58 protein-coding genes and 1 tRNA gene (2 of these 59 running past the window's edge) are annotated in these 55584 nt (G+C 66.0%); 48 read left to right on the forward strand and 11 right to left on the reverse strand.

Annotation, left to right across the window (positions count from 1 at the left end):
• The 5 genes from QVN30_RS05095 to thiS all read right to left on the reverse strand — a co-directional run.
• Nucleotides 1-94: the start of a thiamine phosphate synthase gene (locus QVN30_RS05095; protein WP_289835683.1), read on the reverse strand. 626 nt of this gene lie to the left of the window's left edge; the window shows 94 of its 720 coding nt (coding positions 1-94); the start codon lies at nt 92-94; its stop codon lies off the left edge, out of view.
• Nucleotides 95-151: 57 nt separating this feature from the next.
• Nucleotides 152-1483, reverse strand: coding sequence for a 2-iminoacetate synthase ThiH (gene thiH, locus QVN30_RS05100; RefSeq protein ID WP_289835684.1), 1332 nt, complete (start codon nt 1481-1483; stop codon nt 152-154).
• A gap of 2 nt (nt 1484-1485) precedes the next feature.
• Complete coding sequence (locus QVN30_RS05105) at nt 1486-2295, reverse strand: thiazole synthase (protein WP_204571390.1); 810 nt, start codon at nt 2293-2295, stop codon at nt 1486-1488.
• A gap of 108 nt (nt 2296-2403) precedes the next feature.
• Entirely contained in the window at nt 2404-3051 is a 648-nt protein-coding gene (thiF, locus tag QVN30_RS05110; RefSeq protein ID WP_204563170.1) for a sulfur carrier protein ThiS adenylyltransferase ThiF, read from the reverse strand.
• Entirely contained in the window at nt 3051-3248 is a 198-nt protein-coding gene (thiS, locus tag QVN30_RS05115) for a sulfur carrier protein ThiS (protein ID WP_066828748.1), read from the reverse strand. The genes thiF and thiS overlap by 1 nt, the downstream gene beginning before the upstream one ends.
• A gap of 540 nt (nt 3249-3788) precedes the next feature.
• Between thiS and nhaA the strand changes: the two genes are divergently transcribed.
• Nucleotides 3789-5210, forward strand: coding sequence for a Na+/H+ antiporter NhaA (gene nhaA, locus QVN30_RS05120; RefSeq protein ID WP_435051629.1), 1422 nt, complete (start codon nt 3789-3791; stop codon nt 5208-5210).
• Between the two features lie 298 nt (nt 5211-5508).
• Here the strand turns inward: nhaA and QVN30_RS05125 are convergent, their stop codons facing one another.
• Both QVN30_RS05125 and QVN30_RS05130 read right to left on the reverse strand, forming a co-directional pair.
• Nucleotides 5509-5922, reverse strand: a complete 414-nt coding sequence (locus QVN30_RS05125) for a hypothetical protein (RefSeq protein WP_066828746.1) — start codon at nt 5920-5922, stop codon at nt 5509-5511.
• Between the two features lie 45 nt (nt 5923-5967).
• Nucleotides 5968-6222, reverse strand: coding sequence for a hypothetical protein (locus QVN30_RS05130; protein ID WP_066828745.1), 255 nt, complete (start codon nt 6220-6222; stop codon nt 5968-5970).
• A 192-nt stretch (nt 6223-6414) separates the two neighbouring features.
• Between QVN30_RS05130 and QVN30_RS05135 the strand changes: the two genes are divergently transcribed.
• From QVN30_RS05135 to nagA, 34 genes are all read left to right on the forward strand, one after another.
• On the forward strand, nt 6415-7698 hold the full coding sequence (locus tag QVN30_RS05135) for an aspartate aminotransferase type Ic (RefSeq protein ID WP_289835685.1): 1284 nt from the start codon (nt 6415-6417) through the stop codon (nt 7696-7698).
• Nucleotides 7699-7968: 270 nt separating this feature from the next.
• Complete coding sequence (locus QVN30_RS05140; RefSeq protein ID WP_289835686.1) at nt 7969-8355, forward strand: hypothetical protein; 387 nt, start codon at nt 7969-7971, stop codon at nt 8353-8355.
• 22 nt (nt 8356-8377) lie between these two features.
• On the forward strand, nt 8378-9085 hold the full coding sequence (locus QVN30_RS05145; protein WP_289835687.1) for a tetratricopeptide repeat protein: 708 nt from the start codon (nt 8378-8380) through the stop codon (nt 9083-9085).
• 60 nt (nt 9086-9145) lie between these two features.
• Nucleotides 9146-9460, forward strand: a complete 315-nt coding sequence (locus QVN30_RS05150; RefSeq protein ID WP_066828737.1) for an STAS domain-containing protein — start codon at nt 9146-9148, stop codon at nt 9458-9460.
• A gap of 149 nt (nt 9461-9609) precedes the next feature.
• Entirely contained in the window at nt 9610-10212 is a 603-nt protein-coding gene (locus QVN30_RS05155; RefSeq protein WP_289835688.1) for a Sec-independent protein translocase subunit TatA/TatB, read from the forward strand.
• Entirely contained in the window at nt 10212-11003 is a 792-nt protein-coding gene (tatC, locus tag QVN30_RS05160; protein WP_273356515.1) for a twin-arginine translocase subunit TatC, read from the forward strand. Before QVN30_RS05155 ends, tatC begins: the two co-directional genes overlap by 1 nt.
• A gap of 8 nt (nt 11004-11011) precedes the next feature.
• On the forward strand, nt 11012-11365 hold the full coding sequence (locus QVN30_RS05165; protein WP_289835689.1) for a hydrogenase maturation nickel metallochaperone HypA/HybF: 354 nt from the start codon (nt 11012-11014) through the stop codon (nt 11363-11365).
• A 39-nt stretch (nt 11366-11404) separates the two neighbouring features.
• Entirely contained in the window at nt 11405-12088 is a 684-nt protein-coding gene (hypB, locus tag QVN30_RS05170) for a hydrogenase nickel incorporation protein HypB (RefSeq protein WP_289835690.1), read from the forward strand.
• A 444-nt stretch (nt 12089-12532) separates the two neighbouring features.
• A complete protein-coding gene (locus QVN30_RS05175; RefSeq protein ID WP_289835691.1) occupies nt 12533-13231 on the forward strand; it encodes a helix-turn-helix transcriptional regulator in 699 nt (232 codons plus the stop codon).
• A 2-nt stretch (nt 13232-13233) separates the two neighbouring features.
• Nucleotides 13234-14124 (forward strand): DUF4097 family beta strand repeat-containing protein, encoded by an 891-nt coding sequence (locus tag QVN30_RS05180; protein ID WP_204571381.1) that lies wholly within the window; start codon nt 13234-13236, stop codon nt 14122-14124.
• Between the two features lie 366 nt (nt 14125-14490).
• Complete coding sequence (locus tag QVN30_RS05185; protein WP_289835692.1) at nt 14491-17049, forward strand: DNA topoisomerase I; 2559 nt, start codon at nt 14491-14493, stop codon at nt 17047-17049.
• Between the two features lie 335 nt (nt 17050-17384).
• On the forward strand, nt 17385-18365 hold the full coding sequence (locus QVN30_RS05190; protein WP_289835693.1) for a hypothetical protein: 981 nt from the start codon (nt 17385-17387) through the stop codon (nt 18363-18365).
• A 361-nt stretch (nt 18366-18726) separates the two neighbouring features.
• Entirely contained in the window at nt 18727-19401 is a 675-nt protein-coding gene (gene tmk, locus QVN30_RS05195) for a dTMP kinase (RefSeq protein ID WP_289835694.1), read from the forward strand.
• Between the two features lie 2 nt (nt 19402-19403).
• Nucleotides 19404-20534 carry a DNA polymerase III subunit delta' gene (gene holB / locus QVN30_RS05200; RefSeq protein ID WP_289835695.1) on the forward strand — a complete coding sequence of 377 codons (1131 nt, stop codon included), beginning with the start codon at nt 19404-19406 and terminating at the stop codon, nt 20532-20534.
• Nucleotides 20525-22165 carry a PSP1 domain-containing protein gene (locus QVN30_RS05205; RefSeq protein ID WP_289835696.1) on the forward strand — a complete coding sequence of 547 codons (1641 nt, stop codon included), beginning with the start codon at nt 20525-20527 and terminating at the stop codon, nt 22163-22165. The genes holB and QVN30_RS05205 overlap by 10 nt, the downstream gene beginning before the upstream one ends.
• A 175-nt stretch (nt 22166-22340) precedes the next feature.
• Entirely contained in the window at nt 22341-23111 is a 771-nt protein-coding gene (locus QVN30_RS05210) for a ComFC family protein (protein WP_289835697.1), read from the forward strand.
• Nucleotides 23112-23698: 587 nt separating this feature from the next.
• Entirely contained in the window at nt 23699-24634 is a 936-nt protein-coding gene (locus tag QVN30_RS05215; protein ID WP_289835698.1) for a substrate-binding periplasmic protein, read from the forward strand.
• A 178-nt stretch (nt 24635-24812) separates the two neighbouring features.
• Nucleotides 24813-25397 carry a ribosome hibernation-promoting factor, HPF/YfiA family gene (gene hpf / locus QVN30_RS05220; RefSeq protein ID WP_087200298.1) on the forward strand — a complete coding sequence of 195 codons (585 nt, stop codon included), beginning with the start codon at nt 24813-24815 and terminating at the stop codon, nt 25395-25397.
• Between the two features lie 80 nt (nt 25398-25477).
• Nucleotides 25478-26440 carry a DegV family protein gene (locus QVN30_RS05225; protein ID WP_066828673.1) on the forward strand — a complete coding sequence of 321 codons (963 nt, stop codon included), beginning with the start codon at nt 25478-25480 and terminating at the stop codon, nt 26438-26440.
• A 156-nt stretch (nt 26441-26596) separates the two neighbouring features.
• A complete protein-coding gene (locus QVN30_RS05230) occupies nt 26597-27697 on the forward strand; it encodes an NAD(P)-dependent oxidoreductase (RefSeq protein ID WP_204563156.1) in 1101 nt (366 codons plus the stop codon).
• Nucleotides 27698-27700: 3 nt separating this feature from the next.
• Nucleotides 27701-28135, forward strand: a complete 435-nt coding sequence (locus QVN30_RS05235) for a hypothetical protein (RefSeq protein WP_066828669.1) — start codon at nt 27701-27703, stop codon at nt 28133-28135.
• A 6-nt stretch (nt 28136-28141) separates the two neighbouring features.
• Complete coding sequence (locus QVN30_RS05240) at nt 28142-28840, forward strand: hypothetical protein (RefSeq protein WP_087200305.1); 699 nt, start codon at nt 28142-28144, stop codon at nt 28838-28840.
• Nucleotides 28841-28915: 75 nt separating this feature from the next.
• Nucleotides 28916-30085, forward strand: coding sequence for a hypothetical protein (locus tag QVN30_RS05245; protein ID WP_289835699.1), 1170 nt, complete (start codon nt 28916-28918; stop codon nt 30083-30085).
• A 10-nt stretch (nt 30086-30095) separates the two neighbouring features.
• Nucleotides 30096-31334: a purine-nucleoside phosphorylase gene (locus QVN30_RS05250; RefSeq protein WP_289835700.1), complete on the forward strand. Its 1239-nt coding sequence runs from the start codon at nt 30096-30098 to the stop codon at nt 31332-31334.
• Nucleotides 31335-31509: 175 nt separating this feature from the next.
• Nucleotides 31510-31983, forward strand: coding sequence for a NanQ anomerase/TabA/YiaL family protein (locus tag QVN30_RS05255; protein ID WP_289835701.1), 474 nt, complete (start codon nt 31510-31512; stop codon nt 31981-31983).
• A gap of 89 nt (nt 31984-32072) precedes the next feature.
• Nucleotides 32073-32148: transfer RNA gene (locus tag QVN30_RS05260), tRNA-Thr, on the forward strand.
• 709 nt (nt 32149-32857) lie between these two features.
• Complete coding sequence (locus QVN30_RS05265) at nt 32858-33298, forward strand: PTS sugar transporter subunit IIA domain-containing protein (protein WP_066828659.1); 441 nt, start codon at nt 32858-32860, stop codon at nt 33296-33298.
• Nucleotides 33298-33582 (forward strand): preprotein translocase subunit YajC, encoded by a 285-nt coding sequence (gene yajC / locus QVN30_RS05270; RefSeq protein ID WP_087200312.1) that lies wholly within the window; start codon nt 33298-33300, stop codon nt 33580-33582. Before QVN30_RS05265 ends, yajC begins: the two co-directional genes overlap by 1 nt.
• Before the next feature lie 105 nt (nt 33583-33687).
• Entirely contained in the window at nt 33688-34170 is a 483-nt protein-coding gene (gene agaV / locus QVN30_RS05275) for a PTS N-acetylgalactosamine transporter subunit IIB (protein WP_066828655.1), read from the forward strand.
• A 93-nt stretch (nt 34171-34263) separates the two neighbouring features.
• Entirely contained in the window at nt 34264-35058 is a 795-nt protein-coding gene (locus QVN30_RS05280; protein ID WP_066828653.1) for a PTS mannose/fructose/sorbose/N-acetylgalactosamine transporter subunit IIC, read from the forward strand.
• Nucleotides 35048-36121, forward strand: coding sequence for a PTS system mannose/fructose/sorbose family transporter subunit IID (locus QVN30_RS05285; protein WP_087200313.1), 1074 nt, complete (start codon nt 35048-35050; stop codon nt 36119-36121). Before QVN30_RS05280 ends, QVN30_RS05285 begins: the two co-directional genes overlap by 11 nt.
• Nucleotides 36122-36327: 206 nt before the next feature.
• Entirely contained in the window at nt 36328-37059 is a 732-nt protein-coding gene (locus QVN30_RS05290) for a GntR family transcriptional regulator (protein ID WP_066828649.1), read from the forward strand.
• Between the two features lie 229 nt (nt 37060-37288).
• The gene (locus QVN30_RS05295) at nt 37289-38449 is read left to right on the forward strand and encodes an SIS domain-containing protein (protein WP_204540640.1); all 1161 of its coding nucleotides are present in this window, start codon (nt 37289-37291) and stop codon (nt 38447-38449) included.
• A 123-nt stretch (nt 38450-38572) separates the two neighbouring features.
• On the forward strand, nt 38573-39733 hold the full coding sequence (gene nagA, locus QVN30_RS05300) for an N-acetylglucosamine-6-phosphate deacetylase (protein ID WP_066828646.1): 1161 nt from the start codon (nt 38573-38575) through the stop codon (nt 39731-39733).
• Nucleotides 39734-39845: 112 nt separating this feature from the next.
• Here the strand turns inward: nagA and QVN30_RS05305 are convergent, their stop codons facing one another.
• The 3 genes from QVN30_RS05305 to QVN30_RS05315 all read right to left on the reverse strand — a co-directional run bounded on the left by QVN30_RS05305 (nt 39846) and on the right by QVN30_RS05315 (nt 42617).
• The gene (locus QVN30_RS05305; RefSeq protein WP_289835702.1) at nt 39846-40904 is read right to left on the reverse strand and encodes an aldose epimerase family protein; all 1059 of its coding nucleotides are present in this window, start codon (nt 40902-40904) and stop codon (nt 39846-39848) included.
• 93 nt (nt 40905-40997) lie between these two features.
• Complete coding sequence (locus tag QVN30_RS05310; RefSeq protein ID WP_289835703.1) at nt 40998-41678, reverse strand: PspA/IM30 family protein; 681 nt, start codon at nt 41676-41678, stop codon at nt 40998-41000.
• A gap of 81 nt (nt 41679-41759) precedes the next feature.
• Nucleotides 41760-42617, reverse strand: a complete 858-nt coding sequence (locus QVN30_RS05315; RefSeq protein WP_289835704.1) for a hypothetical protein — start codon at nt 42615-42617, stop codon at nt 41760-41762.
• A 510-nt stretch (nt 42618-43127) separates the two neighbouring features.
• Here QVN30_RS05315 and QVN30_RS05320 point away from each other — a divergent pair.
• On the forward strand, nt 43128-44063 hold the full coding sequence (locus QVN30_RS05320) for a hexose kinase (protein ID WP_289835705.1): 936 nt from the start codon (nt 43128-43130) through the stop codon (nt 44061-44063).
• A gap of 368 nt (nt 44064-44431) precedes the next feature.
• Here QVN30_RS05320 and QVN30_RS05325 read toward each other — a convergent pair whose 3' ends face one another.
• The gene (locus QVN30_RS05325) at nt 44432-45232 is read right to left on the reverse strand and encodes a DeoR/GlpR family DNA-binding transcription regulator (protein WP_289835706.1); all 801 of its coding nucleotides are present in this window, start codon (nt 45230-45232) and stop codon (nt 44432-44434) included.
• Nucleotides 45233-45834: 602 nt separating this feature from the next.
• Here QVN30_RS05325 and QVN30_RS05330 point away from each other — a divergent pair.
• From QVN30_RS05330 to QVN30_RS05385, 12 genes are all read left to right on the forward strand, one after another.
• On the forward strand, nt 45835-46917 hold the full coding sequence (locus tag QVN30_RS05330; protein WP_289835707.1) for a DMT family transporter: 1083 nt from the start codon (nt 45835-45837) through the stop codon (nt 46915-46917).
• Nucleotides 46914-47180, forward strand: a complete 267-nt coding sequence (locus tag QVN30_RS05335; RefSeq protein WP_204540656.1) for a hypothetical protein — start codon at nt 46914-46916, stop codon at nt 47178-47180. The genes QVN30_RS05330 and QVN30_RS05335 overlap by 4 nt, the downstream gene beginning before the upstream one ends.
• Nucleotides 47181-47189: 9 nt before the next feature.
• On the forward strand, nt 47190-47486 hold the full coding sequence (locus tag QVN30_RS05340; protein WP_289835708.1) for a BMC domain-containing protein: 297 nt from the start codon (nt 47190-47192) through the stop codon (nt 47484-47486).
• A 10-nt stretch (nt 47487-47496) separates the two neighbouring features.
• Nucleotides 47497-47814 (forward strand): BMC domain-containing protein, encoded by a 318-nt coding sequence (locus tag QVN30_RS05345; protein WP_087200334.1) that lies wholly within the window; start codon nt 47497-47499, stop codon nt 47812-47814.
• Between the two features lie 6 nt (nt 47815-47820).
• Complete coding sequence (locus tag QVN30_RS05350; protein ID WP_289835709.1) at nt 47821-49359, forward strand: aldehyde dehydrogenase family protein; 1539 nt, start codon at nt 47821-47823, stop codon at nt 49357-49359.
• A 1-nt stretch (nt 49360) separates the two neighbouring features.
• Entirely contained in the window at nt 49361-51898 is a 2538-nt protein-coding gene (cutC, locus tag QVN30_RS05355; RefSeq protein ID WP_204571365.1) for a choline trimethylamine-lyase, read from the forward strand.
• 257 nt (nt 51899-52155) lie between these two features.
• On the forward strand, nt 52156-53091 hold the full coding sequence (cutD, locus tag QVN30_RS05360) for a choline TMA-lyase-activating enzyme (RefSeq protein WP_289835761.1): 936 nt from the start codon (nt 52156-52158) through the stop codon (nt 53089-53091).
• A 9-nt stretch (nt 53092-53100) separates the two neighbouring features.
• Nucleotides 53101-53448 (forward strand): BMC domain-containing protein, encoded by a 348-nt coding sequence (locus tag QVN30_RS05365; protein WP_087200340.1) that lies wholly within the window; start codon nt 53101-53103, stop codon nt 53446-53448.
• Nucleotides 53448-53939: a EutP/PduV family microcompartment system protein gene (locus tag QVN30_RS05370; protein ID WP_273356676.1), complete on the forward strand. Its 492-nt coding sequence runs from the start codon at nt 53448-53450 to the stop codon at nt 53937-53939. The genes QVN30_RS05365 and QVN30_RS05370 overlap by 1 nt, the downstream gene beginning before the upstream one ends.
• Nucleotides 53927-54574, forward strand: coding sequence for a hypothetical protein (locus QVN30_RS05375; protein WP_289835710.1), 648 nt, complete (start codon nt 53927-53929; stop codon nt 54572-54574). Before QVN30_RS05370 ends, QVN30_RS05375 begins: the two co-directional genes overlap by 13 nt.
• Entirely contained in the window at nt 54567-55409 is an 843-nt protein-coding gene (eutJ, locus tag QVN30_RS05380) for an ethanolamine utilization protein EutJ (protein ID WP_204540671.1), read from the forward strand. Before QVN30_RS05375 ends, eutJ begins: the two co-directional genes overlap by 8 nt.
• Nucleotides 55409-55584: the 5' portion of a BMC domain-containing protein gene (locus tag QVN30_RS05385; RefSeq protein ID WP_087200347.1), read on the forward strand. The gene runs 127 nt beyond the window's last position; 176 of the gene's 303 nt are visible here — the first part of the coding sequence; its start codon is at nt 55409-55411; its stop codon lies off the right edge, out of view. Before eutJ ends, QVN30_RS05385 begins: the two co-directional genes overlap by 1 nt.

A 55584-nucleotide genomic window follows, 5' to 3' on the forward strand; every position in this document is an offset into this window, starting at 1 on the left:
GCATGGCGGCAGGACTGGCCGCCCCGGTCGTCCCCGCGGCACCGACGGCCCTCACCTCCATTGATCGACCGGATACGATATGCTCGTCAACCATGGCGCTCCTCTCTGAGTTTTCGTTGATCGGTGCATCGCCAGCGGGCGGGCGCGGCGGTTACACCAGCACGTGGTCGTTCATCACCGGCTCCAGACCCATCCGTCGCATGGCGGCGCACATGGTGGGGAGGTCGCGGGTGTCCGCTATCTCAAACTGATCGTCGCCCTCGTCGGCCTGGTGGGTGTGCTCGCCCACGCCCGTCGACACGCCTGCCGATACCTTGGTGGCCGTGATGACGGCCGCGTGGTCACGGAACCGCGCGCTTTCGCGCGAGGACACCGTGAGTCCCGCAAACGGCATGAAGATGCGGTACGCGCAGATGACCTGCATGAGCTGGCGCTCGCTCACGTGCGGCGCATGCGGAACGACACCGCCCTTGGCCGGGCGCATGCGCGGGCACGAGAAGCTGATCTCGGCCGCGGGGTAGGCGCGCTGGATCTCCCATGCGTGCAGGCCGCAGGCCAGGGCATCGCGGCGGAAGTCGGCTAGGCCCAGCAGCGGCGCAAACGCCACGCCGCGCATGCCGCCGCGCAGCGCGCGCTCCTGCGCCTCGAAGCGGTACGGCATGATGCGCTTGCGGCCGCGCAGGTGGAGCTTGCCGTAGCGCACGGGATCGTAGGTCTCTTGGAACACGGTGACGTAGTCGACGCCGGCGGCGCGCAGGCGCGCGTAGTCCGCCACGTTGGCGGGGTAGACCTCCACGCCCACCGTGCGGAAGCGCTCCGCCGCGAGCTCGCAGGCGCGTGCGATATAGTCCACGCTGCTGCGCTGCGGGTCCTCGCCGGTGAGCAGCAGGATCTCCTCCTGGCCCGTGGCCGCGATGGCGTCGAGCTCCGCTATGATCTCGGTCTCGTTCAGCTGCGCGCGGCGGATGTCGCTTGCGCAGTTGAAACCGCAGTACACGCAGCGGTTCTCGCAGTAGTTGGCGATGTAGAGGGGCGTGAAGAACTGCACGTTGGCGCCAAACCACCGCGCGCGCTCGCGCTGGGCGCGTACGGCCATCTGCTCCAGATACGGTTCTGCTGCGGGGGCGAGAAGCACGCCGAAGTCCTCCGGCCCCACCGTGTCCTCGGCCAGCACGCGGCGTACGTCGGCGGCGGTCACGGCGCTCGGATCGTACGCCTCGGCGGCATCGAGCACCCGGTCGAACATGCCGCCGCCCAGCACGTCCATGTCCGGCAGGAACGTGAGCGGATCGAGGGCGCGATCCGTGTGAATGGCCGCGTCGAGCGCCTCCTGGGACAGCGGTGCGAGGCGGTACGCGCGCGTGCCCACCGCTTCGCGCGGAAGGTCGGCCGTGGTGAGGTCGCCGGCGGCCAGGGCCGCGGCGGCGTTTTCGGGAACGGTGCCCGATGCGTCCTTCTCGCCCTGCTCGGTCTTGTCCGCCATGGCTACCGCCCCTCTTCCTCAAGAAAGCCGGTCAGCGGGGACGACGCCTCGCCTGTGTCCAGCACACGGCCCAGGCCGGCCCGGTACGCCGCGCGACCGGCATCCACCGCTTGGCCGAAGGCGCGAGCCATAAGGCGGATGTCTCCGGCGGTGGCCACGGCCGTGTTGGCCATGACCGCCGTGGCGCCCATCTCCATGGCTTCGCACGCCTGCGACGGCCGGCCGATCCCGGCGTCCACGATCACCGGCAAATCGATCTCCTCGATGAGGATGCGGATGAAATCCCGTGTGACCAGGCCCTTGTTGGACCCGATGGGCGCGCCTAGCGGCATGACCGCGGCGGCGCCGGCGGAGACCAGATCGCGCGCCACGTTGAGGTCGGGGTACATGTAGGGCAGCACGGTGAAGCCCTCGTCGGCAAGGAGCTCGGTGGCGCGGACGGTCTCGGCGTTATCCGGCAGCAGGTATTTGGTGTCGCGGATGACCTCCACCTTGACGAGGTCGCCGCAACCCAGCTCGCGCGCCAGGCGGGCGATGCGCACGGCTTCCTCGGCGGTGCGGGCGCCCGACGTGTTGGGCAGCAGGGTCACGCCGTCCGGGATGGCGTCCAGGATGTTGCCTTCCTGGCCGGTGTTGGCGCGCCGCACGGCCAAGGTCACGATCTCGGCGCCGGCGTCCTCGACGGCCGCGCGGACCAGGTCCAGCCTGAACTTGCCCGAACCCAGGATGAAGCGCGAGCTGAACTCCTTGCCGCCCAGCAGCCAGGTATCCGCCTCCGGGGCCTGGCAGGCGGTTTGCGTATGCTCTGACATTGATGATGCTCCTCTCTTTTCTGGGACCCTTGCCGCGCCTGTTCCATCGCTGAGACGGGGGCGCAGAGGGTCGTTGCGTTACGTGCGATAGGGACGAGGGAACGCGCCCTAGCCTTCCGGTGCTTCCTCTCCCATGATGAGGCGCAGGGCGAGAAGCGCCTGCTGGGCGGCGCACAGCGCCACGCGCGGCGCGTAGAGCACCTGGCCCGCGCCCACGTCCGACCTTCCATCGCCGCAGAGGTAAAGCCGTCGGCCCATCCGGCGCGTGACGATTTCCGCCGCCGGCCCCAGGCCCGCCATGCCGTTGCCGGCGATGACCACCGGGCCGTCAGGCTGGGCGAGAAGCTCCTCGACCAGGAGCGCCTTGGCCTCCGGGGCGTCGAACGCCTCGCATACAAGGGGGCAGCCGGCAAAGAGCGCGCGTGCGTTGGCCGCCGTCACGCGTTCGCACCGGGCGTCCACGACGATCTTCGGGTCGATGGCGCGCAGTTGATCGGCTAGCGCCTCGACCTTGGGCATGCCCACGTGCTGCCGGAAGTAATGCTGGCGGTTGAGGTTGCTCGCATCGACCGCGTCGAAGTCCACGATGCGCAGGGCGCCGATGCCGCTGCGCGCCAGCATGACCGCGATGTTCGACCCCAGCCCGCCGGCGCCGGCGATGCCCACGCAGGCCGCGCGCAGGCGCTCGCGCGCCGCCGTTCCGATGCGTGCCGCAAGGGGGTCTGCCGCCCCGGCGCGCACGCTGCCCTCGTCCATCAGCCGCCTCCCACAAACCGTACGATCTCCAGCGCATCGTCGGCGCGCAGCGTGCGTTCGGCAAACTGCGCGCGCGGCACGATGTCGCCGTTGAGCTCGCACGCCACGCGCGTGCCCTCAAAGTCCATCCGGTCGAGCAGCTGCGCCAGCGTAAGGCCGTCGACCGACGGATCCTCCTTGCCGTTCACCCGTGCCATGGGACCTCCTCTCGTTACGGAATCGTCGCCAGCCAAGAGCACGCACCCGCGGCCACCGCGCCTCCGCTGCAAGAGCGGGGCGTCGAGCCAACAAAAAAGCGCGCACGAAGGGACACCGCACCCGAGGTGGTGCGCCCCTTCGTACGCGCTGCGTACTCTGACGTGAAGGATACCCCGCCGAAGCCGGCCCGTCAATACGCTGTGGTCGCGCCGTCAGCAAAGCGGAGGGGGGCGTGGCGATGGGCCCGCGAGCGCCGGGCCTTGCTGTGAAGCGCCCTGTGCAGAACCTGCGCACGACCCGTGGATGTTCCATGTTATCGCCTATCGAATCGGTGGGTTTTTATCACGGGTAGGGGATGCTGTATTCGGGGCTTCCCCGGAGCCTACAGACCGCTTGCCCGCTTTTGCCGCGCGTTCCCAAAGAACTGCCGCATGAGGGCTTGTGAGTCAATAATAATTTATTACGAACCGCGGGACGTCGGATGCGGCGCCCGCGGTTTTGTGAGAAGGACGTTTGGAGCAGAAAGGATCGGAGCTGACATGACAAAGCGTAAGCGCATGCACAACCAGCGGACGGCCAAGGCGGTCGAGCGCAAGGCGCTTGCCCTGGATGCTCCGAGCATACCGGTGCCGCTCATGAGCGATGAGCAGCGTCTGCGCATCGAGCGCCGCAGCGTGCTCGACCGCATCACCTCCAACGGCACCATCTCCGCCTGCGTGATGATCCTCGCCGCCGTTGCCGCGGTGATCTGCGCGAACACCGATGCGTACTATGCGCTGCACGAGTGGTTCGCCCTGCCGGTGTCGATTGGCATCGCCGGGTGGGAGTTCTCGTTCAGCTTCGAGCTGTTCGTCAACGACTTCCTCATGGCGATCTTCTTTTTGCTCGTCGGCACCGAGCTCAAATACGAGATGACCGTCGGAGAGCTCAGGCGCCCGCGCCAGGCCATGCTGCCGATGCTCGCGGCGGTGGGCGGCGTGATCGCGCCCGCCTGCATCTACGCGTTCGTGAACCGCGGGGGGGCGGTCTACGGCTGGGCCATCCCCATGGCGACCGATATCGCCTTCGCGCTCGGCGTGCTCTCGCTCCTGGGCAACCGCGTGCCCCCGGCGATCAAGGTGTTCTTCTCGACGCTCGCCATCGCCGACGACCTGCTGGCCATCGTGGCCATCGCCCTGTTCTACGGCCATGCCCCGAGCATGATGTGGCTCGGTGCCGCCGCGGTGGTGACCGCGCTGTTGGTCGTCCTCAACATCCGCAGGCACTTCCGCCTGGCGCCGTATCTGGCCCTCGGCCTCGTGCTGTGGTTCTGCCTGTACCAGTCTGGCGTCCACGCGACGCTCGCCGGCGTGATCCTGGCCTTCACCATCCCGGCGCGCTCCGACATCGATGCGGGCGGCCTGGTGGAATGGGTACGCGCGAAGCTCCCCGAGCTCGACGACCGCTATGACGACGAGGCGCACATCCTCGGCCAGCACGATTTCACGCACGCGGTCAACGGCGTCGAGCGCGTGATGCACCGCGTGACGCCGCCGCTGCAGCGTCTGGAGCACGCCATCTCCACGCCGGTGAACTTCATCATCCTGCCGATTTTCGCGTTCGTGAACGCGCAGGTCAGGCTGGTCGGCGTCGATCCCGCGACGCTTCTGTTCGACCCCGTCGCGCTCGGCGTGTACTTCGGCATGCTGCTGGGCAAGCCGATCGGCATCGTGGGCATGACCGCGCTGCTCGTCAAGACGAAGCTCGCCGAGCTCCCGACCGGCGTGCACTGGCCGCATGTCGTCGGCGTCGGCATCCTGGGCGGCATCGGTTTCACCATGTCCATCCTGATCGCCGGCCTGGCGTTCACCGAGATCCCCGCGGAGCTGCTCGCCGCCAAGACGGCGATTCTGGCGGGATCGATCTCTGCGGCGCTTATCGGCCTGATCTACATGCATTGCGTGTGCCACAAGCGCGCGTAGGGGCCGTGGCGCGGTATCTATCCGCGATCGTGGTCAATTCACCTATCGAACCGGGAATGCCGGCTGCGTATAAACGGACAAACCCGCCCAGAGGAGCTCTCCGGGCGGGTTTTTTCGTTCGCCATGGGCATGAAGCGCCGGGTTCTTCGGTCGACGCGCCGCTCAGTCTTGCAAGAAGTGAAGGGACGCATCGCAATATATTGTCTCAGCCATGGACCGAACCCGGTTCGATGGGTGAATTGACCACGATCGCGAAATCATAGCGCGCGACGCGGCCTCGGCATGGGCGCGCCCCGCGTCAGCCCGCCAGCTGCCGGCGCACCTTCTCGACCTGCTCGATGGCGCGGTTGACCTGGTAGCGGGCATCGTCGATCTTTCCCTGGACGTACAGGTCCACGAAGGGGTTGTCCAAAAACAGGTCGGCCGCCAGCACCAGATTGCCCGTCTGGATGTTCACGCCCTGCGAGCCGTCGATATCGCGCAGCTCGTAGGCGAAGGTCGCGAGCGCGCTGCGGGCCGCGTCGAGCTCGTCTTGGGCGTCGGACATCTTGCCGCGCTTGATGAGCGATGAGATGAAGCCGCCCGCCAAGATGTCGAACGCGCCCCAGTTGCGCGCCGAGTGCAGCAGGTCGCGCGCGCGGTACAGGTGCTCGAGCGCGCGGTCCGCGGCCTCGATGGCCTCATCGATCTCTGTGCGCAGGTCTTTGTCCATGCGATGCCTCCTCTATGGTGAGCGTTCGGTCTCGGGGCCGCCCGTCTACTCCACCGTGCCGTAGGTTCCGCCCCAGCCGTGGGCCGCGAGCGCCGAGTTCAGCTGGTCGCAGAGGCGCTGCCGATCGTAGGTGCCCGGAGGCAGCAGCGTCACGATCTCCATGAGGTCGGGCGCGAGGTCCAAGATCTCGGCCTGAACCACGAGGTCGAGCCGGTCGATGACCTGCCTTCCCGTGAACATGCCGTCCACGAGCCGCTGAAGCTCGCCGAACTCTTCCGCCTGGAACGATCCAAGTCGCATGTGTCCTCCTTGGGTACGGGTTGTCCGCTATAAATCTACCACGGTCGCAAATCGGGGCAGCATGTACAGAGTCGACACACATCGGAAACATCGCGTGCGTATTATACTAGGGCGCACGTGTACGACCGATCGCCTGTCCTGTTTTTGCATGGATGCAGGCCAGCGATTCACGCGAGGGAAGAGGGCCCCGGTATGCAGACAATGTATGAGCAGATGGATACTGCCGCGCTTGATGCCGCTTTGGCGGATCTGACCAGACAGGTTGACGAGGTCAAGGCCAAGGGGCTCAAGCTCGACATGGCGCGCGGCAAGCCGTCGCCGGCGCAGGTCGATATCTCCCGCCCGATGCTCGATCTGCTCTCGAGCGGCGCCGATCTCACCGACGAGGGCGTGGACTGCAGCAACTACGGCTGCTTCGAGGGCATCCCCTCGGCGCGTCGCCTTGCGGGCGAGTTCTTGGGCCTGCCGGCGGACCAGACCATCGTGCTGGGGTCTTCGAGCCTGAACATCATGCAGTCGGTGCTCATCCACTATTGGGAGAAGGGCGTGCCCGGGTACACCCCGTGGAGCAAGCTCGACCGCGTGAAGTGGCTGTGCCCCGCGCCCGGTTACGACCGCCACTTCGGCATCACGCAGGATCTCGGCATCGAGAACGTTCCGGTCCGCATGACCGAGACCGGCCCCGACATGGACGAGGTCGAGCGCCTGTGCGCCGCCGACGACTCCATCAAGGGCATGTTCTGCGTGCCCAAGTACTCCAATCCGACGGGCATCACCTACTCCGATGAGACGGTCCGCCGTCTGGCGACCATGAAGGCCGCGCCGGACTTCCGCATCGTGTGGGACAACGCGTACGCGGTGCACGACTTCACCGATACGCCGGATGTGCTCGCGAACGTTTTCGACTTGGCGCGCGAGGCGGGAAACGAGGACCGCATCCTGGGCGTCGCGTCCACGTCGAAGATCACGTTCCCGGGTGCGGGCATCGCGTTTTTCGGCTCGTCGGCGGCCAACGTGGGCGAGGTCGCGAACACGCTGAAGGTCGGCCTCATCAGCGCCAACAAGCTCAACCAGCTCATGCATACGCGTTTCCTGCCCGACCTGGACGCCGTGCGCGCCCACATGCGCAAGCACGCGGAGTTCCTGCGTCCGCGCTTCGCCTGCGTCGAGGAGAAGCTCGAGGAGGGCCTGGCCGGCACCGGCTGCGGCACGTGGTCGCATCCGCACGGCGGCTACTTCGTGTCATTTGACGGCCCGGAGGGCTCTGCCAAGCGCGTCGGCGCGCTGTGCGCCGAGATGGGCGTCAAGCTCACTCCGGCGGGCGCCACGTGGCCCGGTGGCAACGATCCGCACGATACGAACATCCGCATCGCCCCGACCTATCCGAGCGTCGAGGAGCTCTCCGAGGCGCTCGACGTGCTGGTGCTCGCGGTGAAGCTCGTTTCCGCCCAGCTGGCGCGCGAGGCCCGCGCGTAGCGAGACGGATCCAGCGGCACTTTTGGGACGGAGCCGCCTTTGCCCATGTCGGCGCCGCGCCGACATGGGCAAAGGCGCACGTGCGCGTATCGTGCAAATCGGGGGACGTACCTGTTGCGTGCATTTTTCACGCAACAGGTACGTCCCCCGATTTGCACTGCCCGCTAGAGCTTTGATGGGCCCAAGGGCGGCCCGTCCCAAAAAGTGCCGCGGACCCGCTACAATAGACGGAATGCATGCCGCACATGCACAACCGACGGGAGTTGAGATATGGCCGACGAGTTTTTCGATGACGAGCAGGAGCTGATGGAGGCGGCGGGCGCCGCACCCCAAGATCCTGCCGCCTCGCCCGCGCAGCGCGGCCCGGCCCCATCTCGCGAGGCCGCCCGGGAGACCTCGGCGCCCCCATTTTGGATGGTCGTCGCCATCGCAGCCATCGCGCTTCTGCTCGGCATGGTCATCGGCTATCTTATCGGCACGTCGACGGCCTTGAACGCCCTGGGGTCCTCCGGGGGCGCCGCCACCCAGCAGAGCAGCGACGCGATCGACTCCTCGGAGGTTCTGCCCGAGGGCCATCCCCAGCTGGACATCAACGAGGACGGCACGGCGTCTGTCGCCACGGGCGACGGGGCGTCGTCTGCCGGGTCGGCGCAGTAGGTAGCGAGCAGGAAGGCGACGTATGGCTTTTGACGCCCAACAGACGCGCCGCGCGCAGGCGATCGTCTTGGCGGCCGCGGCGGTCATCGTGGTCGCGATCGCGGCCGTGGTCTTCTCGGGTGCGCTGACCCCGGGCGCCGCGAACGGCACCGCGGATTCCACCTCCCAGGCAGCCGACGGCGCAACCGACGGCTCCTCGCAGGCCGCAGGACAGGCCGTCACCTCCGGCGAGCACGACATGACCCATGTCGACGCGAACTACGCCTCGGTCGTCGAGCAGCTGCAGGCGCAGTACGACAGCGACCCGAGCAACCCCTCGGCGTTGCTGCAGCTCGCCAACGGCTATTTCGACTGGGGCGTCGCCGCGCGCGACGTGGTGGCCACCGACGAGGACGACGCGCACGTCGTCGACCTGTTCAACCAGGCCATCGCGCGCTATGACGACTATCTCGAGCAGAATCCCGATTCGAAGTCGGTGGAAGTGGACCGGGCCATCTCGATCTTCTACACCGGCGACCGCGACCGTGCCATCGCGGAGCTCGAATCCTTCACCGCGGAAGATGGCAGCTTCGGCCCCGCATGGGCGAACCTCGGCATGTTCTACGAGACCGAGGGGCGCACCGACGAGGCGATAGCGGCCTACGAGCGCGCGATCGAGAGCGACTCGAGCGACGCGTACGGCGTGAAGGACTATGCCCAGCAGCACCTGGACGCGCTCAGCGCCTCGTAGCGGGGCGCGGCTGCGGCGGCGTGCACGTTGAACCGATGAGAACGTAAGGAGCACAACAATATGGAACTCGGAATCACGACGACCCCCACGCCAGAGCGCTACCTCGTGTCCGTTGCGGGCGAGGTCGACATCTCCAACGTAGGCGCCCTGCGCGACCATATCGACCTGGCGCTCGAGCAGCCCACCGCGAAGCTCACGCTCGATTTCGCGAACGTGTCCTACATCGACTCCACGGGCATCGGCGTGCTCGTGGGCGCTGCCCACCATGCGGCGGAGCACGAGAAGGGCTTCGAGGTCATCAACGCCCAGCCCAACGTCATGCGCGTGGCGCAGCTTCTGGGCGTCGACAAGGAGATCGGTATCGTCGGGGCATAGCCTCGATGCCCTCGCGCATATCGCCGTGCGCATTTCGCGTATGCGATTCGTGCCGGCGATCCGCGCGGTATACTTCAGCAGTTGTATGAATCGTCTGCCCGCCGGGTACCGCACCCGGCGGGCCCGCATGAGCAAACAGGAGGTTTTCCGTGCCTAGTATCGGCGGAACGGAACTGGTAATCATCTTGGTGTTTGCCTTCCTGCTTTTTGGTCCCGACAAACTCCCGCAGATGGGCCATACGATCGGCCGCGCGCTGCGTCAGTTCCGTCAGACGCAGGAGAAGCTGACGAACGTCGTCCAAACCGAGGTCGTCGACCCGATGGCCGCGGCCGCGAGCGCGCCCAAGGCCAATGCGGCCGAGCAGGCGGCGGTCGATGACGAGGATGCCGATCTCGACGCATCCGAGGGCGCCGAGGCGGCGCCCCAGCGCAAGGAGACCTTCGCCGAGCGCCGCGCGCGCTTGGCGGCCGAGAAGGCCGAGCGCGAGGCGGCCGCCGCCAACGAGGCGGGCGCCGAGCCGGCTGCGGCCGATGCGTCCGACGCCCCCGCCGCCGCGGAGGCTCCCGCGACCGAGCAGGCAGACGCGACCGAGCCCGCCGAGGCGCCTGCGTCCGCCGAGCCCGAGGCCGAGGCCGAGCCTGCCGTGCAGACCACCGAGGACCTGTACGCCCGCCGTCCGCGCAAGCACCGCGCGTCGAAGGCCGCCCAGGCCGAGGATTCCACCGATTCCGTTGAGGGAGGCGAGCAGTAATGCCCATCGGACCCGCGCGCATGCCGCTTCTCGACCACCTGGGCGAGCTGCGGCGCCGTCTCACCATCATCGTCGTGTCGGTGCTCGTGGCCACCGTCGTGATGTACTTCGCCACGCCGGTGCTCGTCGACATCCTGAAGGACCCCATCCTGCCGTCGCTGCCCGAGGGCACCAATCTTTCGATTTACACGTCGCTCGGCGGCTTCGCCATCAAGTTCGGCTTGGCCATCAAGGCCGCCGCGGTCATGTGCACGCCGATGATCGTGTGGCAGATCCTTGCGTTCTTCCTGCCCGCGCTCAAGCCCAACGAGCGCAAGTGGGTGGTGCCCACGGTGCTTATGGCCACGCTGCTGTTCTTCATCGGTGCGGTTTTCTGCTACTTCGTCATCGTGCCGGCCGGCTTCGAATGGCTGATCGGCGAGACGCTGTCCATCGCCAACATCGCCCCCAACCTCGAGGACTACATCAACATCGAGATCCTCCTCATGATCGGTTTCGGCGTGGCCTTCGAGCTCCCGCTCATCGTGTTCTACCTCGCCGTGTTCCACATCGTGCCGTACGCGACGTTCCGCTCCGCATGGCGCTACATCTACGTGATCATGCTCGTGGTGTCCGCCTCCGTGACGCCGGATGCGAGCCCGGTCACGCTGCTGTTCATGTACGCGGCGATGCTTGCGCTCTACGAGATCTCGCTGTTCGTGACGCGCATTGTCATCGTGGCGCGCGAAGGCAAGAAGGGCCTGACCGAACGGCGCATCAGCCTGTTCTCCGATGACGAGGACGACGAGTAGGTCTGCCCATGCATGAACTCGGCTTGGTTTCGGGAGTTCTTGACGTGGTGACGCGAACGGCGCGCGAGGCGGGTGCTTCGCGCGTCGTTTCTGTTTTGCTGCGCATCGGCGACATGGCGGAGGTGAACCCCGAATCGTTCGACTTCGCGTGGGACGTCTTGCGCGAAGACGACCCCCTGACCGCGGAGGCGACCGTCGAGGTCGAGTACGTGCACCCGCGCAGCGTGTGCAGCGCGTGCGGCGAGACGTTCGAGCACGACCGGTTCCATCTGCGCTGCCCCGTATGCGGAAGCCGCGAGACCCATCTGGTGGCCGGGCGCGAGATGGACATCGTCTCCATGGAGATCGAGGACGAGACGTAGGGCAAGATGGGGACGTCTTGTCAAACCGAGGAGGAACGAATGGCGGAAAAGACGGTAGCTATCGGCAGCTCCATCCTGTCGCGCAACGAGCGGATCGCATCCGAGCTGCGCGAGCGGTTCGCGCGCACGGGCACCTATGTGGTGAACGTGCTGTCGAGCCCGGGCTCGGGTAAGAGCTCGACGATTCTCGCCACGAACGAGATCCTGCGCGACCGGTTCGGCTACCGCTGCGCTGTCATCGAGGGCGATATCGCGAGCGATGTGGACGCCATCAAGATGAAGGCCGCGGGCATGCCGGCCATCCAGATCAACACCGGCGGCCTGTGCCATCTCGAGGGCAACATGATCGGCCAGGCGATCGATGCGCTCGATGCCGGCGTGGGCCTCGATGCCATCGACGTCATCTTCATCGAGAACGTGGGCAACCTGGTGTGCCCCGTCGACTTCGATCTGGGCGAGAACCTCTCGATCATGATCCTGTCGGTGCCCGAGGGGGATGACAAGCCCATCAAATATCCCGGGATCTTCCAGCACGCCGGGGCGCTGCTGCTCAACAAGATCGATGCCGCGCCCGCGTTCGACTTCGATATCGAGGGCTACCATCGCGTGCTCGACGACCTGAACCCCACAGCACCCCGGTTCTCGGTGAGCGCCACCAAGGGCGAGGGCATGGAAGCGTGGGCAACGTGGCTCGCGCATCAGATTGAGATGGCGCGAGCGTAGGCAAAACTCCTGCTCAGCGCATACGCAACTGATAGTTGCGACAAAATTCCCACCAGACTTGCTGGCGCGCTACCGTGCGTTCTCGGTACGGTACAGCTGCCATCCCACCGAGGGAGGCGCCGGACGCCCAAAGCGTGCAAATATGGGGACGCAAATATGGGGACGTACCTGTTTCGTGCACTGTTGCAAACATGGGGACGTACCTTCCGCGTGCACTCTTGCACGCATGGGCGGAATCGAATCGACCGGTGCCTCCCGAGGGAGACGCCGGTCGATTCGTCTCGCGTCGGGCGCTTGCGCGGTGTCCCGCGAAAAGGATCTGCCCGGTTTTCCGGACGCGTTCCAGACGGATCGGATCGTCGACCGGGGAGGCGTATCGATATCGGTAGAATCTCGTATGGTCGCAAGGTCGACGGACGCGTGTCGTCGGCGAAGGGAGTTCACATGAACGTGCAGATCGCTCAGCGCTTGGCCGAGCTTCGGCGCGCCAAGGGCTACAGTCAAGAAGCGCTCGCCAACGAGCTGGGCCTGTCCCGTCAGGCTGTTTCCAAATGGGAGCGCGCGGAGAGCTCGCCGGATACGGAGAACCTGATCGCGCTCGCGCGCCTGTACGGCGTGAGCCTCGACGACCTGTTGAACGTGGGCAAGGATATCGAGGACGATGTCGCCTTCGAGAACGCCGAGCGTGCCGAAAAGACGGCGCGGGCCCAAGCGGAGCGGGAGGAGGCCCTGCGCGAGCAACGGGCCCATCAGGAGGCCATGGCGCAGGCTACCGCCGCGGCGACCCAGGCGAGCGAGGCGGCGGCCCGTGCCGCGCAGGCGGCCGCCGCGGCAAGCGAGCAGGCGGCGAGCGCGCGGACGTCCGCCGCTGCGGCCGCGGGAAGCCCGGCGGTCCCCGCATCCGATGCCCCGCGCCGCCGCGGCCCGTGGCGCTCGTTTCCGTACAGCGTGGTCGCGACTATCCTCTTCTTCGTTTTCTGCTTCGGCTTCCATGCGTGGACGACCGCGTGGCTCGTGTTTCTGACCATCCCCATCTATCACTGGATCGCCAACATCATGGACGATTCGCTCGGAAGGGGAGACGACGGCACAGCGCCCGCGGCGCCGCAGGGCGTCCGATCCGATGAAGAGGGGAGGCGATAGCCATGTCGCGTCTTTCGCAGGGCGACAAGGTGAGGGTCGGCGTCGGCATCGCGGCGATCGTGCTCATCCTCATGATCGCCGCCTCGGGGTGGTCTGGGCTGTTCACGCGCTGGTTCCCCGTCATCCAGATCGGCGGCTTCTCGATCGGGTCGAAGCCCGTTTCGCTCGAGGCCCCCATCGACCGCTCCGAATCGTTTGCCGCGTCCGAGGTGGACGATCTCGATATCGACTGGAAGTGCGGCTCGATCAGGCTCGTTGCGGGTGATGGGGACCAGATTCGCGTCATCGAGCGCGTTGCCGCCGGCGACTACGAGATGGATCCGCGCAACGCCACCTTCACGCAGGAGGGCAAGACGCTCAAGATCGATGACGGCCTACCCGATAGCGGCGGCACGTATCCGCACATGGAGCTTGTCGTCGAGGTGCCCTGTGACGATGCGCTCATGTTCGGCAACGTCGACATCGAGAGCGTCAGTTCGACCATCGATGTCGAGCGCGTTGTCAGCGAGGATCTCTCGGTCGCAAGCGTGAGCTCCAACATCACGCTCGACGGCATCCGCGCGCAGGACGCGTCGATCGGCGGCGTCAGCGGCCCCGTAGAGGTTTCCGGAGAGGTTTATGAGGCGTTGGACGTCTCTACGATGAGCGGCGGGGTGTACCTGACGTTGACCGAGGGCGCGCCGAGCGAGATCTCGGTATCCACCGTCAGCGGCGCCATCGAGCTCGATGTGCCGGACGGGCTAGGGTTCACGCTTGCGGCCGACACGGTCTCGGGAGGACTGTCGACGCCCTTTGAGCTCAACACCGTCGATGAGGACGGCTCCTATGTCATCGGAGACGGCGCCTGCGACATCGACCTCGGTAGCGTGAGCGGACGGATCCACATCGCATAACGACCCTCGCAATGCACGCACGGGGACGTACCTGTTTCGTGCACTTATGCAAATCCGGGGACGTACCTTGGGCGTGCACTAATGCACGCAGGGGACACCCCTGACCCGCTATCGGGGGCGGGAGCAGACGGCTGATCGCCCAAAGCCCGCCATCTCGACGTGGCGGCATCAAGGATCTGCCATGTGCGCCTGTCCCCGATGGCGGGTCTTGGGTTCGCGCGCGGGCAAGGGGTGTCCCCGCGCGTGCAGTACTTTGCGTGCGGGTGAAAAAATTCGCGCTTGCGGCTCACTTGTGGTACGTTGCGGTACACGACTTGACGCCCGCGGCCGTGCCCCGCGGGCACCATATATACGTAAGGAGCCGCTTTGAAGCTCGTCATCACCGAGAAGAACGACGCCGCCCAGCAGATCGCGCGCCTGCTGTGCAGCGTCGGCAAGCCCAAGGCCGACAAGGTCTACAACACGCCCGTCTACCGCTTTACGGTCGACGGCGAGGAGTGGGTCACCATCGGTCTGCGCGGCCACATCCTGGCCCCCGATTTCCCCACGGAGCTCAAATTCGACAAGAAGCTCGGCTGGTATGCGGTCTCCCAAGACGGCGAGATGCTGCCCGCGGACGTTCCCGACGGGCTCGCCCGCCCGCCGTACGAGTCCAAGCGCAAGCCCTTCCTCAAAGACGGCATCGACATCAAGGGCTGGAAGGTGCCGAGCCTGCCGTATCTCGTGTGGGCGCCCATCGAGAAGCTTCCCGCGGAGAAGGAGATCATCCGCGCGCTCAAGAACCTTGCCAAAAAGGCCGATTCCGTCGTGATCGGCACGGACTTCGACCGCGAGGGCGAGCTCATCGGTTCCGACGCGCTCGCCATGGTGCGCGACGTCGCCCCGGACGTGCCCGTATCGCGCGCCCGCTACTCCGCGTTCACCAAGGCCGAGATCGACCACGCCTTCAACAACCTCGTGGAACTCGACCAGAACCTGGCCGATGCAGGCGAGTCGCGCCAGTACATCGACCTCATCTGGGGCGCGGCGCTCACCCGTTACCTCACCATGGCCAAGTTCGGCGGTTTTGGCAACGTGCGCTCCGCCGGCCGCGTCCAGACGCCCACGCTGGCGCTTGTCGTGGAGCGCGAGCGCGAGCGGTTGGCGTTCAAGCCTGAGGACTACTGGGTCATCTCGGGCGAGGCGGCGCCGCAGGGCGCCGGCGAGGAGGACGCGTTCAAGATCTCGCACAGCGCCGGGCGCTTCGCGGACGAGCAGGCGGCCGCGACGGCGTTTGCGCATGTCGAGGGTGCCTCGACCGGCACGGTCACGAGCGTGGTGAAGAAGAGCCGCACCCAGCGCCCGCCGACCCCGTTCAACACCACCTCGCTGCAGGCGGCCGCCGCCGCGGAGGGCATCAGCCCGGCGCGCACCATGCGCATCGCCGAGTCGCTCTACATGGACGGCCTCATCTCGTATCCCCGCGTCGACAACACGGTCTACCCGCGTTCGCTCGACCTGCGCGCCACCGTGAAGGCCATCTCGGGCGTTCCGCAGTACGCGCCCGCGTGCCGCGAGCTGCTCTCGCGCGAGAAGCTCACCGCGACGCGCGGCAAGACCGAGACGACCGACCACCCGCCGATCTACCCCACGGCCGCGGCGGATCCCACCAAGCTCGAGCCCGCCCAGTGGAAGCTCTACAACCTCATCGCGCGCCGCTTCTTGGCCACGCTCTCCGACCCCGCGGTCATCGAGGGGACCAAGATCGAGATCGATGTCGCCGGCGAGCCGTTCCAGGCTTCGGGCGACGTGCTCAAGGTCGCCGGCTTCCGCGCCGTATACCCCTTCGGCCTCAAGAAGGACGAGCAGCTGCCCGCGCTCGAGCAGGGCGATACGGTCGACGTGCGCGACATGCAGCTCGAGGCCAAGCAGACCGAGCCCCCGGCGCGCTACAGCCAAGGCAAGCTCGTCCAGGAGATGGAGAAGCGCGGCCTGGGCACCAAGTCCACGCGCGCGAGCATCATCGAGCGCCTCTACCAGGTGAAATACTTCAAGGGTACGCCGAGCGGCCCCATCGAGCCGAGTCAGCTCGGCATGGCGATCATCGACGCGCTGCACGAGTTCGCGCCGCGCATCACCACGCCGGACATGACCAGCGAGCTCGAAGAGGACATGACGCATGTCGCCGAGGGCGCCGACACGCAGGACCAGGTGGTCTACCACTCGCGCGCGCTGCTCGCCGGCATGCTCGATGCGCTGATCGAGCACAAGGACGATCTGGGCGACGCCATCTCCGATGCGGTGACGGCCGACGCCAAGGTCGGCACGTGCCCCAAATGCGGCAAGGACCTCGTCATGAAGACGAGCGCCAAGACCCGCGGCAGCTTCATCGGCTGCATGGGCTGGCCGGACTGCGACGTGACCTATCCGGTTCCCTCCGGCGTGCGCGTGAGCCCGCTCGAGGGCGAGGCGGCCGTGTGCCCAGAGTGCGGTGCCCCGCGCATCAAGTGCCAGCCGTTCAGGCAGAAGGCGTACGAGGTGTGCGTGAACCCCAAGTGCCCGACCAACTACGAGCCCGACCTCAAGGTGGGGGAGTGCTCGGTATGCGCCGCGGCCGGCCGTCATGGCGACCTGATCGCGCACAAGTCCGAGAAGAGCGGCAAGCGCTTCATCCGCTGCACGAACTACGAGGAGTGCGGCGTGTCGTACCCGCTTCCCGGGCGCGGCAAGCTCGAGGCGACCGGCGAGGTGTGCGAGCACTGCGGGGCCCCGATCGTGGTCGTGCAGACCGCGCGCGGCCCGTGGCGCATCTGCGTGAACATGGATTGCCCGAGCAAGGAGAAGAAGGCCGCATCGGGTCGCGGCCGCAAGGGCGCCTCGTCGAGCACGAAGAAGACGACCGCCAAGAAGTCGACCTCAACCAAGAAGTCGTCTTCCAAGAAGTAGCCTGCCGGATTCACGGTTGGATTCACGGTACGCCATAGGCACGCCGACCTGTTCACGGTACGCCATAGGCACGTTTTCCACTCGAAAACGTGCCTATGGCGTACTCTCGGTGAAGCCGCGTGCCTATGGCGTACCGTCGATGTGCCGACCATCGGGCGCGGCGCCTCTCAACTTCTTGCCGTTTGGGGCGCATGGGTGGCCATTCGCCGATTACGTTTCTCTGCGCGGGCGCACGCCTACGGGTTTGAGCTGCGCGGTAAGAAGCATGTCAATCCCCGTTTGAGACCGGTAAGGCATCTTGCTGATACGGTTTCTCCGCAAAGGGGGTGTTGCAGATGGGCGAGAGGAAGCAAGCGTGCGCCGACCGTCTGCTGGATGAGGCGGAGCACGCGTATCGGCTCGCGTTCGCTTCGTCGCATACTGAGGTCATGGCATTGAAGCGCAGGCGAGATGCTGGTCGGGTGGTTGAGCCGGCGAAAGGCTATTTCGCACGAAGCGACGTGTACAAGAGTCTCTCGAAACGCGCCCAAGCGATGTATCTCATCCGTGCCGTGGCTCAAAAGCATCCTACGTGGATCTTCGCATCCTTTTCCGCTGCCCTTGTCTACGGGCTTCAGGTTTCTCACCGGTACCTGGACACGGTGCACATCGTCGTCGGATCTCATGAACGTAAATACAAGCCTGGCGGGTTTATCACCTGCCATCAGATGGGGGATGTCGAGCCTATAGTCGTGGCGGGCATCCGGGTGACATCACTCTTCCAGACGCTGCTCGACTGTGCCTGTTCCGCAAGCTTTCGCTACGGTCTTGCTGTGGTCGATTCCGCTGTGCATTGGAACCTGACGACGGTTTCGGAGCTCAAGGTGTATTTCGACAGTTGCGGTAAGAGGAAGCGTGGGATTGCGACGGCACGCAAGGTGCTGCAATGGGTCGACGGCAAAAGCGAGAACGGCGGGGAGTCCGTCGCCCGCGCCGTCATGATCGAACTCGGCTTCGTGGTTCCCGAACTGCAGCGCGAGGTTGTCGATCCCATGGATTCGACTCAGGTAAAGCGCGTTGACTACTATTGGCTTCTGTCCGACGGAACCGAGGTTATGGCGGAATTGGATGGAAAGGGAAAATACAAAGGGACGGGCGATGTCGCGAAGGATATCGAGGCGGCGATCGAGAACTTTTCCGATGAGCGCTTGCGCGAATCGCACCTCAACCTCACGAGGGCTCTCGTCGTCCGCTTTTCATTTGCCCAGGCGATTGACGAGGATTACATGCGCCGCTTGTTGACCTGTGCAGGGATACCGCTCCGCGAGGCGTCGTAAGCGGACAATCGACGGTACGCTATAGGCACGCCGGCCTGTTCACGGTACGCTATAGGCACGTTTTGCACTCGAAACCGTGCCTATAGCGTACTCTCGATGAGGCCGCGTGCCTATGGCGTACCGTCGATTCAGGTCATGCTGCGGAACGCGTAGTTTGGGAAGCGCTGATCAATTCATTCCGCGCCGGTTGCCCCGTGGCGGGCGCCTACGCGCTCAGACTGCGTCGCCGCAGCGCCACCGTGCCTTCCTCGCCTTCACCCGCATCCGCCTCGCCACGGGGCCGATCGCCTCGAAGGCAATTGATCAGTGCCGCCCAGGGGTCCTGGGGTATGATGACGGGGTGCAACCGAAGGGAGATCGAATGCCGTTTATCACGCTTGAAGGAATCGACGGCTGCGGTAAGTCGACGCAGGCGCGCCTGGTCGCCGCGGCGCTCAAACATGCCGGCCATGAGGTCGTGAGCCTGCGCGAGCCGGGCGGCGTGGCCATCTCCGAGAAGATACGTGCGCTTCTGCTCGACCCCGAGAACAAGGTGATGTGCGATACCTGCGAGCTGCTGCTCTACGAGGCGGCGCGCGCCCAGCTCGTGCACGAGATCGTGCGCCCCGCGCTCGCTGCGGGCAAGGTGGTCGTATGCGACCGGTTCTTCGACTCCACGTCGGCCTACCAGGCGTTCGCGGGCACGGTCGCCCGTGAAGACGCCGACGTCGCGAACGCGCTGGCGGTCGGTGACTGCGTGCCCGACCTCACGCTCGTGTTCGATATCGACCCCGCCGCCGCGGCATCGCGTCGCGAGCAGCGCGACGACGCCCCGGACCGCATGGAGGCCAAGGGCCTGGAATACCAGCAGCGGGTCGCCGACGGATTCCGCACGATCTCGCGCGAGCATCCCGAGCGCGTGCGCCTCGTCGACGCGACCCAGCCCATCGATGCCGTGTTCGCCTGCGTGCTGGCGGAGCTCGCCGGCGTGGGCCTCGCCGTCTCCGCCGACGATGCGCGCTCGGCGCTGTCGGCGCTGATGGCGCCTGCGGAGTAGCGATGTTCGCATCGGCGAACAACAGCCTGCTGGCGCAGCTCGACACGCAGCCGCGCGTGCGGGACTTCCTGGAACGCGCCGTCCGGACCGACCGCGCGAGCCACGCGTACCTGTTCGTGGGGGCGCCCGGATCCGGCAAGCTCGACGCGGCCTGGGCGCTCGCGCAGGCGCTGCTGTGCGAGCAGGGCGGCTGCGGCGCGTGCGACAGCTGCATCCGCGTCGCGCGCAAGACCCATCCGGATGTGCATCTCTATGAGCCGGAAAGCGCCACGGGATACCTGATCGCCCAGATTCGCGACCTGCTCGAGGACGTGGCGCTCGCGCCCATCCGCGCCCCGCGCAAGGTCTATATCGTCGACCGCGCCGAGCAGCTGCGCGCCAATTCGGCAAACGCGCTCCTCAAGACGCTTGAGGAGCCGCCGGAGAACACGACGTTCATCCTGCTCGGCACCTCGACCGACGTCATGCTACCCACGATCGTGTCGCGCTGCCAGTGCGTGCCGTTCCGCATGCTGTCGACCGATGAGTCGACGGATGCGGTCGCGCGCGCGACCGGCCTGCCCGAGCCGCGCTGCCGCATGGCGGTGGCCGTGGCGGGAAGCCCCGCGCGGGCCGCGGCGTTTCTCAAGAGCGCCGAGCGCCAGGAGGCCCGCCGCCAGATGCTGCGGGCGGTCGATGCGCTCCCGCGCGCTGACGAGGCGGACATCCTGCTTGCGGCCAAAGACCTCATGGTCGCCATCCACGCGCCGCTCGCCGACGTCAAATCCACGCAACAGGCGGTGCTGGAGCAAAATGCGGACTACCTCTCTCGTGGAGCCTTGAAGCAGCTCGAGGAGAGGAACAAGCGCGAGCTTTCCGCGCGTGAGCGTTCGGGTATCATGGAGGCGCTGGCAAGCGTGCGCACCCTGCTGCGCGACGTGCTGATGCTTCTCGAGGGCGCGCCGGACGGCGTCGTCAACGACGACGTGCGCGACATCGTCGAGCGCCTCGCCGCGTCCACCACGACCGCCGGCGCTATCGCCGCGCTCGAGGCGGTCGGCCGCGCCGAGAAGCGCATCGCTCGCAACATTACCCCCCAGCTGACCGTCGAGGTCATGCTCTTCGATATCAGAAAGGCGCTTGTATGCCTGTAGTTGTTCCCGTCAAGTTCCCCTTCGCGTCGCGCGATCTGTGGTTCGACCCGCACGGGCTCGATATCGTGCAGGGCGATTACGCCATCTGCTCGACTGAGCGCGGCACGGAGTTCGGCATGGTGACCGCCGATCCGCGCGAGGTCGCCGAGAAGGACCTGTCCGCCCCGCTCAAGCCCGTGCTCGGCATCGCGAGCGACGCCGATTGCGACCGCGCCGACGAGCTCGCGCGTCGCGGCGAGGCCGCCATGGCCGACTTTCGCGAGCTTGTGGAGAAGAACCAGCTCGACATGAAGCCCGTGGGCGTCGAGTTCCTCTTCGGCGGCGAGAAGGTCGTCTTCTACTTCGCCGCCGAGGACCGCGTCGACTTCCGCCAGCTCGTCAAGGACCTGTCGAGCCGGTTCCGCATGCGGGTCGACATGCGCCAGATCGGCGTGCGCGACGAGACGCGCCTGGTGGGCGGCTATGCGCATTGCGGCCAGGAGCTGTGCTGCACGCGCTTCGGCGGCCAGTTCGAGCCGGTGTCGATCCGCATGGCGAAAGAGCAGGACCTGCCGCTCAACTCCTCCAAGATCTCGGGCGTGTGCGGCCGTCTGATGTGCTGCTTGCGCTACGAGTTCGAGGCCTACAAGGACTTCAAGGGCCGCGCGCCCAAGAAAAAGGCGATCATCGAGACCCCGCTCGGCCGCGCGCGCATCCAGGAGTACGACACGCCGAAGGAGCAGCTGGTCTTGCGGCTCGAGAGCGGCAAGGTGTTCCGCGTGAACCTGGCCGACATGACGTGCTCCGACGAATGCGTCAAGCGCAGCAAGGAGCAGGGGTGCGCCTGCCGTCCCGACACCGTGACGCGCGACATCCTCGACAAGATCGAGTCGCCCGAGATCAAGCTCGCCCTGATGGAGCTTGACCGCGAGATGGGCGTCGATGTGGGAGACGGGCTGGACAGCTCCGACCGCATCGCGGCCTCGAGCCCGACCCCGCGGCGCAAAAAGCAGCGCGAGGCCGAGGCTGCCGCCGCGGGCCAGGGTTCCGGCAGGTCCTCGCGCGGGCGCGGCAAGGGCAAGGCGGAAGCGGACGCATCGGACGCCTCCTCTTCCCAGCGCCGTCGTCGCCGTCGCTCGCAGGCCGCCGACGGCGCTGCTCCCGAGGCCGCCGCACAGCGCGAGGCTTCCGCGCAGCAGCCCGCAGGCGCCGCGCCTTCGCGCCGTCGCCGCCGCCACTTAAGCGCCGAGGACCGCAACGAGGCGTTCCGCAACGCTGCCGCCCGCGCCCAGGAGCAGGAGCGCGCGACCGAGGGCAAGGCCGCCCCGTCAGATCAGGCGGCTCCCGGTCGTTCGCGCCGTCGCCGCCATAAGTCCGCGGCCGAGGGCGCACGCTCCGAGGCCCCTCGCCAGCAGCAGTCGAAGCCCGACGTGCCCTCGGTGGCGGAGCAGGTGGCCTCCGGCGAGGTGAAGGTCTCGCGCCGTCGTCCCGGAGACGGCGGGGGAGCTGCGGCGAAGAGCACGCAGGCCCCCGACGCCGCGCGTCGCGATCAGGCGGAGGCCGGAGACGCGGCGGCAACGCAGAAGCGCCGCCGCAGGAGGCGTTCGCGCAAGCCACGTTCAGGCGGCGAGGGAGATTCCCCGCAGCAGTAACCCGATAAGATGACGGCGCCCCGGCAGACGGGGCGCCGTTTTTTCATCGGGGCGGCGCCGATACCGCGTGCGCCCGGCACGCCCTGCGCAAAGAATGCGCCGCGCTCGCGCATGCGGGGGTGCGGCGCGGGGTATAGTCTCAGCATTTCAGGCGAGGGCGGTAAGGGGGTGGCCCATGTCCAGGCAGGTTCTCGCGACGCTGCTCGAGCAGGCGCGCGATGCCGCGCTCGAGATCCTCTCTCCCACGCGGTGCGCGGGGTGCGAGCGGCCGGGCGCGCTCGTCTGCGAGCGGTGCCTGCACGAGCTGAGGCTTATCGACCCATCGCTCAGCTGCATCCGCTGCGGGGCTCCCTTCGGCAGCCTGGTATGCACCGAATGCACCCCGCTGCAAGAGGGGGCGGCCCCACCGATCGCGCGGGCTCCCGAGCGCGTGCTCGCCATGGCGGAGTTCGCCGAACCGCTTGCCCGGATGATCCGCGCCTACAAGGATGCGGGGGAGCGGCGCCTGGCCCCGCTGTTTTCCGAGATGCTGCTGGATACCGCCGAGCACGCCGAGGCGGTGGCGCCCGAACGCTACGGGGGCATCCTCTCGGATGCCGACGCCGTCTCGTTCGTGCCCGCGACGGCCTCGGCCTTTCGGCGGCGCGGCTTCGACCACATGGAGCTGCCCGCGCACCATCTGTGCGAGCTCGCGGGCAAACCGCTGCTCGACGCGCTGGCAAAGCACGGCGCGTCCGACCAGCGCGCGCTGGGGCGCGAGGGCCGGCGCCGGGAGGCGCTCGGCGCCTACGAGGTCGTGGCCGACGTCGCGGGCATGCGCGTGCTGCTGATCGACGACGTCGTCACCACGGGCGCCACCGTCGCCGCGGCAGCCGATGCCCTCATCGGCGCCGGCGCGCGCCATGTCGATGCGCTCTCCCTCGCGCGCGTCGTGGGCGGTTCGTAGGGGATGCCGAGTGCAAATCGGGGGACGTACCTTCCGCGTGCAATAGTGCACGCGGAAGGTACGTCCCCCGATTTGCACTCCCGAGAAGGGCGAAGGGGTCCGCTCTGTGTCATCGGCCCCCCGTCCCCCTCCTAGGAGAAGGCACGGGCCGATCGGCGTTTCCCATGATGAACAGTGCGTCAATTTTGCGTTGAAGCGGTCGCAAGCTGGTATACTGCGCATCGTTCCCACCAGGCTGTGGTTGCGGATGAGCGCGGCGACCTGCCGAAACGCTCTTCCTAGTCCAAGGCAGACGCGGCCAAAGGGATCCACGTAAGCGACCGCGTGCGCGCGGCGCGATCATGGCGCGTCCTAGAGGTAAGCCGCACCGTCCGTTCTACATGCCAGGGGCGAAACGCGCCCCGCGGGCGAGCGGGCTAGTCGTGATGTCCGCTGCGGCGGACTGAGCAAACGCCCCGGTGCGCAGGTGTGGGGTCAAAGACCAGGTCAGCTGGGGGAACAAACTGCAGCAAGCGCGCGGGAGGCGTGTTCGGCTCCCGCGCTGCTCATACGGATGGATGGTGACGGTCGAGATGGGTTGCGCTGGGATGGGGCGAACGGGTCGAGCTGTTGCGACGGCGCTTGCGTTGGCCGCCGCCATAGGTTCGTGCGGATGCTCGTTTCTTATCCCCTCGCGCGCGGACGTGGTGCGTGAGGAGGTCGCACCCGCGCTCGGGTCGAGCGACCTGGTGCAGGAGGGCGTGCTGACCGTCGCGTTCGACACGGCGAGCGCCCCCGAGGGAATCACCGACGCCGACGGCACCGTGACCGGCTACTATGCCGACGTGGCCGCCGCGCTTGCGCAGCGTCTGGGCCTCAAGGTCTCCTATGTGGACGCCACCAGCTCGTCTCAGGTGCTCGAATCGGGCCAAGCGGACATCTATCTCGGCGCCTCGACGTCCGACGAGGACGAATCGATCGCCGTGTTCGGCGACTGCCTGGAAGACTCCTCGGCACTGTTCGCCAAAACCGACGAGGGCCAGACGCTGAGCGTCGACGACCTGGCGTCCATGACCGTCGGCGTGCAGGGCTCCTCCGCCGCCCAGGATTCCCTGAACAAGGCGGGAGTCGTCGGCCAGCAGAGCACCTACATGAACGTGAACGAGTGCTTCGAGGCGTTGAGCTCCGGCGAGGTCGATTGCGTGGCGTGCGACGCGACGAGCGGCGGCTACCTTGCGCGCGCCTACGAGGGCGTCTCGTTCGCGGGCACGCTCGATGCGGTGAACGTGCTGGGCATCGCGGCAAGCGAGGGCAGCTCCACCCTGATCGACGAGGTGAACGGCGCGCTTGAGGACATGGCGGACGACGGCACGCTCGACGCCATCCACGCCACCTGGTTCGGGACGCTGCCCGTGTCGCTTTCCGACCACATGCTCACGGGCATCACGGTCGAGTCCACCGGTCCCGACGATGCGACCGGCGACGGCGGGGACACCGGCATCATGCTGCTCGACGGCATCGACATCAACGAGCTCGGCGCATAAGGCGGCGCATCAGGGTCGGACGGCTTCGCATAACCTAATATCGGTCCCACGAGACGCTCGTATCGGTGTTCGGCGGCGTCAAATTCGCCAACGGGCGAGTTTCATTTGCCGTTTTTCTACCAAATTTTGTGGGTACAACACAGATACGTCCTGTTCCCGGATAGAAAAGGAGCCACGTATGGATATCAAGGTTTCTGGGCGGAAGACCACAGTTACCGATGCTCTGCGTGCGCGCGTAGAAGAGAAGGTCGGCGAGGCGTGCAAGGTGTTCGACATAGAACCCATGACCGTCGACGTCGTCCTGCGTTATGAGAAGAACCCCTCCAATCCCACCCCTGCCATCGTCGAGGTCACGGTTCGCGCCCGCGGCTCGGTCATCCGCGTCGCCGAGCACGGCACCGATATGTACTCGGCCATCGACATCGCGTCCGACAAGGTCACCCGTCAGCTGCGCAAGTTCAAGACCAAGGTCGTGGACAACCGCCAGCAGGGCCCGTCGGCGGCGGACGTCGCGCCCGTCAAGCCCGTCGAGGATCTGGCGGACCTGCTGATTCCCGAGGAGGAGGACGACCAGCTCGTCCGCGAGAAGATCATCGACATCACGCCGATGACCGAGGAGCAGGCCCTCGTCCAGACCGATCTGCTCGGACATGACTTCTATGTGTTCGAAAACGCCACCACGGGTCTGATCAATGTGGTCTATCACCGTAAGAATGGTGGATACGGCATCATCAAGCCCAAGATCGAGGACCCCGACGAGTAGAATGCTCTCAAGCATGACGTTTTCGGATGGCGGCCATCCCATGCGGGGTGGCCGCTTTTTTGATACGCGAAAGGGTTTCTATGAACAGCACCTCAGCGGGTTCCGGTCACGCGCAGCGCGCGCGGATCGTCGTCGACACCTGCGCCGACCTGACGCCGCAGATCGCGGCGTCGCTCGATGTCGACATCCTGGGCTTCCCCTATATCCTGGACGGGGAGGAGTACACCGACGACATCTGGACCTCGATCACGCCCAAGGAGTTCTACGACAAGCTGCGCTCGGGCGTGAAGGCGTCCACGTCGGCGGTGTCGCTCGGCCGCTACCTCGAGTTTTTCACCGAGTGCGCCAAAGAGGGCACGCCGACGGTCTACCTGTGCTTCACCTCGGCGCTCTCGAGCAGCTACAACTCGGCGCTGTCCGCGGCCGATCAGGTGCGCGAGCAGTACCCCGACTTCGAGCTCTACGTGGTGGACAACGCGCTGCCCTGCGCATGCGGCGAGCTGCTGGCACTCGAGGCGGTGCGCCAGCGCGCCGCCGGCCTTTCTGCCAAGCAGATCGCTTCGTGGGCGGACGAGGCCAAGACCTACGTGCACGGCTACTTCACGCTCGACAGCCTGGATTCGTTGGCTGCGGGAGGCCGCATCCCGCCGGCGGCGGCCCAGCTGTCCTCCAAGCTCGACATCAAGCCCGAGCTCTCCTTCGACCTGTCCGGCTCGCTGTCGCTGATCGGCGTCAACCGCGGCCGCAAGAAGGCGCTCAAGTCGCTCATCAAGTCGTTCAAGGAAAACTACGTGCTCGACCCCTCGCTGCCCATCACGATCGTGTCGGCCGATGCGGAAAAGGACGCCGACTGGGTCGAGGCCGCGGTGCGCAAGGAGGAAGGTTGCTCCGACATCACGATCATCCGCGGAGCGGTCGGCCCCACCATCGGCGCGCATGTGGGCCCGGGCATGGTCGCCTTGATCTTCTGGGGGCGCGACCGCGCCGAGAAGATCTCGCTCACCGACCGTATCGCCAAGAAGGTGCGCGGCGCGGACGCATAGCGCATCCCGGCTGCGACCTCGTGCCGGATGCGGGATGGCCCGGCCGGCATGCCACCGAGGCCCGTGTTTCTCGCGTGAGACGTGCGCGAGAGGGCGGGTTGTGGGTAGATACGTGTTTTGATTTGGCTATACACACCTGAGATAGGAGTTCGTTACATGGCAGACAAGAAGCCCAGCATCGCGTTTATCGGCACCGGCATCATGGGCGCCCCCATCGCCGGCCACATCCTGGACGCCGGGTACGACGTCACGGTCTACAACCGCACGAAGTCCAAGACCGACGATCTCGTCGCGCGCGGCGCGCACTGGGCGGAAAGCCCCGCCGAGGCGGCGAAGGACGCCGATGTCGTGTTCACCATGGTCGGCTTCCCCACCGACGTCGAGGAGATCTACCTGGCGGGCGACGGCCTGCTGCAGTCCGCGAAGCCCGGCGCCTACCTCATCGACCTGACCACGAGCTCGCCCGAGCTCGCCCGCGACATCTCCGAGGCCGCCGAGACCATGGGCAAGCACGCCTTCGACTGCCCGGTGACCGGCGGCGAGGCGGGCGCGATCGCCGGCACGCTCACGCTGATCATCGGCGCCACCGAGACCGACGTCGCCCCGGTTCGCGAGGTGCTCGAGACCTTCTCCGCTAAGATCTTCTGCTTCGGCGGCGCGGGCAAGGGCCAGGCGGCCAAGCTCGCCAACCAGGTGTCGCTCGCCGCGTCCATGGTGGGCATGGCCGACGCCCTGTCGTTCGCCCAGCAGTCCGATCTCGATCTGGACCTCACGCGCGAGATGATTCTCGGCGGCACGGGCAAGTCCGGCGCCATGGAGCAGCTCGCGCCCAAGTCGCTCGTGGGCGACTGGAAGCCCGGCTTCATGGTCAAGCACTTCCTCAAGGATATCGGCCTGGCGCTGCAGGTCGCCGAGGAGAAGGAGATTGCGCTGCCCGGCGCTGACACCGCCTTCACGCTCTACGACATGCTCGAGGCCATCGGCGGCGGTGAGCTGGGCACGCAGGCCGTCACGCTGCTGTACCAGGAGGAGGCCGAGGCGGTCGCCGCCGGTCTCGACTGGTCCAAGTACACCGCCGCCCACGAAGAGGACGACGAGTGCGGCTGCGGCCACGACCACGGCCATGGCGACCACGAGTGCACCTGCGGCCATGATCACCACCACGGCGACGACCACGAGTGCTGCGGCGGCCACCATCACGACGATGGCCACGAGTGCGCCTGCGGGCACCATCACGATGAGGACCACGCGGAGTAGCGCATGGAGATAGCATTTCTTATCTGCTCGCTGCTGCTGTTGCTGTTCGGTGTCTACATCGGGTTTCTGATCGGCAGCAATGTGGGCGAGCGCGCGGTCACCAAGGCGGACTACTGGAAGATGAACGCCGCGGCGATCATCGTCACCGTGCTGCTCGCGTTCATCTTCGCGGGGCTGCCGCTGCTCTACGGCGCGATCATCGGCCTGCTTGCCGGCTGCATCGCGGGGCTCAAGATGGCCTTCGGGGAGTCGACGGGTCCGTGGCGCGCGCTTGATAAGATGTTCAACGTCAACCGTTCGCACCGTGAGACCGCCGAGCGGGGAGGCGGCGAGGAGCGCCGTCGCCGCCGGAAGGAAGGCGCGCCGGCTCCAGATCTGATCTCGGTTACCGAGGACAAGCGGTCCAAGACACGGAAGAACGCAAAGGATGCGAGGTAATAGTTTATGGCAGAAGAGCTAAACCAGGAGTTGACCGCCGAGGAGGCCCAGCGTCTGGCCGGCGTCGAGCACAACCGCGACGCGCTGGCGGCCCTGATCGACGACCTTGCCGGCCGCAGCCGCTTGAAGCGCCAGCTTGCCGCGCGCGTGGTTCATCTGCTCGCCGAACGCGAACCCGACCTGCTCGTACCCTACATCTCCGACCTCATCGACGCACTGTATCGTCCCGAGGCGCAGACGCGCTGGGAGATCCTTGACGCGCTGACGATCCTCGTGCCCGATCACGCCAAGGAGATCGGCGCCGCCTACGACGGGGCCGAGGCCGCCCTGTTCGATGACCTGTCGTCGACGCTTCGCCTGTCGGCGTTCCGCATGCTGTGCACGTGGGGCGCTACGGAGCGCGGCCGCTCCAAGAAGGTGTGGCCGATCCTCGACGAGGCGATCCAGTGCTATCACGGCGATCTCGAGTACCGCGATATGCTCGGCTGCCTGCACACGTTCGCGTCGGGCAAGATCGAGGGCGGCGTGGCGAGCGAGCTGGCCGGCCGCCTGCAGTTCGATGCCGAGAACGGGAAGGGTTCCTACCTCAAGGCCCGTTCCGGGGAGATTTACAACGCGCTGGTCAAGCGCTTCAAGCTCGACCATCCGCAGAAGCGCGCCCGTGCTGTCGCCAAGGACAGCGACATGGACGACGACGAGGAGTAGCCGTAAAGGACCTGCGGCTGCCGACGCGCGCGCTCGCGCATGCGGGTTCGCGCCTGAGTGAAGGAGTACCTACCCATGGGTCTGGTTCAGAAGAAGGAAGAGCACGACGTCATCGACGGCATCGAGATCATCGAGCGCTCCGATACGCCCGATGACCTGCCGACACCCGAGTACGATCTGATTGCCGGCAAAAGCGCCGAGGACATCGCCGCCGAGGCCGACGGCGAGGACGAGGCCGATGACGCCCAGGAGCAGAGCGCCGTGGGCGCCGCGGGCGCTGGCAGCCATTTCGGCCGCCATGCCAAGAAGGACGCCGACGACGCGAAGGATGCCGAGCCCGCGGCGTCGTCCGATGTCCCGCGCGGGCCTTCCGACACGAAGGACGGCACCGGCGCGGGCGGCACGGGCGGCGGCAAGAGCAAGATGCCGCTGTTCGCGGCCATCGCCGTCATCTGCGTGATCGTCGCCGCGGTGGTCGGCTACTTCATCGGTTCGGGCGGTTTCGCCTCGGGTGCCGAGGGCATCGACACGGCGACGCTCACCGACGACCAGCTCGACACCACGGTCGCCCGGTATTCGTACAACGGCGAGGACCACGACGTGACGGCGCGCGAACTCATCGAGTCGCAGTACAGCCTGGATGCGGTGAAGCAGGACGACGGCACCTACCCGACGCCCACCGCCGACACCGCGATCGCCTACGTGCGCAACCAGATCCTTCTGGGCGAGGCCGACGCGCGCGGCATCACGGTCTCCGAGGACGAGATGATCCAGTTCGCCCAGGACACCATCGGCATGTCCGACTTCGCTACCATGGCCGAGCAGTACCAGGTGAGCGAGGACCAGGCCAAAGAAATCGTGCGCCAGCAGGCGACCCTGCAGAAGCTGTACGACCAGATCGTCCCCGAGAGCACCTCGACGGTGCCCACGGCGCCCACGGAGCCCGAGAACGGCGACACCTCGACGCGATCCAAGGAGTACGCCGACTACATCATCGGGCTTGCCGGCGACGAGTGGGACAGCGCGGCCGGCACCTGGGCCTCGCAGGACGGCCCCTACTACAGCGCGCTGTCGGGCACCGATTTCACGGCCGATTCCGCGAGCTACGAGCAGGCGCTGACCGCCTACTACACCGCCTACCAGCTGTACGCGCAGTCGAGCTCCGAGGCCACCACGACGTGGTCGGAGTTCCGCAACGGCCTGTTCGCGAACGCCGACATCGACCTGTACGGTCTGTATCAGTAAGGATGCGCGCATGCCGCTGCGCATCGTCATAAGTGATTGCCTGCTTGGAGCCGCCTGTCGCTACGATGGGGGCTCCAAGCCTCATTTGGGGTGCCTGCGCCTGGCCCGGCGGCTGCGCGCTCAAGGCGGCGAGCAGGCGGTTGCGCCCATCTGCCCCGAGATGCTCGGCGGCCTGCCGTGCCCGCGCACGCCCGCCGAGGTGCGAGGGGACCGCGTCGTGCGCTCCGACGGCGTCGACGTGACGCGCGCGTACACGGACGGTGCGGCCCGTTCGGTCGATATCGCGAAGGCCTCGGGCGCGCGGCTTGCTATCCTGAAGGCACGGAGTCCGTCATGCGGGTCGGGCGCCATCTACGACGGGACGTTTTCCGGACGGGTGGTGCCGGGCGACGGCGTGGCGGCGCAGATGCTGAAGCGGGAGGGATTCACCGTGGTCGATGAAGAGCTGGTCAAGTACTGCGAGCCGAGTTTTGAGCATCCGGTGGCCATCGTGCTGGGAAGCGGCCTGGGCGCTGTGGCCGATCGCGTGCGCGCGGTGCGCCGTATTCCCTATGAGGACATCGAGGGGTTCCCGGCCGAGGCGATTCCGGTCGAGGAACATCGCTTCGAGGTGCTCGTGGGGACGATCGACGGCATGCCGGTGGTGGTCTATCCCGGCCGCGTGCATCTGTATCAGGGGTACTCCGCCCTCGAGGTGACCTCCCTCATCCGTCATGCCTATCGCCTGGGTTGCCGGGACATCATCCTCACCTGCGCCTCGGGCGCGGTGGGCGATATCGAGCCGGGCACGACGGGCATCATCCGCGACCAGCTGAACCTGACCGGCGTGAATCCGCTGGCGAGCGCCGCGTGCGTGGCGGAAGCCGAGATCGAGGTACCGTTCATCTCCATGGCGGGCGGGTATTCGAGCTATCTGGCGGAGTTCGCCCGCGCCGCCGCGCAGGATGCCGGCGCACCGCTTGCCGAGGGCGTGTACGCCGGGCTTCTGGGCCCGACCTACGAGACGGCGGCCGAGGTGCGCGCGCTGGGCGTGCTCGGAGCCGACTACGTGGGCATGTCCACGGTGTGCGAGGCGATCATGGCGCATGCGCTGGGCATGCAGGTGCTGGGGCTCACGCTCGTGACCAACAAGGCCGGGCTGGCGTCCAACACGCATGCGGAGGTGCTGGAGGAGGCCGAGCGCGGGGGCGAGGTCTGCCAAAAGATCATCCTGGGCGTCCTGCGCTATCTGGGAGGCTCGCACGCGTAGGCGGATGCAGCCCTCCGCCTTTTCGCGCGGCGGGGCGCCGGGCGCGATGCGCCACTTCGGGCCGATGCCGTTCACGGATGCGGGTGCTGCTCGCGCTGCGGGCTTGTATGGTGTACGAGGCATGTGCCGCGCTGCACGGGAGCAGCGCGGTCGTAACCATGAGAGGATGGCACGAATGATTTGCGGTGCACTGACCGATCTGCCCCGGTACCGGGGGATGATGCGCGGACTCGATGTGCTGATCGACTGGCTTGAGGAAAACGATCCGGCGCAGCTTGCGTGCGGAAGCCATGAGATCCTGGGCGACAAGGTGTACGCCAACGTGATGGAGGCCACCACCCGGTGCGCTTCCGAGGCGCACTACGAGACGCATCGTCGCTACCACGATGTGCAGATCGACCTTTCGGGGCGCGAGGCGTATCGCGTCGCGCTGGGTGATACCGTGCAGGTGGAGCCGTTCAACGAGGCGGACGACTTCGAGCTCGTGGACGCCGGTGCCTTTATCGAGGGCGATCTGGCGGATGGGAAGTTCGCGGTGTTCGTCGTCGGGGAGCCGCACATGCCCACGCTCCAATACGGCGACGACGGCGCGCAGCCCGTCAAGAAGATCTGCTTCAAGGTGCTTGCCGACGATTTCTGGGATGCGTAGTTTTGTGGAGGCGAAACTGACCCCTTGCGCTATAGCCCGACAGGCCGTACTATAAGCAATCGTCGGATGCAGAAATCCGGCCAATACAAGCCAACGTGGCTCAGCTGGTAGAGCAACGCACTCGTAATGCGTGGGTCAGCGGTTCGAATCCGCTCGTTGGCTCCATTGATTGCAAAAAGGGTCCCCACAGGGACCCTTTTTCATGCCGCGCCATCGGGGGAGTGCAAACCGGGGACGTACCTTCCGCGTGCATTAATGCACGCGGAAGGTACGTCCTCGGTTTGCACTCGCTACTATTCGTTTTCGGGCTCGTGTCCGGCGCATTAAAGCCCGCGAATCAAGGCCGCATGGAGCCTAGCAGGGGTTATAAAGGCCTTGAGATGCATCTCGAGGTTCGCGCAAAGGCTCATGAACGGCAGGGAAGGGCGCACGGTCCCTCGGTATTCCCCTCGCGTGCGTGCAAGAAAAAGGTACGTCCCCGATTTGCAAGAGGTGTGGACCAGTGGGGATGGTTAAACGTGTAAGCAGACAAAGCGAACCAGTTCATACCAGTTCGTTGTTCATCACATATATGAAGGAAGTGTGGAGTACGAAATTTTACTTTTACGAAATAAAAGAGCCTGTTCCAGCAGGTGAAAGACCATCCGCTCAAGGGGAATTCGGAAGAAAATAATGTGCTGGTAATGACGCAAAAAGTAGGGTGGGCGGTAGAAAAACGTCTGTGAATGGCGGATTGGGACCGCTTGCAGGAAAACACATAACAAACAATCGTGCGCCTGCTAGAATGGAGTCACACGTCACGTGGTTACTACCAGTTTTCGTGAAGAGAAGCAGGCGGCTGCGAGAAAAAGCATCCCGCGGAAAGGTGGGTTTCATGATCGGTTTCATCCTTACGGGGCACGCTCAGTTCTCCAACGGTCTTGCGAGCGCTATCGACATGGTCGCCGGCGACCAGCCCGCGTTCCAGATCGTTCCGTTTGACGGGTCCAAGGCCGCCAGCTACGGCGAGGACCTCCGCGCCGCCATCAGCGCCATGCGCGCCGAGACCGACGGCGTTCTCGTGTTCGTGGACCTGCTGGGCGGCACGCCGTTCAACCAGGCCATGATGATCTCCCAGGACATCGCCGATGTCGAGGTGGTCACCGGTGCCAACCTGCCCATGCTGATCGAGCTTCTGCTCACCCGCGGCGCAGGTTCGACGCTCGACGAGCTCGCCGACCAGGCGGTCGAGATCGGCAAGATGGGCATCGTCCACAAGAAGCTCGAGGCCTCCGTTCCCGAGGGCGACGAGTTTGACGGCGAGGACGGTATTTAATGGAGGGCTTCTGGGGAAGCGTTCTGTCCTCCTCGGTGGCGCTGCTGATACTTTTCGCCATCATGGGGGTCGTCTACCTGATCTGGTCTCAGGTGGGCGTCAGGAAGAAGCGCAACTACTTCAAGGAGCTTCACAACGAGCTCGCCCCAGGCCAGGAGATCATGTTCGCCGGCGGTATCTACGGAACCATCAAGAGCATCAACGGCGACAAGGTCGAGGTTAAGGTTCGTTCCGGCGCCGTAATGGATGTCTCCCGCTACGCCATCCAGGAAATCCAGCGCTAACCTCCAGGGATTCGGTTTTTCGGGAGCCTTCGCACAGGGACTCCCTGAACAAACGTCATTGTACGTGCAGGACTACAGAGCAGATACGAAAGGATGCGTACCAACATGGCAGAGCCCAACATTCTTCTTACCCGCATCGATAATCGTCTGATCCATGGTCAGGTCGCCACCCAGTGGAACTCCACCCTGGGCGCCAACCTTATCCTCGTTGCCAACGACGAGGTTTCCAACAACACCATGCGTCAGAACCTCATGAAGATGGCGGCCCCGGCCGGCGTCGCCACCCGTTTCTTCTCGCTGCAGCACACCATCGACATCATCGCGAAGGCGTCGCCCAAGCAGAAGATCTTCATCGTGGCCGAGACTCCGCAGGACGTGCTGAAGCTCGTCAAGGGCGGGGTGCCTATAAAGAAGGTCAACATCGGCAACATGCACATGTCGGAGGGAAAGCGGCAGGTTGCAACGACGGTCGCCGTTGACGACGCCGACGTCGCCGCTTTCAAGGAGCTTCAGGATTTGGGGGTGGAACTGGAGATCAGGCGTGTTCCGAGCACGCCGGTTGAGGACGTCAGCAAGCTCTTCAGCTAAGAGTCGTCGTCTCTCAAGCGCGTCGGTTGGCATGTGCCCGGCGCAAACAGTCGTAACAGTTCGCATTGAACACATTCGAAAGGAGGAGCATAGATGGACGTTAATGCTGTTCAGATCATTTTGGTCTTCTTGGTCACCTTCGTCGCGGCTATCGACCAGTTCGACTTCCTGGAGTCGCTGTACCAGCCCATCGTCACCGGCGCTATCATCGGTGCCATCCTTGGCGATGTGAACACCGGCCTGATCGTCGGTGGTACGTATCAGCTCATGACCATCGGTAACATGCCGATCGGAGGTGCCCAGCCGCCCAACGCGGTCATCGGCGGCATCATGGCTGCTATCTTTGCCTGCACGCTCGACATGGATCCGGATATGGCCGTTGCCACCGCGATTCCGTTCGCGCTCCTCGGCCAGTACGGCGTGACCCTGTTCTTCACGCTGCGCGCTCCGCTGCTTGAGTTCTTCCGCAGCGCTGCCGAGAAGGCCGACACCAAGGCGATCACCAAGTGGACGATCATCTCAGAGATCATCCTCGGCCTGATCTTCGCTGTCATCGTGACCCTGTTCTTCATCGGCGGCCTCGCCGTCGGCCAGCAGATCGTCGACGCCATCCCCGCATGGCTCAACACCGGTCTGTCCCAGGCGGGCAACATGATGAAGTTCGTCGGCTTCGCCATCCTGCTCAAGATCATGATGAATCGCGATATGTGGGGCTTCTTCTTCATGGGCTTCGGCCTTGCCCTGATCGCGAGCAACATCGAGGCCATCGCCGGCCCCGCTCTGCTCATCCTTACCCTCATCGGCTTCGGCATCGCCTTCTGGGACTTCCAGCAGCAGACCGAGCTGAAGGGCGCATTTGACGGAGGTGACTTCTCTGATGGCATCTAATGAGTTCGTCGTCCCCGAGCGCTATGAGGATCTGACCCCTGCTCCGCAGGTCGACCAGAAGACTCTGAACCGTATGGCCCTGCGCTCTTGCTGGCTTCAGTCTTCGTTCAACTACGAGACCATGCAGTCCGGTGGCTGGCTGTTCGCCATGATCCCCGGTCTGGAGAAGGTCCACACCAACAAGAAGGACCTCGCGGCGTCGATGTACCACAACCTGGACTTCATCAACACGCACCCCTTCCTGGTGACCTTCGTTATGGGTATCGTTCTGTCCCTCGAGCAGAACAAGGTTGATACCCAGACCATCCGCGCCGTCCGCATTTCCGCGGCCTCGCCTCTGGGCGGCATCGGCGACGCCCTGTTCTGGCTGACGCTCGTGCCCATCACGGCCGGCATCACCTCGAACATGGCCATCGCCGGCAACATCGCCGCTCCGATCATCTTCCTGGTGATCTTCAACATCGCTCAGTTCGCTTGCCGCTTCGGCCTGATGAACTGGTCCTACCGTGTGGGCACCGGCGCCATCGATGCGCTGACCGCCAACATGCAGGCGTTCACCCGTGCAGCCTCCATCCTCGGCGTCTTCGTCGTCGGCTGCCTGACCGTCACCATGGGTGCCACCCAGATCAACCTCACGATCCCCAACGGCACCACCCGCGGCCTTGCTGCCCACACCATCGTCGTCTCCAACGAGGATGCCGAGAACTTCGCTGACCTGGCTGTCGACACCGACACCGCCGAGGCCGGTACGCTCGCCATCAGCGATATGGACGGCAACGCCCTGACCGCTGCCGACGCCGACGGCAACGCCGTCGAGACCGGCATCGTCGACCTGGGCAACGGCATGAGCCAGGTCACCTACGGCGAGGTTACCGAGACTCCGGTTTCCTACTCCGTGGCCTCCACGCTCGACTCCGTGCTGCCCAAGCTCGTCCCGCTCGCGCTCGTTCTTCTGCTGTACTTCCTGTTCGCCAAGAAGAACTTCACGCCGATCAAGGGCATCGTTCTGCTGCTCATCATCGGCATCGTCGGCGCCCTCCCCTTCATCAACCTTTGGGGTTAAGGACGGTTTAGCAGGGATGCGCGCGCCCACGTGCGCATCCCTGCTCACATTGAGATCGATGTGAACGGCCGCGACCCGCACGCGTTGAGGGACGCGGCCGTATTGTTTTTTCGCATGCGGCGAGACCGCTGGGACAGTTCCCCTCGGAATTCGAGGAGATCTGTCCGGGTCGTCTTTTCGCATAACCGGTAAGGAGGGTGACGCGCATGGCGATCGCAGCTCGCAAACAGCCGCTGTATGACCAGCTGGTGGATATTCTGACCGAGAAGATCGAGCACGAGTACCGCCCCGGCGACATGCTGCCCTCCGAGCGCGAGCTCTCCAAGTACTACGGCCTGTCGCGCACGACGGTGCGCCTGGCGCTGCAGGAGCTCGAGCGTTTGGGTCTCGTCGTGCGCCAGCACGGGCGCGGGACCTTTGTGGCCGACCGTTCCGTGCAGACCACAAACCTCTCCCAGACCTACAGCTTCACCGAGCAGATGCGCGAGTTGGGCCGTAAGCCCGCGACGACCATCCTCGAGTTTTCCGAGATCGAGTCGGACAAGAACCTTGCCAGCAGCCTGGGCGTGCGCATCGGCGACAAGCTCTTCAAGATCAAGCGCCTGCGCAGCGCCGACGGCGTTCCGATGATGGTCGAGCGGACTTATCTTCCGGTGCGCAAGTTCATGTCGCTCAAGCGCCCCATGCTCGAGCATGAGTCGCTCTATCACGTCATCGAGCAGTACTTCCACGAGAAGATCCGCGTGGCGGAGGAGGAGTTCTTCGCGAGCATCGCCCGCCCCGCCGACGCGCATCTGCTCGACATCAGCGAGGGCGCGCCCGTGCTCGACCTGGTGCGGACCACGTACAACATGGGCAACGAGATCATCGAGTACACGCTCTCCGTTGCCCGTGCTGACCAGTTCAAATACAAGATCTTCCACTATCGGAACGAATGATCCGAGCACCTCAGTGCACCTGCGAGAGCTGAGCGAGCACGCACTCGGCCCTCGCAGGGGCACTCGTGCACGACAGACCGGTTACGTTCGACCTGTCGAGACGGGTAGGGGATGCCCTGTCATCTGGGGGGCTTGCGGCCGACAGAGGATGCGCGGTCCCCTGATACGTGGTGGCAGTGCTTGTCGACGGCTTCGTCGCCAAGCCGAGCTTGTTTGCAAAGGAGTAGAAATGTTCGAGAAGGACCTCGAGGCGCTGAAGGCCATGGGCGCCCACATCACCACGACCGAGATTAAGCAGCAGCCTGATCTGTGGCGCGACGCCTACAACATCTACAAGGAGAACAAGGCGGGTGTCGAGGAGTTCCTGGCCGATATCAAGAAGCTCGGTCGCGTGAGCGTCGTGTTCGCAGGCGCCGGCACGTCCGATTACGTCGGCGACACGGTGGCGCCCTACCTGCGTCACGCCGGCGACACCGACGCCTTCAACTTCATGCCCGTCGCAACGACCGACATCGTCTCCGCGCCGCTCGACTTCCTGCGTCCGGACGATCCGACCGTGCTCGTCTCCTTTGCCCGCTCCGGCAACAGCCCCGAGAGCCTTGCCGCCGTCGAGGTCGCCCGCAAGGTCGTGAAGAACATCAAGTTCCTGAACATCACCTGCGCCCCCGAGGGCAAGCTCGCCGTCGAGTCCGCCGACGACCCGAACGCCTACACGATCCTGATCCCGCGCGCGAACGACCAGGGCTTCGCCATGACGGGCAGCTATTCGTGCATGTCGCTCATCACCATGCTGCTGTTCGATTGCTCTGACGAGGACGCCAAGGCCGCATGGGTCGAGACCGCTGCCAAGATGGGCGAGGAGGTCGTTGCACGCGAGGCCGAGATCGCCGAGTTCCTGAACTGCGACTTCAACCGCATGACCTATCTGGGCTCCGGCTCCTTCGGCGGCCTCGCCCAGGAGGCTCAGCTCAAGATCCTCGAGCTCGCCCGCGGTCTTGTCGCCACCTCGTGGGACACCTCGATGGGCTACCGTCACGGGCCCAAGTCCTTCGTCGACGACAAGACGCTCGTGTTCGTGTTCGTGAACAACGACGAGTACACCCGCCAGTACGACCTCGACATCCTTGAGGAGATCAACGGCGACGGCATCGCCATGAAGACGATCGCCATCCAGCAGGAGGGCGCGACCGCCTTCGAGCACGCCTCCTTTACGTTCAAGGGCTACGACGCGCTGCCCGAGGGCTACCTGGCCCTGCCCTTCATCATGGTCGGCCAGACCGTGAGCCTGCTCAACTCCGTGCGCGTGGGCAACACACCCGACACGCCGAGCCCCACCGGCACCGTCAACCGCGTGGTGAAGGGCGTCACGATCCATCCCTACGGCGCGTAAGTAAGCGCGACGCGACAGCTTGCCCAGCCCGCCTCGTCGAGTCCGGCGGGGCGGGCATTTTACTACACGAGGGGGCGTACCCTTCAGCTGTAGCACCAGCAGAATGTGAAAGGAGAGCTCAGCATGAGCACCTATGCGATTACCGCCGATACGTTCTTCTTCCCGACGCGTGTTGCGCACGGCGGCTACCTGATGGTCGAGGACGGCGTGTTCGGCGCCTATACGACCGAGAAGCCCGACTGCGAGATTCTCGACTACACGGGCAAGCAGATCGCTCCCGGTTTCGTCGACACGCACATCCACGGGTTCGACGATCATGACGTCATGGACTGCAAGGCCGACAGCGTGCGCACCATCTCCCGCGGCATCCTGCGCAACGGCGTGACCTCGTGGATGCCGACGACGCTGACCGCCACCACCGAGCAGCTCGCCGACGCCTGCGCAAGCGTGTACGAGGCGAACGAGGAACCGGGCGAGGAGCCCATGGCGCGCATTCAGGGCATCTTCCTGGAGGGCCCGTTCTTCACCGAGAAGCACAAGGGCGCTCAGAACCCGGCCTACCTGTCGGCCCCGCAGATCGAGAAGCTGCGCGTGTGGCAGGATGCCGCGCACGGCCTCGTGAAGAAGATCGCCATCGCCGCCGAGTACCCGGAGAGCCCGGACTTCATTCGCGAGGCGCGCAAGATGGGCGTCGTCGTGGCGCTTGGCCACTCCGATGCGGGCATCCTGGAGGCCCTGGCCTGCCTGGACGCCGGCGCGACGGTGTTCGTCCACACGTACAACGGCATGAGCCCGCTGCATCATCGTGAGCCCGGCATGGTCGGTGCCGCGCTGTATTCGGGCGATAAGTCGTTCTCCGAGCTCATCTGCGACGGCCATCATGTGAATCCGTTCGCGGCCGCCATCGTCATGAACGCCAAGGGCCGCGAGCACACCTGCCTCATCACCGACTGCATGTGCGCCGGCGGCATGCCGGACGGCGATTACTTCCTGGGCGAGCTGCCGGTGATCGTGAAGGACGGCACGGCGCGCCTGAAGGACGGCGGCTCGCTCGCCGGTTCCATCCTGCGCATGAACCAGGCGGTCAAGAACGTGGTCGACTGGGGCATCGCCACGCCGCAGCAGGCGGTCTACATGGCCACCCAGGCGCCCGCCGAGGCCAACGAGATCGACGACGTGTGCGGCTCGATCCGTCCCGGCCGCGCGGCCGACTTCGTGGTGCTCGAGCCCGATATGACGCTCGTTGAGACCTATCTGGGCGGCGCGTCGGTGTATAAGGCGTAAAGCTTCTGCTCGGCCCCCTGCCGGGGGATGTGCACATAAAAAAGACGGTCGGGGTCGCCCCCGGCCGTCTTTTTCATGTGCGCCCGTCCCCGTTGGCAGGGGGCCGCATGTTTTAGAGCGTGGAGAACCGGTACTCGATGACGCTCTCGTACGGATGCTCGGGTCCGCAGAAGCACTGCGGGAAGCTCGGGATGTTGGGCGTGTTCGGGTAGTACTCGGGCTCAAAGGCAAAGCCGTCGTTGGCCCGGTAGGTCGCGTCGTCCTTGGCATGCTCGTCGCCCACGAAGTTGCCCGTGTACAGATGGGCGCCGGGGGTCGTGATGGAGATGTCGAGCACGCGGCCGCTCTCGGGGTCTTCGGCGTGGAGGGCGGGACGCAGGTGCGCGCCGGTCGCGCGGAACCCGTCGACGCAGAAGCAGTGGTCGAAGCCGTGGGCGATGCGGAGTTGCTCGTCGTCGGCCTCGATATCGCGGCCGAGCGGCTTGGGCGAGCGGAAATCGAACGCGGTGCCCTCGACGTCGCGCAGCTCCCCGGTGGGAACCGAGTGCTCGTCGACGACGAGCACCTGCGACGCGTTGACGGAGACGACCTGTCCCAAGATGCTTCCGGAATCATGGCCGGCCAGGTTGAAGTAGGCATGGTTGGTCATGTTCACGAACGTGCGGCGATCGGAGGTCGCCGCGTAGCGCAGGCGCAGGACGCCGGCGGGCGTGAGCGTGTACTCCGCCGTGAACGCGCGCTCGCCGGGAAGGCCGAGCTCGCCGTGGGCGAGGGCGGTGGTGAAGCGGACGGTGTTCTCGGCGTCAATGACCTCGGCGTTCCACACGCGCTTGTGCAGGCCGTGATCGAGGTCGGTGTGGAGGTTGTTCTCCCCTTCGTTCTTCACGAGGTGCCACGTCTCGCCGTCGATGGTGAGCTCTGCGCCGCCGATGCGGTTGGCGGAAGGGGCGATGGTCGCGCCGTAGCAGGAGGGGTTGGCCGCGGTATAGCCGTCGATTGTTCCGTAGCCCAAGACGATGTCGGCGCACTCGCCGTTCTCATCGGGGGCGTCGATCCCGATGATGGTGGCGCCGAAGTTCATGACACGGACGGTGATGCTGCCGTTGTCGATGGCATAACAGGTGACCTGTGCGCCATCCGGTGTCGTTCCAAAAGGTGTTGCGCTGATCATGGTTCCTCCTTGTTCGAGGTGCGTAAATTCGCTGCCCCCATTATAGGGAAACGACGGCCGATTGCCCTTGCCGGGCGGCGCCGGGGCGGGCTCCTACAGGCCCATCTCCGCCTTGAGGCGCGCGAGGTCGTCGTCGACGGTGGCGTCGTTGACCGCAGAGGCGTACTTCTTCTCGAGGTCGGCAACCTCATCTGCCGGCTCCTCGTTCAGCTCCGCCATGGCGTCGGCGGTGTCGAGCATGCGATCCGCCTTGGCCTCCATGCGGTCGAACGCCTCGATGGCGCTCTCGGCGCGGTCGGAGCCGGAGGTGAAGCCGGCGACCTTCTCCTGCGTCTTGGCGACGGCGACCTTGGCCTTGATGGTCTCGCGGCGGCTCTTGAGGTTCTCGATGTCGCTCACGAGCTTGTCGTGCATCTGGCGCATCTTGTCGGCGTTGGCGTGCGCGGCGTCATAAGCCTTCTCCAGCTCGGTGCCGGCGGTCGCGAGCTGCTGCTTTTTGCCCAGAAACGTGCGTGCGTCACTTTCGTTGCCCGCGGCGAGGGCCTTCTTCGCGAGGTCCTCCATGCGCGCGATCTCGGCGGCGTTGTCGTCGACCATGCGGCGGCAGCGCTTCTCCTCGGCGATGACGCCGGCGGTCTCCTGCTTGACCTCGGCGAGCGACTCGGTGAGGTCGACGAGGTACTGGTCGATCATCTTCGCCGGATCCTCGGCGTGGTCGAGCAGCTCGTTGATGTTGGCTTTCACGATCGTGGCGAAGCGCTCTAAGATTCCCATTGCATTCCTTTCTGCAGGGAGGCCGGTGCCTCTTCTTCTATGTCGCCGCCTTGCGGGCAAGGCGGCCTATCGACGCGCCGATCAGCTTGTGGCGTCATCTTCGTATTTATCCGCCAGGTCCTCGATGTCCGAGTCGCCGAACGTCTCGAGCGGGGTGTTGAGGATCTTCTCCGCCTGCTCGCGACGCTCGCGGTCGGCCGTCCTCTTCTTCTTGACGATGAAGGCCGCGATGCCGCCGACCACGGCGACGCCGACGACCGCCAGCCCCACGGTCCCCATCATGTCGGATGTCTGCTTGCGCTCAGCTGCCCCCATGATGAGGTCGGCGGTGTTCGCGAACGCCTCGGAGAATATCTCCTCCTCGGACAGCGAGTAGTCGTTGTAGGCGCGCTCGATCTGCGTGGCGAGGATGCTGCACGCTTCGCTGTCCATCACGTCGGCGGCCAAAGACCCGATCGCGTAGCCGCAGGTGTACGAGCCGTTCCCGTCATTGCAGAAGACGAGCAGGAAGTGTCCCTCGTCGCTGAAGAGCTGGTCGTAGAGCTCCTCGGCGAGATCGGTGAGCTGCGACACCGACGTGCTGGTCCCGTTGGGCAGGATGTACACGTAGGGCTGCACGCCGGTCTTCTCGTAAAACGCGCGCATGCCCGACTCGAGGGCCGCCGGATCGTGGATCCAGTCGCCGTCCTGGTCGGTGTAGTAGGCGGTCTCGGTGACCGAGCCGGGAGCCAGCTCCTCGCGGACGACGGTCGATGCGTTTTGCGCGGTGTAGTCGGACGAGCAGGAGGGCATGAAGGCCGCGACGAGCGCTCCGAGCAGGGCGAGCACCACGAGGGCGATGATCGCGCCCGCGCATCCGCCCCGTCCTCCGCTTCCGCCTCCACGCACCGGGCCCTTGCCTCCGCCGTCCGTGACGACGACGGCGGGGCGCCTGTTCATGAGGCTCCCCATGAGAAAGCCGCCCAGAAAGCCCCCGCCCGAGGAGCGCGGGGGCGGTCCCCCCCATGCCTCCCATGGGCGCGCCGCCGAATCCGCCGAACGACCCGGGGCGTCGGGCGCTTCTGCCGCCGCTTCTCCCGAATCCTCCGCGGCCTCCGGAAAACCCGCCCGAGCGGCGTCCGCCGCCGGAGCCGAAGCCTCCGCCCGAGCGCCCGCCGCCGGGTGAACCCGATCTACCCATGGAGATGCCCTTTCTGCCTGCGCGCGGCGCGGCCACGCGTGTCTTTCAATAGACAGATTATTCCCACTCCCGCGGGCATGCGTGACCTTCAACGCGCATTTGTACGCCGAGCGCGTCTGCTCGGAGTTTGCCCGGTTTTGCCCGCCCGCCGCTTTCGTTTGGTTGCGGTTGGATCCGACCGTTGGCGAGCGCGCGAGCCAAGGCGGATGGCGCGCACGGTACAATGGCGTTCAGTTAGGGCCGCAGGCTGTCCGGAGGAAGGAACGAACATGATCCTCACCGTTACCATGAACCCCTCGATCGATACGCGCTATTCCGTCGACCACCTGGTCATCGACGACGTCAACCGCGTGACGCCGGCCAAGACGGCGGGCGGCAAGGGCCTGAACGTGAGCCGCGTGCTCGTGCAGCTGGGGGACGACGTGGTGGCGACCGGCCTGCTAGGAGGCCATTCCGGCGCATATCTGGGCGAACTGATGGACGCCGACGGCATCACCCATCGCTTCACGCCGATCGCGGGCGAGTCCCGCACCTGCATCGCGCTGCTGCACGACGGCAACCAGACCGAGTTTCTGGAGAGCGGCCCGACCGTGAGCGCCGAGGAGCTCGAGGCGTTCGTGGGCAACTATGCCGATCTGGTTTCCAAGGCGTCGTGCGTGACGCTTTCCGGCTCGCTGCCCAAGGGGGTTCCCGCCGACACCTACGCGCGTCTGGTCGCCATCGCGGCCGAGACGGGCGTCCCGGTGCTGCTGGACACGTCGGGTGCCGCGCTCGACGCCGCGCTCGAGGCGGATGTCAAGCCGACGCTCGTCAAGCCCAACCTCACTGAGATCAACGGCCTGCTGGGCACGAGCTTCACCTCCGACGACCTGTCGGATCTGCGTCAGACCCTGGCCGCGGACGTGCGCTTTGCCGGCATCCCGTGGGTCGTGGTCAGCATGGGCGCCGCCGGTTCGGTCGCGTTCCATGACGGGCGCACGCTGCGCGCTCGCGCGCCGCGCATCGAGGCGGTCAACGCGACCGGTTCGGGAGACTCCACGATCGCCGGGTTCGCCCATGCCATCGCTGCGGGCTCGGACGCCGAGGAGGTTCTGCGCTGCGGCAACACCTGCGGCACGCTGAACGCCATGGACCCGCAGACCGGCCATCTGGTCATGGACAAGTGGGACGAGATCTACCAGGGCGTGGAGATCTCCGAGCTGTAGCCATCGGCGCACACAACTTCTCGCAAGAAGGTGCCTCCGACCAGGTTGTTCCGGTTGGAGGCGCCTTTGTGTATTGTCCCGCTGTTGCGCGCGAACTCGCCAGAGGAGGTTCCGGGCTGAACATTTGCTGAAAAATCGACGTTATGAGTGACTGGAATCCGGACCCACCCGAAATGGCATCTTCAGCGCCGACGTTTCCGCAGGTCGTACGCGCGCGGTAGGTACGCTTTCCCGGGCCCTCCAGATCAGCTCGCTCAAAACGTCTATTTTTCAGCAAAAGTCCGGCCGGGAACCTCCGCTGACGGCGCGTTTCATCTCCGTAGCACACCTGCGGGCGGCCAGGTCTCGTGTTTACGGGTTATGAGCGCCTATGCGACGATAAGGGTCGGGTGCGGCGAGCCCTCGGGCAGCGAGGCGATTTCGTTTGAAAGGATGCCGTCGGCGTCCGCGTCCACCACGATGGTGTCCACGTCGGCGATCGAGGCGAACCGGAACAGCCCTTGACCGTCGAGCTTGCTGGCATCCGCCAGCACGATGCGTTCCCGCGCGGCTTCCATCATGCCGCTTTTGACCTCGGCCATCTGGGCGTAGTTCGTCATGAGGCCGCAGCCGCTCACGATGGCGGTCGGGCAGATGATCGCCTTGTCGGCATGGAGGATCTCCAGCGACCGCATGGTGAGAGGGCCGTATGTGTAGCGATGGCCCTTGCGCAGCGCGCCGCCGAGCAGGATCGCGTCGACCGCGGGCAGGCTCTCGTCGATGAAGTCGGCGATGGTCACGTCGGCGGTGATGACGGTGATGCCGGAGCGCTGGCTGAGCATGCGGACGAACTCGAGCGCCGTCGTGCCCGAGTCGACGAGCAGGGCGTCCCCGTCCTCGACCAGCTCGATGGCGGCACGCGCGATCGCCTGCTTGGCCGCGACGTTGACGTTCACGCGCTTGTCCTGGATGGAGACGGTCAGCGTCTTGTGCAGCGAGACCGCGCCGCCGTGGGTGCGGCGCAGCTTGCCGTCTGCCTCGAGGGCATCGAGGTCGGCGCGGATGGTGACCGCAGACACCCCGAACGTCCGGGCCAGCTCTGCTACCTGCACCGAGGCCGTGCGGTCGAGCATCGACATGATGGCGGCGCGCCGCTCTTCGGCAAACGAATGAGGGATGGTATTGGCCATGGCGGACCCCTTTCGATCTCGCGCGATGCTGCTGGGAGCGGGTGGCGGGGGAGGGTAGCTCCGCCGTTTGTGCAGATTCTATTGTGCGCCAAGTTTCTTTTTAGAAAGCAAACAACAGTCGATTTCTTTGGTTTTGCAAAAGCAATCGAAGGCGGTGCGTCGTTTCCGGGTGAGGGCCGTCCTATGGGGCGGCCTTGGCGCCGTGGCCGTCCGCATCCGAACCCTCACATAGGGTAAAACTTGCAAATCACCAGGTAGCTGGCCACATTGTGCCGATCATGCCGGCAAATTGTGCGTGTCGAGGCAATATTGCATCGTCGCCGCGCGCCGTTTGCCATCGGGCGGGCGGCGGGGCGAACAGGATGCCGAACGTGCTGTCAAGACCTCGGAACACATTCAACTACCAGCGAAAACCATGAATAACAACATATGATCCGCCCCGATGGGGCATGTCGGGCGCCACGCCGTTCATCTACGGATTCGAGCCGTTTGCGGCTGCTGGCGGCCGAACCCGTGGACCCTCTCCTTGTGTCAATCCCTAGAGTCGAGCATGTCCGCTTTCCGCAATCCCCTACAGAACGGGTGGTGCCATGACAAACTCAATGACAGCCACGCAGGACCGATCTCTTGCGATCGAGAAGAAGAAGCGCCTGGAGCAGGGCTTCTTCAAGAAGGGCATCGCCATCGCCCTGTTCTCGGGCATAGCCTACGGCCTGTATTCCGCCTTCGTGGTGGCCGCGCAGACCCAGGGCATCTGGGTCGACTGGTCGACGGCGCTGCCCGCCGGCGGCTTCATGCTCGTCTTCATCCTGCCCACGCTCGCCAGCGCGATCAACGACAGCTGCAGCGCTCTGTGGGCGCTTGCCGCCACCATCAAGCAGGGGAAGCTTCCCGATTTCATCGCCACACTGGGCACCAAGCCCGGTCTCATCATGGTCGCCGCGGCCATGGTGGGCGGTCCCATCGGCAGCGCGGCCTACATCATCGCGCTGTCCATGGCCGGCACGATCGTGACCCCGGTCGCCGCGCTCTGCCCCGCCATCGGCTCCATCATCTCCCGCGTCCTCTACAAGCAGAAGCTCGGCGCGCGCGGCGTCACCGGCATCCTCATCTGCATGCTCGGCTCCGGCCTCATCGGCGTCTCGAGCCTCACCGGCGATCTGGGCGCCAACGCGGTTCCCGGCATCTGCCTGGCGCTCGTGTGCGCGTTGGCCTGGGGCATCGAGGGCTGCGTCGCCGGTTACGGAACCTCGATGATCGACTCGCAGGTCGGCATCACCATCCGCCAGTGCACCTCCGGTCTTGGCAACCTGCTCATCATCCTGCCCCTGCTCACCGTCGCCAGCGGCAACAGCCTGGCCGAGACCTACTCCTGCGTGGCCGGTGCCTTCACCAACCTGCCGTCGCTCGCATTCTTCATCGTGAGCGGCATGTTCGCCTACCTCTCCTACATGAACTGGTATCGCGGCAACAGCATGTGCGGCACCGCGCTCGGCATGGCCTGCAACGGCACCTATGCCTTCTTCGTGCCGCTGTGCACCTGGATCATCGTCGGCCTGTTCATGGGCTTCGACGGCTATGCGCTGCCCGCGATCGCCTGGATCGCCGCGGTGGTCATGGTCATCGGCGTCACTGTGATCGCCGTCAACCCGCTCGATTTCTTCAGGAAGGAGAAGGCAGCATGAAGCGACCGCTGAACTACGCGATGCTCAAATTCTTCACGACCGTCGACGAGGCTTCGGTCGACGACGTGAGGGCGGCCCTGAACGACGAGTACGGCACGCACTCCGCATTCAAGAAGCCCAAGATGATCGAGGCGCTCATGACCGCCGAGAAGAACGGCCTGATCGAGGAGGCGCGCTTCGATCTGGACGATGCCGGCGAGGTGCGCATCTACTACCGCGCCACGCCAGAGCAGAAGCAGTCGATCAACTCCTACATCAAATAGGGGGACACCATGCGCTACCAGGGAGAACAGGCCATCGGCCTCATCGAGACCGTCGGTATGGTGCCCGCGCTTCTGGCCGCCGACGCCATGCTCAAGGCGGGAGACACCGAGCTCGTGTCGTACGAGAACGTGGGCTCCACGCTCGTGACCGTCATCGTGACCGGCGACGTGGCCGCCTGCGAGGCGGCGGTCGCCGCCGGCGCCGAGGCCGCTGCAAGCATCGGCAAGCTCACGGCGCACAACGTCATGAAGCGCCCCGTGCCCGCCGTGGGCGATGTGGTGTCCGTCCATGACGTCGATTACTAGGGAGGCTGTCATGACTGAGTCCTTTGCCGGCGCGCTGGGCGCTGTCGAGACCTTCGGGCTGGTCTTCGTCCTCGAGGCCGCCGACGCCATGTGCAAGGCGGGCGACGTCGAGCTCGTGGGCTACGAGAACACGGCGTCGGGGTACATCTCGATCCTCGTCGAGGGCGACGTCGCCGCCGTGGAGGCCGCGGTCGCCGCCGGCACGTCCGCCGTCCGCGAGCTGGGTGCCGAGCCCTACAGCTCGGTGGTGATTCCCCGCCCGCACCCGAGCCTCAAGAAGATCACCCGACGCTACCGCGTCGAGAACCTGCTTCCGTACGAGGGGTGATCTCCTATGGCCCTGATCGATACCGATCTGCAGTCGGTGCAGGAGGTGCGCATCCTGCTTGAGCGCGCCGTCGAGGCGCAGCGCGTCCTGGAGGGCCTGCCCGAGCCGCTGATTGACGGGTTCCTCTGCCTGCTCGGGGAGAAGCTTCCCTCCCGTGCGGCCGAGTGCGCGCGGGCGTCGGTCGCCGAGAGCGACTACGGTTGCGCGGAGGACGAGGAGGCACTCGTGCGCTGGGTCCTCTCCGACATGCTCGCCGAAGTGCGTGCCGAGACCCCTGCCTCACGCATCTGCGCGGGCTCCCGTGCGCCCGAAGTCGCCCTGTCGAAGGGCGTCGCCGTGTCGCTGCTGCCCGACTGGCTCTCGGTGCCCACGCTGATAAGCCAGCTGCTGTGCGCCGTGAAGTCGCGCAGCGCCATCGTGTTCTCGGCGCGCCCGCGCGCCCATGCCGCCTGCGCCGAGCTCATGCACGCGGTGGCCGAGGTCGCCGCCGCCTGCCATTACCCGCTCGACGCCGTGGGCTTTCTGGGCACCTATGCGCCGGAGGGCGAGTCGTGGCTCGTCTCGCAGGGCGCGGCGCGCGTGGTGATCGAGAACCGCGAGGGCTCCGGCGCCGCGACGCTGCCCGCCCCTCCTGCCGGCACCGACGTCTACCGCGCCTCCATCGGCAACAACCCCGCCTTCGTGGAGGCCACGGCGGACCTCGCCCATGCCGCCGACGAGATCGTTTCCGGCGCGTCGTTCGCCTGCGGTCTTCTGCCGGGCGCCGAGCAGTCGGTGGTGGTCGAGGCGGCGGTGGCGGACGCCTTTGCGGCGGTCCTGCGCGCCCGCGGCTGCCAGTTCCTCTCCCATGAGGAGGGGGAGCGCCTGGCTCGGGTCATGTTCGCCCCCGACGGCAGCCCGTACCCCGAGCTCATCGGCAAGACGGCCCGCGACCTCGCCCAGCGCGCGGACATCGCGGTGGCCGAGAACTGCCGCGTGCTCGTGGTGGAGCGCCCCTACGTGTCGACCCGCAGCGTGCTGTCGGGCGTGAAGTACGGCCCCGTGATCTCGCTGTACGTCGAGGAGAACTGGCGCGATGCCTGCGAGAAGTGCATCGAGCTCATCCTGGCTGGCGGGCGGGGCAACGCCCTGGCAATCTTCTCGCGAGACCCCGAGGTCATCGAGCAGTTCATCGTGAAAAAGCCCGTGGGCCGCGTGCTGGTGAACGTGAGCACCGGCTTGGGAGGCATCGGCTGGCACGCCGACCTGCCGCGCACCCTCACGATGACGGGCTGGGAGCGCGCCACCACCTCCGAGCTGGGCGTGACCTACCGCGACTTCATCCGCCACCGCCAGGTGGGCATCGGCTTCACGCCCGAGGACGCCCGCCTGCTCGAGGAGGCCCGCGCCTGCCAGGGGACGTGCGCGATCCCGGCGGCCGCGGCCCGTGAATCCCATCCATCCGCGGGTGCGAGCGCCCGTGCCGCGGCACCCGAGCCGCATGACTCGTCGGATTGGTTCTCCAGGTTTCTGGAGTCCGTGAACACATTAGGAAATGAGGAGTGATATGGACATCAAGGAATTTGCCCGCGAGCTTTCCGATGCCACGCGCGAGATGACGCCCGAGCAGCGCGACGCCGTGCGCAGCATGTTCGAGCGCGTCTACGACCAGCTCGACCGTCCGCTGTCCTGCGGTCCCAGCGCCGCCGGTAGTGCCACCGAGGTCCCCGACGGCCCCACCCCGCGCCAGGTGCGTCTGAAGGAGAACTTCCTGAAGCAGGTCCCCACCATCACCACCTATCGCGCCCGCGCCGTCACGGAGTACACCAAGAAGTACCCCGGCATGCCCAAGGTGCTGCTGCGCGCCAAGTGCTTCCGCCACTGCTGCGAGACCGCCCCGCTCGTCATCCAGGACGACGAGCTCATCGTGGGCAACCCCTGCGGCGCCCCGCGCGCCGGCGCCTTCTCGCCCGACATCGCCTGGCGCTGGCTGCGCGATGAGATCGACACCATCGGCGACCGCCCGCAGGACCCCTTCTTCATCTCGGAGGAGGACAAGAAGTACATGCGCGAGGAGCTCTTCCCGTTCTGGGAGGGCAAGTCGCTCGACGAGCATTGCGAGGACCAGTACCGCGAGGCCGGCGTCTGGGAGCTCTCCGGTGAGTCCTTCGTGTCGGACTGCTCGTACCATCAGATCAACGGCGGCGGCGACTCCAACCCCGGCTACGACGTCATCCTCATGAAGAAGGGCATGGCCGACATCCAGGCTGAGGCCCGCGAGCACCTGGCGGCCCTCGACTACGAGAACCCCGACGACCTCGACAAGATCTACTTCTACAAGGCGGTCGTCGAGACCACCGAGGGCGTCATGATCTACGCGCGCCGTCTGTCCGACTACGCCCGCACGAAGGCCGCCGCCGAGACCGATCCCTGCCGCCGCGCCGAGCTCGAGCAGATTGCCGAGAACCTCGCGAACGTGCCCGCCCACAAGCCGCGCACCTTCTGGGAGGCCATCCAGTCCGTATGGGTCATCGAGAGCCTGCTGCCGGTCGAGGAGAACCAGACCGGCATGTCCATCGGCCGCGTCGACCAGTACATGTACCCCTTCTTCAAGGCCGACATCGAGGCCGGTCGCCTCACCCCGTACCAGGCCTTCGACCTGGCGGGCTGCATGCTCATCAAGATGAGCGAGATGATGTGGGTCACCTCCGAGGGCTCCTCCAAGTTCTTCGCCGGCTACCAGCCCTTCGTCAACATGACCCTGGGCGGCGTGACCCGCGAGGGCAAAGACGCCACCAACGAGCTCACCTACCTGCTCATGGACGCCGTGCGCCACGTGAAGGTCTACCAGCCCTCCGTCGCCTGCCGCATCCACAACAAGAGCCCCGAGAAGTACCTGCGCAAGATCGTCGACGTCGTGCGCTCGGGTATGGGCTTCCCCGCCTGCCACTTCGACGATGCCCACATCAAGATGATGCTCGCCAAGGGCGTCTCGGTCGAGGACGCGCGCGACTACTGCATGATGGGCTGCGTCGAGCCGCAGAAGTCCGGCCGCCTGTACCAGTGGACCTCCACGTCCTACACCCAGTGGCCGATCGCCATCGAGCTCGTGCTCAACCACGGCGTGCCGCTGTGGTACGGCAAGCAGGTGACGCCCGACATGGGCCCCATCTCGCAGTACAAGACCTTCGAGGAGTTCGACCGCGCGGTCAAGGAGACCATCTACTACATCACCAAGTGGACGAGCGTGGCCACCGTCATCTCGCAGCGCGTGCACCGCGAGATGGCGCCCAAGCCGCTCATGTCCATCATGTTCGAGGGCTGCATGGAGCACGGGCGTGACGTCTCCGCCGGCGGCGCCATGTACAACTTCGGCCCCGGCGTGGTGTGGAGCGGCCTTGCGACCTATGCCGACTCGATGGCCGCCATCAAGAAGCTCGTCTTCGATGAGCACAAGTACACCCTGGAGGAGCTCAACGAGGGCCTCAAGGCCGATTTCGTCGGCTACGAGCAGATGCGCCAGGACTGCCTGGCTGCGCCCAAGTACGGCAACGACGACGACTACGCCGACGACCTCTGCGCGGACATCGTCTATTACACCGAGCACATCCACAGCCAGTTCAAGACGCTCTACTCGCGCCTGTCCCACGGCACGCTGTCCATCTCGAACAACACGCCGTTCGGCCAGATGACCGGCGCCTCCGCCAACGGCCGCCGCGCGTGGACCCCGCTGTCCGACGGCATCAGCCCTACCCAGGGCGCCGACCACAAGGGCCCGACCGCCATCATCAAGTCGGTCTCCAAGATGGCCAACGACAGCATGAACATCGGCATGGTGCACAACTTCAAGCTCATGGCCGGCCTGCTCGACACCCCCGAGGGCGAGAACGGCCTGGTCACCCTGCTGCGCACCGCGTGCATGTTCGGGAACGGTGAGATGCAGTTCAACTACCTGGACAACCAGACCCTGATCGACGCCCAGGCCCACCCCGAGGAGCATCGCGACCTCGTTGTCCGCGTCGCCGGCTACAGCGCCTTCTTCGTCGAGCTGTGCAAGGACGTTCAGGATGAGATTATCAGCCGCACGATGCTGACTAAGTTTTAGCGGACCTGAGCGGCCGGACCGAGGCACCCCGCTTTGCCCTTTACTCGTCGGGCATGGCGCGAAGGCCTATGCCCTCCTTGTTTAAGGCAAATCGGGGCACCTCAGCCGGCCGTAGATTCGGGTTGATGGGTGACGAGCGGCAGCCCCCTTCGGGGCGCGCCGCCGGGCGGGTCGATTCGGGTTTTTTCGACGTTCCCCTTCGGGACGTCGTGTGCAACAGATCTGGAATGTGTGAGAGGAGGATGACCGTGGGCGGTATGCAGGAAGCGCCGGCGCGTAGCGTGCGCACGTTCAATGTGCAGAAGTACAACATGTACGACGGGCCGGGCGTGCGCTCCATGGCCTTCTTCAAAGGTTGCCCGCTGCGCTGCAAATGGTGCTCCAATCCCGAGAGCCAGCATCGCGGGTTCGAGATCATGCTCAAGCGCGATGCGTGCGTGAGCTGCGGCGCCTGCGCGGCGGCGTGCCCGGTGGGGGTGCACCGCATGGTCGACGGCGCGCACGTGGTCGACCGCGGCGTGTCGTGCATCGGCTGCGGCGCCTGCGAGAAGGCGTGCCTCTACGGCGCGGTGCAGGTGATGGGCGAGGACCGCTCCATCGACGAGCTCGTGGCCTTCTTCGACGAGGATGCCGACTTCTACCGCATGTCGGGCGGCGGCATCACCCTGTCGGGCGGCGAGGCGCTGTCTCAGCCGCAGGGGGCCAAGAGCCTGCTTGCCGCCAGCCGCGAGCGCGGGTACCACACGGCGGTCGAGACCTGCGGATACCTTCCGACCGAGACGCTTTTGGACATCGCGCCCTACGTCGACTTGTTCCTGTACGACATCAAGCTCATGGACCCAGTGCGCCACAAGTATTGGTGCGGCGTGAACAACGAGCTCATCCTCGAGAACGTGCGCACCCTGCTCGAGCAGGGCTACAACGTGCGCGTGCGCATGCCGCTGCTGCGCGGGGTCAACGACTCCGAGACCGACATCAAGGCCGTCATCGAGTTCTTCAGCCCCTACCGCTACCAGAAGAACTTCGACGGCGTCGACCTTCTGCCCTACCACAAGCTGGGTGTCGGCAAGTACGCGCAACTCGACCTCGCCTACGAGATCGAGGGCGACCCGTCGCTTTCCGATGCCGACCTCGATCGCGTGGCCGGCTGGATCAAGGGCGCGGACTTCACCGTCAACCTCGTGAGGCACTAGGGAGGACACATGGGAGCCAACGACCATCTCACGCGCATCGTCCAGGAGTCGGTGCCGGGCAAGCAGGTGACGATCGCGCACGTGATCGCCTCCCCGGGGCCGGACATCCACGAGCGCATCGGGGTGCCGACGGGCGACTCGATCGGCATCCTCACCCTCACCCCGGCCGAGACCGCCATTATCGCGGCCGACGTGGCCTCGAAGGCGGCGCCGGTGTCCATCGGCTTTCTCGACCGGTTCACCGGCTCGGTGGTGGTGCTGGGCGACGTCCAGAGCGTCGAGGAGTCCATCCGCGAAGTGGTGCGCATGCTCCACGACGACCTGGGCTTCTGCACGGTGGGGGTGACCAAGTCGTGATGGAGCGGCGCGTGATGGTGGTGGGGCTCGACGGCGCGGGCAAATCGACCGTGGCCGACCTCATCGAGGGGGAGCCCTCCGACCATCGCCACCGCGAGGACCTGTACTACCGCAGCCGCGTCCTCGAGGTGCCCGGGCGCTACATCGAGAACCACTGGATGCACAACACGATCCTCATGTTGGCGCAGAACCAGGCGGCAGCGGCGCTGTTCTTGATAGACGGCGACACGCTCGAGAGCTTCTACTCGAGCGGGTACGCCCGGGCGTTCACCATCCCCTGCCTGGGCGTGCTCACCAAGTGCGCGCACCTTACGACCGAGGAGCGCGCGCGGGGGATGGAGCGGCTCGTCGACGCGGGGTGCTCCGAGGCCCTGGCCGTCTCGACCGAGACCGGGCGGGGCGTTCGCGAGCTTCTCGACTGGATCGACGGGCACGCGATGACCCGTATGGATGCGAGCGGACACCGAAAGGAGGAACCATGCGCTATGTGACCGAGGACGACCTGCGCGCCGCCTACGCGGCGGAGCCGTTTGCGCGCTACGCGCTGCCCGCCGACGCGAAGCTCACGCCGAGCGCGCGGCAGTTCCTTGTCGATTTCCGCATCGATGTGATCGGGGACGGTGCTGCGGTCGCTCCGCACGCCGCCGCGAAAGATGCGCCCGGCGGCGCCGATACCGCTGTGCCGGCCGCCGCCGTGCCGGTCTCCCGCGGGGCGCTGCTCGACGACGTGCGCCTGCTCGGCGCTAAGCTCCGCCTGCTGGCGCATCGCGCCCTCGGCGTGGACGCGGCGCTCGCGCGCGCCTGCGACGAGCTGGGGCATGCCTGGCTGCACGGCCTTATGGTCACGGACGCCGAGGCTCCTCGCGCAGACGGCGCCGCCGGGGCGAAAGGGCCCTGCGCCCCCTTGGAGCCCGCGCTTCTCGCCCCCGTGCACCCGCTGTACTTCGAGGCTGCCGTGATCGATGCCGAGCTCGCGCGCGCCATGCGTTTCTGGGATGCCGCCTGCGCGGATCTCGATCAGGAGGGCAGGTATGCGGTTCGCGCCTGGCTGGGCGCCGCCGGGGGCCTGCGCGCGACCATCGCCGCCTGCGCGGCGCGAGCGGAGAAGGAGGCGTACTGTGGTTGATTTTTCCGAGAGCGACCGCAAACTCGAGCAGCTGATCGCCAGCGAGGGGCATGCTCCCCGGCAGGCCGAGGGCGCCGAGCTGTACTGCGGCCTCGACGTGGGCACGGCGTTCATCGTGCTGGCCGTCGTGGATGCGGCCGGCGAGCCGGTCGCCTGCGCCTACCGTTTCGCCGACGTCGTGCGCGACGGCATGGTGGTCGACTACATCGGCGCCTGCGACATCGCTCGCGAGCTCAAGGCCGAGCTCGAGGGGCAGCTGGGCGTCGAGCTCGTCCACTGCGCGGCGGCCATCCCGCCGGGCACCGAGAACCTGGACGGCGGCGTGGTGCGCAACGTGGCCGAGTCCGCCGGCTTCGAGGTTTCGGCCATGCTGGACGAACCGACCGCGGCCAACCTCCTCATCGGCCTTTCGGACGGTGCGGTGGTGGATATCGGCGGCGGCACCACGGGCGTGTCGATCGTCCAGGGCGGTCGGGTGCTCGAGAGCGTGGACGAGTCCACGGGCGGAACGCATCTCACCCTGGTGCTCGCTGGCGCCAAGGGCATGGCGTTCGCCGAGGCCGAGGCCTACAAGCGCGAGCCCTCCCATCATGCCGAGGTGCTGCCCATCGTGCGCCCCACGGTGGACAAGGTCGCCACGATCGTCGCGCGGGCCATCGCGCCCTACGACGTGGACGAGGTGGTCCTCGTGGGCGGCACCGCCGAGCTGACTGGCATCGAGCAGCGCGTCGAGAAGCAGCTGGGTATCGCTACGCGCAAGCCGGCGCATCCCATGTTCGTGACGCCTTTGGGCATCGCGCTCGGATGCCTGGCTGCCGAGCGGGGTGGGCGCTGATGGACATCCGTCTGATCAAGGCCCCGTCCCCCGGCGTGATGCGGATCATCCGCGCCCGCAGCGGCGTGCGCTGGGGAGAGGATTTCTGTCCGGCCGCGGTCGGGCTCGTGCAGGGCAAGCTCATCGAGATGCTCGTGGCGAGCGACATCGCCGAGAAGACCGCCGGCGTCACCGT

This window comes from Collinsella ihumii, assembly GCF_030385545.1.
In the GTDB taxonomy this organism is placed as follows: domain Bacteria; phylum Actinomycetota; class Coriobacteriia; order Coriobacteriales; family Coriobacteriaceae; genus Collinsella; species Collinsella ihumii.

Coding starts and splice junctions, on each gene's coding strand:
- QVN30_RS05250 (WP_289835700.1), top strand. CDS start 30,096: ATGCCGCTGCGCATCGTCATAAGTGATTGCCTGCTTGGAGCCGCCTGT.
- QVN30_RS05190 (WP_289835693.1), top strand. CDS start 17,385: ATGGGCGAGAGGAAGCAAGCGTGCGCCGACCGTCTGCTGGATGAGGCG.
- QVN30_RS05320 (WP_289835705.1), top strand. CDS start 43,128: ATGATCCTCACCGTTACCATGAACCCCTCGATCGATACGCGCTATTCC.
- QVN30_RS05105 (WP_204571390.1), bottom strand. CDS start 2,295: ATGTCAGAGCATACGCAAACCGCCTGCCAGGCCCCGGAGGCGGATACC.
- cutD (WP_289835761.1), top strand. CDS start 52,156: ATGCAGGAAGCGCCGGCGCGTAGCGTGCGCACGTTCAATGTGCAGAAG.
- QVN30_RS05325 (WP_289835706.1), bottom strand. CDS start 45,232: ATGGCCAATACCATCCCTCATTCGTTTGCCGAAGAGCGGCGCGCCGCC.
- QVN30_RS05280 (WP_066828653.1), top strand. CDS start 34,264: ATGGACGTTAATGCTGTTCAGATCATTTTGGTCTTCTTGGTCACCTTC.
- holB (WP_289835695.1), top strand. CDS start 19,404: ATGTTCGCATCGGCGAACAACAGCCTGCTGGCGCAGCTCGACACGCAG.
- QVN30_RS05230 (WP_204563156.1), top strand. CDS start 26,597: ATGGCAGACAAGAAGCCCAGCATCGCGTTTATCGGCACCGGCATCATG.
- QVN30_RS05245 (WP_289835699.1), top strand. CDS start 28,916: ATGGGTCTGGTTCAGAAGAAGGAAGAGCACGACGTCATCGACGGCATC.
- QVN30_RS05215 (WP_289835698.1), top strand. CDS start 23,699: ATGGGGCGAACGGGTCGAGCTGTTGCGACGGCGCTTGCGTTGGCCGCC.
- tmk (WP_289835694.1), top strand. CDS start 18,727: ATGCCGTTTATCACGCTTGAAGGAATCGACGGCTGCGGTAAGTCGACG.
- QVN30_RS05125 (WP_066828746.1), bottom strand. CDS start 5,922: ATGGACAAAGACCTGCGCACAGAGATCGATGAGGCCATCGAGGCCGCG.
- thiF (WP_204563170.1), bottom strand. CDS start 3,051: ATGGACGAGGGCAGCGTGCGCGCCGGGGCGGCAGACCCCCTTGCGGCA.
- yajC (WP_087200312.1), top strand. CDS start 33,298: ATGGAGGGCTTCTGGGGAAGCGTTCTGTCCTCCTCGGTGGCGCTGCTG.
- QVN30_RS05130 (WP_066828745.1), bottom strand. CDS start 6,222: ATGCGACTTGGATCGTTCCAGGCGGAAGAGTTCGGCGAGCTTCAGCGG.
- thiS (WP_066828748.1), bottom strand. CDS start 3,248: ATGGCACGGGTGAACGGCAAGGAGGATCCGTCGGTCGACGGCCTTACG.
- nhaA (WP_435051629.1), top strand. CDS start 3,789: ATGACAAAGCGTAAGCGCATGCACAACCAGCGGACGGCCAAGGCGGTC.
- QVN30_RS05205 (WP_289835696.1), top strand. CDS start 20,525: ATGCCTGTAGTTGTTCCCGTCAAGTTCCCCTTCGCGTCGCGCGATCTG.
- QVN30_RS05210 (WP_289835697.1), top strand. CDS start 22,341: ATGTCCAGGCAGGTTCTCGCGACGCTGCTCGAGCAGGCGCGCGATGCC.
- QVN30_RS05145 (WP_289835687.1), top strand. CDS start 8,378: ATGGCTTTTGACGCCCAACAGACGCGCCGCGCGCAGGCGATCGTCTTG.
- hpf (WP_087200298.1), top strand. CDS start 24,813: ATGGATATCAAGGTTTCTGGGCGGAAGACCACAGTTACCGATGCTCTG.
- QVN30_RS05235 (WP_066828669.1), top strand. CDS start 27,701: ATGGAGATAGCATTTCTTATCTGCTCGCTGCTGCTGTTGCTGTTCGGT.
- QVN30_RS05375 (WP_289835710.1), top strand. CDS start 53,927: ATGCGCTATGTGACCGAGGACGACCTGCGCGCCGCCTACGCGGCGGAG.
- QVN30_RS05305 (WP_289835702.1), bottom strand. CDS start 40,904: ATGATCAGCGCAACACCTTTTGGAACGACACCGGATGGCGCACAGGTC.
- thiH (WP_289835684.1), bottom strand. CDS start 1,483: ATGGCGGACAAGACCGAGCAGGGCGAGAAGGACGCATCGGGCACCGTT.
- QVN30_RS05335 (WP_204540656.1), top strand. CDS start 46,914: ATGAAGCGACCGCTGAACTACGCGATGCTCAAATTCTTCACGACCGTC.
- QVN30_RS05225 (WP_066828673.1), top strand. CDS start 25,478: ATGAACAGCACCTCAGCGGGTTCCGGTCACGCGCAGCGCGCGCGGATC.
- agaV (WP_066828655.1), top strand. CDS start 33,688: ATGGCAGAGCCCAACATTCTTCTTACCCGCATCGATAATCGTCTGATC.
- QVN30_RS05285 (WP_087200313.1), top strand. CDS start 35,048: ATGGCATCTAATGAGTTCGTCGTCCCCGAGCGCTATGAGGATCTGACC.
- QVN30_RS05240 (WP_087200305.1), top strand. CDS start 28,142: ATGGCAGAAGAGCTAAACCAGGAGTTGACCGCCGAGGAGGCCCAGCGT.
- QVN30_RS05175 (WP_289835691.1), top strand. CDS start 12,533: ATGAACGTGCAGATCGCTCAGCGCTTGGCCGAGCTTCGGCGCGCCAAG.
- QVN30_RS05310 (WP_289835703.1), bottom strand. CDS start 41,678: ATGGGAATCTTAGAGCGCTTCGCCACGATCGTGAAAGCCAACATCAAC.
- hypB (WP_289835690.1), top strand. CDS start 11,405: ATGGCGGAAAAGACGGTAGCTATCGGCAGCTCCATCCTGTCGCGCAAC.
- QVN30_RS05370 (WP_273356676.1), top strand. CDS start 53,448: ATGGAGCGGCGCGTGATGGTGGTGGGGCTCGACGGCGCGGGCAAATCG.
- QVN30_RS05180 (WP_204571381.1), top strand. CDS start 13,234: ATGTCGCGTCTTTCGCAGGGCGACAAGGTGAGGGTCGGCGTCGGCATC.
- QVN30_RS05315 (WP_289835704.1), bottom strand. CDS start 42,617: ATGAACAGGCGCCCCGCCGTCGTCGTCACGGACGGCGGAGGCAAGGGC.
- QVN30_RS05165 (WP_289835689.1), top strand. CDS start 11,012: ATGCATGAACTCGGCTTGGTTTCGGGAGTTCTTGACGTGGTGACGCGA.
- QVN30_RS05295 (WP_204540640.1), top strand. CDS start 37,289: ATGTTCGAGAAGGACCTCGAGGCGCTGAAGGCCATGGGCGCCCACATC.
- tatC (WP_273356515.1), top strand. CDS start 10,212: ATGCCCATCGGACCCGCGCGCATGCCGCTTCTCGACCACCTGGGCGAG.
- QVN30_RS05365 (WP_087200340.1), top strand. CDS start 53,101: ATGGGAGCCAACGACCATCTCACGCGCATCGTCCAGGAGTCGGTGCCG.
- QVN30_RS05255 (WP_289835701.1), top strand. CDS start 31,510: ATGATTTGCGGTGCACTGACCGATCTGCCCCGGTACCGGGGGATGATG.
- QVN30_RS05340 (WP_289835708.1), top strand. CDS start 47,190: ATGCGCTACCAGGGAGAACAGGCCATCGGCCTCATCGAGACCGTCGGT.
- QVN30_RS05265 (WP_066828659.1), top strand. CDS start 32,858: ATGATCGGTTTCATCCTTACGGGGCACGCTCAGTTCTCCAACGGTCTT.
- cutC (WP_204571365.1), top strand. CDS start 49,361: ATGGACATCAAGGAATTTGCCCGCGAGCTTTCCGATGCCACGCGCGAG.
- QVN30_RS05135 (WP_289835685.1), top strand. CDS start 6,415: ATGCAGACAATGTATGAGCAGATGGATACTGCCGCGCTTGATGCCGCT.
- QVN30_RS05150 (WP_066828737.1), top strand. CDS start 9,146: ATGGAACTCGGAATCACGACGACCCCCACGCCAGAGCGCTACCTCGTG.
- QVN30_RS05345 (WP_087200334.1), top strand. CDS start 47,497: ATGACTGAGTCCTTTGCCGGCGCGCTGGGCGCTGTCGAGACCTTCGGG.
- QVN30_RS05330 (WP_289835707.1), top strand. CDS start 45,835: ATGACAGCCACGCAGGACCGATCTCTTGCGATCGAGAAGAAGAAGCGC.
- QVN30_RS05290 (WP_066828649.1), top strand. CDS start 36,328: ATGGCGATCGCAGCTCGCAAACAGCCGCTGTATGACCAGCTGGTGGAT.
- nagA (WP_066828646.1), top strand. CDS start 38,573: ATGAGCACCTATGCGATTACCGCCGATACGTTCTTCTTCCCGACGCGT.
- QVN30_RS05350 (WP_289835709.1), top strand. CDS start 47,821: ATGGCCCTGATCGATACCGATCTGCAGTCGGTGCAGGAGGTGCGCATC.
- QVN30_RS05140 (WP_289835686.1), top strand. CDS start 7,969: ATGGCCGACGAGTTTTTCGATGACGAGCAGGAGCTGATGGAGGCGGCG.